Consider the following 57671-nt stretch of genomic DNA (forward strand, 5'->3'; position numbering starts at 1 on the left):
CCACGCGTGATCGTGCTGCCCGTCGACAGTACTCCGGGTGATTCAGTCAGGGCAATCATCCAGCGCGATCTCGACTACAGCGACCGCGTCTCGCCGATTCCACTCGACGCGATGACCCTGGCAGGGATAACGCCCGCGGCGGGGCAGGAGCCGAACTACGAGCTGTTCAGTACGCTGGGCGCGGCCGCGATTATCCATCCGCGACGAACGGCTAGCGGCGGGCTGCGAGTGGCATTGTACGACGTCGCGGGCAAACGCCGGGTCGAAGCGCGCGATTTTCCCGTGGCCGTCGTACCGCCTGTCCGCGATGACGCCATTCGGGACTCCGTCACCGCCGAGACGACGCAACGGGAGAAGGCGCTGCGAGACTCGGTGACGAGAGTGTTGCGGACGCGCGCGGCGATCATGCGCCGCCCGCCCGTGAGAAAGGATCCGCGTCCGCGGCGCTTCGTCGTGCGCGATTCTCTGCGTCGAGATTCTGCGGCGACCGCGTACACCAGGCGCGGCCAGGCTCGCTGGGAAAATGACCGTCGCGACTCGGTTGCGCTGGCGATGTCGAGCGGTGCCGAGCGGCTCATTCGCGCCGATGCCCAGGCGCGCATAGCCGCGGCGGACAACGAACGCATGAGCATTCATCGCGTCAGCGACGAGGTAGAGAGCTGGATCACCGGCAAGCGCGGAATTGCGGCCACTCGAATTGCCTACGTGCACAATGGCATGATCCGGATCGTCGACAGCGATGGTGCGAACGACAAGGCGGTAACCGGACGCGGGACCGCAATGTCGCCGGCATGGCATAACAGCGGCCGGAGAATCGTGTACTCGCGAATGAGCAATGCGGGAACTCAGATTGAGCAGCTCGACCTCGAGACGGGCTTGACGCGCGCAATGAGTCCCACCGGGCTCAACATCACCCCGGTTTACTCGCAGGACGGCAGATACATCGTCTACTCCAGTGGCAACGAGTCGGGCACCGACCTGCTGATGGTTAGCGCAGACGCCGCGAACGGATCAATGTCCCCGCAGCGGCTGACCTTCGGGCGCGGCAGCGACAATCAGTCGCCGACCTTCAGCCCTGACGGCCGTCAGATCGCTTTCATCTCCGCACGCTCGCGATTCCCCGAGGTATACACGATGGACGCCGACGGGACAAACCTGCAGCTGCTCACTCCTTTCATACCGGGAGTGCGAACGTACCGCACGGCCCCGGACTGGTCGCCGGACGGCAGGACCGTCGCGTTCGAGCAGCAAAATGGCGACTTTCAGGTGTGGGTGATAAACATCCGCGACAAGGAGCCGCGGCGTCTCACGAGCGAAGGTGAAAACGAAGGCCCTTCGTGGGCGCCAGACGGCCGTCATCTCGTACTGTCATCGACTCGCGGTGGGTCGAAGCAGATCTGGGTGTTGGATACGGAGTCCGGCCGGTTCCGTCAGCTGACGTATAATGCGGGTGCACGACTCGCGGCATGGTCAGCGATGTTGAATCGTTAGTGATGTCAGGAATCATGCGCAACTCACCCAATCCCATACCAATGCCAACTCTCACCCGAATCGCAATCGTCGCAGTCGTCTTTGCAATCGCTATCGGCGGATGCCGCCGCAGGACTCCCGAGCGGCCGGCTCCGCGTCGCATCAACACCGACAGCCTCTTGCGTGAGCAAGCCAGGCTGGACTCCCTTGCACGGGTGGAGGCAGCCCGGGCGGCCGCAGCCGCCGCGGCGGCAGCGGCGGCGGCAGCGGGGCCGGCGACCAGCGCGCCCGTGAATGAGCGCGAGCGAACGGCTCTCGCCGCTACTATATACTTCGATCTCGACGAGTCGGTTCTGACGGACGATGGGCGGGCGGCGGTGGAAGCGAAGGCGCCGGTTATCCTGCGGCATCCCGACATGCGTATCAGAATCGTCGGTCATACCGATTCGCAGGGCTCCGACGAGTACAACCTCGCTCTGGGCCTCCGACGCGCGGCGGAAACCAAGCGATATCTCGCGGCGCTGGGCGTGGACGAGGGGAGAATGGAGATTGTGACATTCGGCGAAGAGCGCCCGGCGGTGCAGGGGCAGACGCAGGAAGCCTACGCACTCAACCGGCGCGCGGAATTCGAGATACTCAGCGGGGGGTAGCGATGTACCGTTGGAGATCGGCCGCGTTCGCGCCGATTGTGCTTTTCTGTTCCCTGGCAACAGCCGGCTGCTTCGCCTCGAGGTCTGATATCGATCAGCTTCGCGACGAGATCGCCACGGTGCGAGCCGAAACGGCCACGGTCGATTCGGTTCGCGCGATGCAGATGGTGCAGCTGCTGAGCACGTTGCGGGCAGTCACGGATACACTCGCCGAAATCAACACGCGTCTGACGCGCGTGCGCGCGGAATCACAGAGCGGCCTGCGGGATCTCGGCAATCGCGTGTTGCAGGTGCAGGAAGCAAGCGGACAAAGTCAACAGAGCGTGCGGGAGATGCGCGCGGCGCTCGAGCAGCGGAACCGAACGGCGCCGCCGGTCACAAACGCCTCGCCACAAGCCACTCCGTCCGCTCCGGATTCCACTCCGCCGGTTGTAGACGAGCCGGGTCCCAACGAGCTGTTTCAGCTGGGCCGCGATCAGCTCGCCCGCGGCGGATTCAGTGCTGCACGGGCGGCGTTCGCCGATCTGATCAGCAAGCATCCCGACTCCGAGCTTGCCGCGGACGCCCAGTTCTTTCTGGCCGAGGCGCTGGCCGGGGAAGGAAAAGCAGCGGCCGCCGATTCGGCGTACGCGACAGTCGTGAGGAAGTACCCAACCTCGCTGCGGGCTGCGACAGCGCTCTACAAGCGTGGTGTGGCTCAGCAGAAGGCGGGAAGGACGACTACCGCGCGGCGGACCTTCAACGAAGTCATCCGACTGTTTCCGGAGTCGGACGAGGCCGCACTGGCGCGGGAACGCCTGCGCGGGATGTCATAAGGGGACGCACGAAGGTGCCGCGAACGGCTGCCGACACCGAGATGCCCTTCCTCGATCACCTCGAGGAGCTGAGGCATCGTTTGTTCTGGATAGTCGGGACAATCGTTGTCGGCATCGTTCTCTCGTTCACGGTGCTGTCTCAGGGCGGCTTCGACGTCGTGGCTCTGCTGGCGCGGCCGATCGAGCCATATCTGCGAGGGAGCCAGCTGGTCTTCACTCACCCCGGCACGTCGTTCTCGATCGTGTTGACCGCATCGTTTATCCTCGGGATCCTGTTTGCAACGCCGGTGATCGGATACCAGCTGTGGGGTTTCTTCGCTCCGGCGCTTCACGCGCACGAGAAGCGGATCATCGTTCCAGTGCTTCTTGGAATGATCTTCCTCTTTCTGTGCGGCGTTGCGCTCTGCTACTTCATCGTCATGCCGTTCACGCTGAAGTTCTTCATGGGGTTCGAATCGGCGTCACTCACGCCGATGATCGAGGCGAAGCAGTACTTCGGCTTCGCGTTCAGCATGATGCTGGCGTTCGGCGTGGCGTTTCAGCTGCCGATCGGGATTCTGATGCTGTCAACGCTCGGAATCATTCAGCCGCAGCTCCTGACACGATTCCGTCGCCATGCAATTGTCGGCACGGTGGTCGTCTCGGCGTTCATCACCCCCGACGGCAGTCCGACGACCCTGCTGGCGCTGGCGATCCCCCTTTATCTGCTCTACGAGCTGGGCGTCGGGCTGTCGTTCATGGTCACGCGTCGGCGGCGACGCAGGGAAGCCGAGGAGCGTGAAGAGCTGCTTCGGGCGCGCCGAGAGCCACCAGCCGACACAGTCGGACGTGAGCCGCGGCGGCTGGGCGCGAACGCATGAGGCTAGACCGCACGCAGTTTGTTTTCGCGTTGTCTCTTGTGGGCGTTGTGCTGATCGGCTTGGCCGTCCCCGCCGTTGGCCAGGTCCCTCGCCCCGCTCCGCCACCACCGGCGCCCGCACCTCGTCCGGGAGTCACCCCGGCAGTGGGTATTGATTCGACGAAGGCCGATTCGACGAAGCTTCGCGATCTCATCAAGTGGACCGAGCTCGACTCGACTGCCACCGCGCTCATGGCAAGGCCGGGCCACTCCTCAACGCGCTACCAGGGAGTGCGTGTGCGGTTCGACGCGAAGGCGCGAACTCTTTACATCGAAGGAGAGCCGGCGGCGGTGGGACGTGGGGTGACGCTGCTCGTCGGCGACACGATTGTCTACAACGATTCGACCAAACTTGTCGTCGCTCGCGGCGACACGCTGATTCTGCGCGACCCGACCCAGAATGCAGCGGACGTTGTCTCCCGGGGTGAGCTCAGATACGACATCGAGGCGCACCGCGGCAGCGTGACGAATATCAGCACCGTGCTGGAATCCGGCGAGCAGTGGATCGTCAAAGCCCCCAGAGCGGTTTTCGTGGCGGATACCAGTCGCGGCCGGCAGACGGCGTTTTACGTCCGAAACGGTACGATCACGAGCTGCGACGATTCGCTGCCCGATTATCATTTCAAGTCGAAGCAGATCAAGATGATCTCCCGAAGCTTGATGGTCGCGCGTCCGGCTGTGCTTTACATCGGCGATGTCCCCGTGATGTGGCTGCCCTTCATCTTCCAGGACATTCGCTCGGGACGCCGCAGCGGAATTCTCACGCCGCGCTTCGGGGTCAGCGAGATCTTCCGCAACAGCCCGACGTACCGGCGGCACCTCGAGAACCTCGGCTACTATTTCGCGTTCAGCGATTACTCGGATGCTCAGGTATCGCTCGACTGGAGAAGCGGCTCGAACTCGTCGCCGGGTGACCCCGGGTGGGTTCGCGTCAATGGCGAATGGCGCTACCGCTGGCTCAACCGCTTTCTCACCGGCAGGTTCGCGGTGTCGAAGCTGGCGCAGCGAGATGGCTCCGGAAACACGCAGTACTCATGGGGGCACCAGCAGGATTTTTCGCAGACGACCCATCTGACGATGGATCTGAACTACGCAACCAATACCGTAATTCAGAGGCAGACGACGTTCGATCCGCGTCAGGTTCTGGCTACTATTCAGAGTCGAGTGAACTACCAGCAGCAATTCGGGCCAGCGTCGTTCTCGATTGGAGGAGACCGCAGGCAGTATCCGGGCCGCGACGAAGTCACTCAGAATTTTCCGAACTTCAGCATATCAACGCCGACCATCGGAGTTACCCGCTGGCTTGAATGGACACCGTCGCTCAACGTCTCGAATCAACAGCAGTTCAAGGTTCCTCAGATCGGTGAATTCGGATTCCGCTTTTCCGAGCGCAACGGCGTCCGCGACAGCGCCCAGCTGGAAACCGACGCCCGCGTCACGAACATGTCGATCGAATCGCCGATCAAAATCTTCGGCTTCACGCTGACGAATTCGTTCCGCATCGCCGACCAGGAGAACAACGCTCCGGTTCGCATTCCGATCATCGATCAGGACGACCCGACCATCAAGGTCGATCGCGTTTTCGCGCGAACGTTCAGCACCGAGATCGACTGGAACTCTTCGTTTGGCCTTCCGACGCTGTTCAGGAACTCCTTCAAGATCTCGCCGAGTATCGGCATCTCGAACGTGGATCCGCACGGGTTCTGGGTGCGCACCGAGCAGACGGGCGGGAGATACGTCCATCAGTCGAAGCGCGTCAGCTATTCACTGACGTCAGCGCCCACCATTTTCGGTCTCTTTCCCGGTATTGGCGGGATCTCACGGTTCCGCCACTCCGTTACTCCGGGCTTGACGTTTCAATACTCTCCGGCGGCGACAGTCAGCCGCGAGTATCTCGCGGCGCTCAACATGTCGCCTCGCGACTACGTGGGCAGCCTCGCGCAGCAGCAGGTCACACTCTCGCTCTCGCAGGATCTCGAAGCGAAGATGAAGTCCAGCGACACGAGCTCAACGGCCGATGCGCGCAAGGTCAAGCTCATGTCGCTCCGGTTCAGTCCTCTCACCTACGATTTCGAGCGCAAGCGAAAGACGGGAAGGTCAGGGTTCGCTAACGATTACTTCAACTACGACGTAACCTCGGACCTGTTGCCTGGATTCCGGCTCGGCGTGGACTACTCGCTCTTCCAGGGTAGCGTGCTCAGCGATACTGCCCTCTTCAAACCATTCCGGACAGGGATGAATTTCTCTTTCTCGGTCAACAACCAGTCGGGAATCTTTGCGGCGCTCACCCGCATTTTCGGGAAGGCAGTACCGCAGGGCGCTCCGCAGGTGGAGCGACTCGAGCCCAGTCAGGACGATGCGATGACGCAGCGTCTCGCTTCGACACCGATGGCCGGATCCGCCGTCCGCAACCAGCAGTACGCTCTGCCGCAGACGAAAGGCTGGCAGGCTTCATTTACGTTTTCGCAGGTGAGGCAGCGCCCGCCCGTTGGCGGACAGGTTGTAGATGAGGACCCTGGCAGGCTTTGCGCGATCTACGCAGGCAGCCCGCTGCAATACGAGACGTGCGTGCTCCAGCAGCAGACCAATCCCGTAGGCGCGGTTCCAATCGGGCGAATCACGGCGGGTGCACCATTCATCAGACAACCGGCACGTGAATATCTGACTTCGCAGATGAGCTTCAACATCACGCCGAAGTGGTCAGCGCAATGGGGCACGACATACGACTTCAACGCGCGGCAGTTCGCCAGTCAGTCGGTGACACTGCAGCGTCAGCTGCATGACTGGCGATCGATCTTCGCGTTCACGCGGGGACCCAACGGAAACTTCGCATTCAATTTCTTCATTGCGTTGAACGCCCAGCCGGACATCAAGTTCAACTACGACAAGGCGACATACCGGCAGCCGGGACAATAGCAGTTTGAGCGGCGCGCTCCATGTCACCAACGGCGATTGCGCCGCTGAGCTGATGCGGGAAGCGGGTATCGACGGCGAGATACTGTCGTGGCGTGACGTTCTTCACGACGGCCCGGTCCCCCGGGATCTCTCGCTTGCCGAGCTGAGCCACGTCCGTGCGGCCTACCTCGCATCAGCCGGCGCGGAAGAGTTCAGCGACCTTGCGCAGTCATTCGTTGACCGCGACACGCTGTTCGAGCGATTCGCCGAATTCGAGCGGGTTGTTCTCTGGTTCGAGTGGGATCTCTACGACCAGCTTCAGCTGATTCAGGTACTGCACACCATCGGTCACCGCGCGGCGAGTCTCGGAACAGCGAAGCTGCCGCCGATCGAGCACGTATCGTTCGCCGGATATCTGGGGAATCTTCTGGTCGAGCGTTTTCCCGTGCTCCTCGAAGAGCGAAAACCCGTTATGCCGGAAATGCTCAGCCTCGGACAGGCTGCGTGGCGCGCATTCACTTCGCCTGATCCAACCGACATTGTCGCACTCCTCGAAGTGGGAACGGCTGATCTTCAGTTCCTCGAAGGTGCCATGTGGCGTTTGCTCGAAGAGCTTCCGTCGACCCGCAACGGTCTCTCGCGGTCGGAACAACAGCTGCTCGAGGGGCTCTCTGAAGGCAATTCCCGATTCGAGGAAACATTCCGCTACGCCGGGGAGCGCGAGGAGCGGATATACTGCGGGGACTCGAGCGCAGCGTCGTACATCGAGCGGCTGAGTCGCGGCGCCACTCCGCTGGTGGTATATCCCTCGGGGGAACGCGTAACCGCACCCCAAACCGAGGCTCAGGCGCGTCAGTTTCGCGATGCGGAGCTGGTTCTAACCGACGCAGCGAGAGGAGTGTTGGCGGGCAAGCAGGACTGGATCGAACTGGGTGGGACAGACCGCTGGCTCGGAGGAGTTCACCTGGATGGCAGCAACGCACGCTGGCGGTGGGACGGCGACTCGCGTCGAGTGATCGAGTCAGCCGGCGCGTGACCCGCTTCAGCGTGATCGTCAACGCGGCCGTGACCGATACTGGAGCTGCATGAACCACGCGACGAAAATGGTCACGCTTGATGGTGGGAGTCTGACGCTGGACGACGTTCGCGCCGTGGCGGTGGATTCCGCGAAAGTCAGTCTGGCGAACAGTGCTCGCGCGCGCATGCTCCGCACTCGCGATGTCGTTGCCGGGATCGTCGAGCGCGGTGACGTGGTGTACGGCGTGACCACCGGATTCGGCAAGCTGTCGGAGGTCGCGATTCCCCGCGATCGCCTGTCCGAGCTCCAGGTGAATCTCGTGCGGAGCCACTCGGCCGGCGTCGGACCGCTGCTTCCCGAGCGCGAAGTAAGGGCGATGATGCTCCTTCGCTCGAACGTTCTCGCAAAAGGGTATTCCGGCGCGAGACCGGACCTCGTCGATCTGCTGCTCGGAATGCTCAACGCCGGACTCTATCCTCCGGTACCGGAGCAGGGCAGCGTCGGAGCGAGCGGCGATCTTGCCCCGCTTGCGGCACTCGGTGTCGCAATGATCGGTGAAGGAACGCTGTACCATCGCAGCTGGCACTCGCTCGGCACGTCAGAGGCGCCGCGCTCGAGTGGCAACGCAGCGGAGACTCTCAGGCGGTTCGGACTCGCGCCTGTCGTGCTTGGACCAAAAGAAGGGATAACGCTGATCAATGGAACCCAGGCGCACACCGGCATTGCAGCGCTCGCGGTTACTGATGCTCGCGTCATCTGGCAGACCGCGCACGTCGCCGGCGCAATGTCGCTCGAGGCCCTGCTCGGCACGCCAGTACCGTTCGACCCGCGGATTCAGGAGGCGCGCGGCCAGACCGGGCAGGCGCGGTCTGCGGAGCTTCTCCTCAGTCTGCTGGAGGACAGCGAGCTCAGGGAATCCCATCGCCTGGGGGATCCACGCGTTCAGGACGCGTACGCTCTGCGCTGCATGCCGCAGGTTCACGGGCCGGTTCTGGACGCTCTCGAGTGGATACAGGGAATCGTGAGCCGCGAGCTGAACGCAGCGACCGACAATCCGCTCGTCTTCGAGAACGGGGACGTATTGAGCGGGGGAAACTTCCACGGGCTTGCTGTTGCAAGCGCGCTCGATTTTCTCGCGATCGTCATGACCAACGTCGCGACCATGTCGGAGCGACGAATCGACAGGCTCGTGCATCCTGATTTCAATCAGGGCCTGCCTGCGTTTCTCAGCAAAGAGCCCGGAGTCCATTCCGGTTTCATGATGGCACAGGTGACAGCGGCCGCGCTCGCGAGTGAGTGCAAGGTGCTTTCGCATCCCGCGAGCGTGGATACGATTCCAACGGATGGCAATCGGGAGGATGTCGTCCCAATGGCGATGGGCGCGGCGTGGAAGGCGCGCCGCGTCGTGGCCAATGTGCAGCGGATTCTTGCCATCGAGCTCATGTGCGCGGCACAGGCTATCGATTTTCGCGCTCCTCTCAAGCCCGGCCGCGGTGTAATCCGGGCGCATGAGACAGTGAGGTCTCGCGTCGCGCCGCTGGGTATCGACCGTGTCCTCACGCCCGACATCGAGGCGCTCGCCGTTGCAGTCGCCTCTGGCTGGTTCGCGGGGAGAGCGCCGGCTCATGACTGATGTGATGGCGAGTGATGCAGGCAGCGCGGTGAATTCCGGAGCAGGAACGAAGCGAGCGACGGTCCGGGCCCCCCGCGGGAGCGCGATCTCCTGCAAGGGATGGCAGCAGGAAGCCGCGCTGCGGATGCTGATGAACAACCTCGACCCCGACGTAGCCGAGCGGCCGCAGGATCTCGTTGTCTACGGCGGCACGGGCAAGGCCGCCCGCAACTGGGAGTCTTTCGACTCCATAGTCCACGAGCTGCGGCAGCTTGCCGACGACGAGACGCTGATCGTTCAGAGCGGCAAGCCGGTTGGAGTGTTTCGCACTCATAGAAGCGCGCCGAGGGTACTGATTGCGAACAGCAATCTCGTCGGGCGCTGGGCGACGTGGGACTACTTCCGCGAGCTCGAAAGAAAAGGGCTCATCATGTACGGCCAGATGACGGCCGGATCCTGGATCTACATCGGATCGCAGGGAATCGTGCAGGGCACCTACGAGACTCTTGGCTCAGTTGCGCGGAAGCATTTCGGCGGATCACTGGCGGGCCGATTCGTGCTGACCGCCGGCCTCGGTGGAATGGGCGGAGCGCAGCCACTCGCGGCGACGATGAGCGGGGCGGTGATGCTCGCGATCGAGGTTGATGAGTCGAGGATCGAGAAGCGTCTCGCTACCGGCTACCTCGACCGGAAGAGCTCGAGCCTGGACGAGGCGCTCGGCTGGGTCGAAACCGCGCGAAAAAGTGCCGCGCCTCTTTCAATCGGTCTGGTAGGAAACGCGGCTGACGTCCTTCCCCAGCTCGCTAGCCGCGGCATCGTCCCTGACGTGCTCACCGACCAGACGAGCGCGCACGATATGCTGAACGGATACGTGCCGGCCGGAATGCCGCACAACGAGGCGCTGGCGCTTCGCGCTGCGGACCCCGCGAGGTACGTGCAGCTCTCGACGGCCTCGGCGGTTGTTCACGTCGAAGCGATGCTCGAGCTGCAAGGCATGGGTGCGATCGCTTTTGATTACGGGAACAATATCCGAACCGTTGCGTTCGATGCCGGTGTCGCCAGGGCGTTCGAGATCCCGGGCTTCGTGCCGGAGTACATCAGGCCGCTCTTCTGCGAGGGGAAGGGTCCGTTCCGCTGGGTTGCACTGTCGGGAGACCCGCGTGACATCGCGAGAACTGACGAGCTCGTGCTGGAGCTCTTTCCCGGGGATGAGCACCTTCGCCGCTGGATCACGCTCGCCCGTGACAAGATCGCGTTCCAGGGCCTGCCGGCGAGAATCTGCTGGCTGGGGCAGGGCGAGCGCGCGCGGTTCGGTGTTGCGCTGAATGATCTCGTCGCTTCGGGCGAGGTCTCCGCGCCCATTGTCATCGGACGCGATCATCTCGATACGGGGAGCGTGGCGTCGCCGTTCCGCGAGACCGAGGGGATGCGCGATGGAAGCGATGCAATTGCCGACTGGGCAATTCTCAACGCGATGCTCAACGTCGCGAGTGGTGCCTCTTGGGTGTCGTTCCATCACGGCGGAGGGGTTGGGATCGGCAACTCGCTTCATGCGGGTCAGGTGATCGTCGCGGATGGCTCACCAGAGATGCGCGAGCGACTCGAGCGCGTGCTCACGAACGATCCCGGCCTCGGTGTAGCGAGGCATGCCGACGCGGGATACGAGGAAGCAATCAAAACCGCGGAGCAGCACAGCATTCGCATACCGCTCGGGCGGTAGATGCTCTCGAGCAAATTCCGCCCCTGGCACGTCCCGGTATTTCTCTGCAAGTACGCGTGGCTGACAGCGATCCGGAAGCCGGTGCTCGTGCACTTCGAGGTGACGCTCCGATGCAACGCGTGCTGCGGTTTCTGCGACTACTGGAAGACCAGCCCGTCGGCGCGCGCGGGCGAGGTGAAGAGCTTCACCGATGCAGCGCGATTCTTCAATCCGATGATGATCACGTATACGGGTGGCGAGCCGACATTGAGGCGGGACCTCGAGGACATTGTCGCGGGCGTCAACGCGGCGGTTTCAGTGCAGTACTCGACCCTGCTCACGCACGGTGGGATGCTGACCGCGGAGCGCGCGCGGTCGCTCTGGAATGCGGGCATTCATCAGTTCAACATCTCGCTCGACTATCTCGATGAGCGCCATGATCGCGCCCGTGGAATTCCCGGACTGAGCGCCAGAATATTCGACGTGATTCCACGGATGCGCGCGATGGGAATCGACAGCGTCAGATTCAACACCGTCATCAAGGAATCCAACCTGGACCAGATTCTTCCAATCGCACATTTCGCGCGTGAGTTGGGGTGCGGAGTGAACTTCAGCTCGTACAGCGACTCGAAGAACGGCGATCGGTCCGGAATAATCGACGGCGATCGAATCGCCGACCTGGAAGCAGTGACAGCCGCCCTGCTCGAATTCAAGAAGCGGCACCGCGGCGTCATCAGCAATTCCGACTACTACCTGGAGAACATTCCGCGCTACGTGCGGGGCGAGATGAACGAGCCGTGCCGCTCCGGAATGCGGACGATTCACGTGGATCCTACCGGTCACGTGAAGCGCTGTCCCGATTTTCCCAGTGATTTTCACTGGACCGAATTCAGGAAGTATGAGCCGATCGCGTGCAACGCATGCTACTACGCGTGCCGCGGAGAAGCACAGGCGCCGCTGAGGCTGTCGCGCATCCGCGACGTCCTCGCCTGACTGTCGTGAACGCGACGCTTTTTCTGAACGCGGCGCAGGTCGTGACCTGTGCCGGCCCGGCCCGCGCCCGCCGCGGCGGGGAGATGGCCGACGTTGCGGCAATCTCGGGTGGCGCCGTCGCAATCGAGGGAGATGTGATCACTGCAGTCGGGCCGCAGGAACAGCTCCTCGAGCAGTTTCCGGACGCGAAGCAGGTGGATTGCTCCCACACAGTGATAACGCCTGGTCTCGTGGATTCCCACACGCACGCCGTGTTCGGGCGCGCGCGGTATGAGGAGCATGAGCTGCGAGCCGCGGGGAGCAGCTACATGGAGATCGCGCAGAAAGGCGGCGGGATCCATGCTTCGGTTGGCGACCTCCGGGCGAGGACGGAGGACGAGCTCTACCAATTGACCCTGGAGCGCGTCCGCCGGCTCGCCAGCTACGGGTCGACGACCATCGAGATCAAGTCGGGTTACGGGCTTTCGCTCGACGATGAGATCAAGTCTCTTCGTGTCATTCGACGAGTGGCGGAATCGACCCCCATCCGGATAATCGCGACGCTTCTTGCTGCACACGAAATCCCGCTGGAGCACAGGCAGCGTCCGAACGGGCGTTCAGAGTACGTCGAGCTCATCGTCAAGACGATCATACCGGCGGTTGCCGAAGAAAAGCTTGCGTTGTTCTCTGACGTGTTCTGTGAGCCGGGCGTCTTCACCCTTCAGGAAACCAGAGCCATACTCGAGGCGTCCCGTACGGCGGGGCTCGGTATCAAGCTGCACGCCGATGAGCTCAAGCCTGCCGGCGGCGCCGAGCTTGCGGCCGATATCGGCGCCGTATCCGCGGACCATCTCGCCGCGATCTCGGCCTCGGGCATCAGGGCAATCGCCGCGAGCGATACGGTCGCGACGCTTCTGCCGGGAACGATGCTCTTTCTTGGCCGCGCGAAGCAGGCGCCGGCCCGCGCACTCATAGAGGCTGGAGCAGCCGTGGCTCTCGCAACGGATTTCAATCCGGGCACATCGCCAACGGTGAACTTTCCGTTGATCCTGACGCTTGCGGTGAGCCTGCTGCGGATGAGCGCCAGCGAGGCGCTCGTAGCAGCTACTGTCAACGGAGCGGCGGCTCTCGGACTCGCGGAGAAGGTTGGTCAGCTTGCGCCCGGCTTCTCCGCGGACCTCACCATTTTCGATGTCGCCGACTTTCGTGAGATACCGTATTGGTATGGTGATCGTCGTTGTAAGGCGACGTGGGCCCGGGGAAAACCTTGTCACGCTCGCGCGTAAGCCGGTAACTTCCGACTAGGTTCACGTTTTTCACCGGATTAGATGTCGAATATCGCAAAGCTGAAGAAGAAGGCCGCGGAGTTCGAGCAGAAAAAGCACTACGAAAAGGCGCTCGAGCTGTACCAGCAGGTGCTGGATTCGTCCCGCGCCACTGACGAGGAGCGTGACGTTCCTCTCTACAATCGCGTAGGCGATCTTCACTTTCGTGTCGGCAACACGGACGAGGCGATCAACTACTACGAGAAAGCCGTCGATCTGTACGCCGAGGGCGGCTTTTTCAACAACGCGATCGCTCTATGCAACAAGATCCTCCGGTACTCGCCTAACCGGAGCAGTGCCTACTACAAGCTCGGCCTCATAAGCGCGAAAAAGGGCTTCAACAGCGACGCGAAGCAGAATTTCCTCGAGTACGCGGACCGGATGCAGAAGGGAGGCAAACTCGATGAAGCGTTCCGCGCTCTCAAGGAGTTCGCGGACCTGTGTCCGGGGCAGGACGATGTTCGGCTGATGCTTGCCGATCAGCTGGTCAAGGCGGATCGAAAACCGGAAGCGCTCGAGCAGCTGCAGCTGTTGTACGACACACTGGAAGCCGAGGGAAGGACTACTGAAGCCGCCGCCACGGTTGAGCGAATGCAGGCGCTCGACCCGGGCTTCACGCCGAAAAGAACTTCAACACCGCGGCAGCACAAGAAAGAGGGTCTCGTATTTCTGGACCTCGACTACATCGACGACGTGCCTGCGGCGAAGACTGTCGTGCCCGAATCCAACGCAGCAAAACCAAGAGAGGCGCCTGTGCACACAGAGCGCGGCCCTGCTCAGCTCGAAGGACTCGAGCTGACGGCGCTCGCGTCGAAGGGAGAAGCCGACAGCGCGCAAAAGCCATCGGATGGTCCGGGCTTGGAGCTCGTGGACATGCGCCCTCCGCCGGAGCTTCTGGAGCTCACGCCGCTCGTGGGCGAGCACGCCGCGCCGTCGTCAGCATCCGAGCAAGCATCCGAGCAAGCATCCGGCCAGGCATCCGACCCGGCATCCGACCAGGAGGAAGTCGGCGAGGACGCAACGGTTCCCGTTCTGCACGAAACGTCGCTAGGCGATCCGCTCGCTGGACTCGATGTGATATCGACGGGCACGACTTCCGCTTACTCCGTCGAGACTGGCGAAGCTGACGACGAGTTCGTCGATCTCGCGCGCTGGTACGAGGACAATCGAACGCCGCAGTCGACGCGGATGGTTGCCCACGATGAAGCGCCTCTGAACAACCAGCAGAAGGATTTCGCCGAGATGCTGGATAAATTCAAGGAGGGAGTCGCACGGAGCGTGGACGACACTGATTTCGACAGTCACTACGACCTCGGCATCGCGTTCCGCGAGATGGGCTTGATGGACGAAGCGATTTCCGCCTTTCAGAAGGCGACCCGCGGGAGCAGCCATCGGCTTCGCGCGTCCGAAGCGCTCGGTGAGTGTTTCATCGAGCGTGGTCAGCCGGCCGTCGCGGCGACGATCCTCGATCGTATTGTCGACGAGTCCGGGCTCACTGAGGATGCGCTTGTTGGCGTGCTCTACCTCCGTGGGCGGTCGGCTGAGGAGCTCGACAAGCCCGGTGAAGCCTCGGCGTTTTATCAAAGAGTGATTGCCGTCGACATGGGATTTCGCGACGCCGCGCGACGACTGAGCTCGCTGGCAAAGGCGCGCCGATGACGGCGCTGGGCGCAGCTCCAGCGCCCGAGGAAAGCACGACCCACACACAGCTCAGCGCCCTCCAGCGCATCCAGGAGCCTGTGCGAGAGCGGCTCGACGCAGTCACCGAGGAGATGCGGCGCGCGGTAGCCGCCGACGTTCCTCTCGTCGCACAAATGAGCTCTCATCTGATGGCCATGCGCGGCAAGATGTTTCGTCCAACGCTCGTTCTGCTCTCGAGCAGCGTCGAGGACAGGCCAGAACCGGCGGCTGTGACGCTCGCCGCCGCGGTGGAGCTCATTCATCTCGCAACACTGGTTCACGACGACGCGATAGATCACTCGATCCTTCGCCGCGGCATGCCCACGCTGAATTCACTGTTCAATCACCAGGTTTCGGTGATAATGGGCGACTTTCTCTATTCAACCGCGCTCTCGCGGCTTGTGACGCAAGGCAATCTCGGAGCGTTGCAGGCTCTCACGCGCGCTTCCACCGAGATGTCGATTGGAGAGCTTCGACAGCTCGTGGTGGATGATCCCCTCCAGTTTTCGGAGAGCGATTACTATGCGCTGATTCGCGCAAAGACCGCGTCATTGATGTCCGCTGCGTGTGAGATTGGCTCGCTATGCGGCGCGAGCGATCACCGTCAGACTCTGGCGAAATACGGAGAGCTGCTTGGTATGGCTTTTCAGATCGCCGATGACCTTATCGATTACACGGAGGCGGAGGCGACGGCGGGGAAGCCGACCGGCCTCGACCTGAAGGAGCACAAGATGACGTTGCCGCTGATTGCGGCGCTCAGGATCATGCCCTCGAGCGCGCGATCCCGCGTCGAGGCCCTGTTCGCCTCTGACTCGCCCGATGAAAGGGCGATTGCCGAGGTCATAGGCATTGTCGGCGAATCAGGAGGACTCGATTACGCTCGCGAGGCCGGCTCCCGGTTTGCCGCTCAGGCGGAGGATGCTCTGCGGATCCTTCCGGACACGGTGGCGCGAACAGCGCTGATAGACTCTATTTCGTATGTAATGGAGCGACACGCCTGATGCCTCCGCGTGGAGCGGCCCGCCGTGGCGCGGTGTTTCATGGACTCGTCCTCGCCAGCGGCTTCGTTGTAGGAGGGCTGCTGACGCAGGTGGCGAGGACGTTTCTACCGCCCGGATCGGCGAAGGAATTCTTCACCACCGGGGTAACACCATCGGTGGGGCCGCTGACGCTGGACATGGTCATTCTCAAGTTCGCGCTTGGCCCGGTGGCTCTCGATGTCTCGTTGTTGAGTCTCGTGGGTGTGCTGATCGCCTACCTGATCGCGCGCTCTCTCTTCTAGGAGGAAGAAATGTTCGGAAACCTCGGTTTTCCCGAGATCCTGATCATCATGGTAATCGTGCTGCTCCTGTTCGGGGCGAAGCGAATTCCCGAGATTGCAGGCTCGATGGGCAAGGGTATCAAGGAGTTCAAGAAGAACATCAACGAGGCGACCCGCGAGATCGACTCGGACGCGCCGCGTTACGAGCCGCGGCTCAGTGCGGCTGAGCTGGAACAGCGCCGCGCCGCTCAAGCCGAAGAAACGACTCCTGCTCCGGAGCCAAAGCGGCTGATCTGAGAAGGAAAGCGTGCCCGGGGAGCCCGGGCACGAGCTATTGAACCAGTTGGCGATTCGCCGCCTCGACCTCCTTTCGACGATCGACGATCTTCGCGTTCGCGCGCAGGTTGGTGAGGAACTCCCGCACACGCTGCTGCCGCGCCTGATTCATCACCTGCGCCCGCTGGGCATCCTTCTGCTGTGCCCACGCTGCGCCATCGGCAACGACGCGGCTGTCCACGCGCTCGACAAAAATGGCGTCATGCGTTCTGATCGGGGCGCTCACCACACCGATCGGAAGAGAGAACGCGGCGCCGATCGCTTCATTCAAGCGGCCAATTCCTTCGGCTCCGCCAACTCTCGTGAAGCGAGGACTCTTCGTGACCTCCAGGCCTTCACTGCTCCCGGCCTGCTCGAGCGACGTCGCCGCCGCCCGCGTCGCCAGCGACCGTGCTCGAGGCATTGCCTTGTCGAGCTTCTTCTGTCGCGCGAGAAGCGCCTTGATCTCCGCGGTCGCCTCCTGCAGCGACGGATTTCCTCCCGGCGTAAGCGAATCGAGACGACCGAGATAGTATCCGTCCTCGGCGTCGAACAGTTCACTTGTTTCACCGACCGCTGCGCCGGTGAACGCCCATGAGCCGACGCTCGGAACGTACCGTCCATTGATCGTGAGGGCGTCAGTTTCCACTACGGTTGCTTTCTGAATCGGAATCCCGAGCGTGCGCGAGGCTTCATCGAGCTTTTCCGGCTTGTCGGTTGTGGAGGCGGCAATTCTGGCCAGCTCGTCGGCCTTCCTGTCGGTGACGGTTGCGGCCGAATCGCTTTGCTGGATTCGCAGCAGAATGTGGCGAATCGATATCGAGTCACCCTTCTTTTCGTCGACCTTGAGTAGATGGTAGCCGAACGGCGTGAGGACCGGCTGCGATAGCTCACCGACGCTGAGCGCGTATGCGGCATCCTCGAACTGCGGTACGAAGCGGCCCCTGACTCCCTTGCCGAGCGAGCCGCCGGCAGCGCCCGAGGTTGAATCGGCCGATTCTGTTTTCGCGATGTCCTCGAACTTCTCGCCCTTGGCGATTCGGTCGCGGAGACCGAGAATGCGCGTGCGAACTGCTGCACTGTCGGCCGGACTCACAGCGCGTGGAATCGCAAGCACGGATACAGTCGCCCGCGCGGGACGCTCGAAATCCTTCTTGTTCTTCTCGTAGTACTCGGCGATCTCGTTGTCCGGCACAGCCACTCCGGTATCGGGAAGCATCTCCGGGCGGAATGCGACGTACGACATCTGGGCGGTGTCGCGCGTGTCCTTCCACATCTGCCAGAGCCTTGCGTCGCTCACATATACGTCGGCGGCGACCTGCTGGAAGAGCTTCTCGCGCGGAATGGCGTCGCGATAATACGCTTCGAGCTGAAGGAGAAGTCCTTCCTGACGTGCCGCCGGACTGGCGAGATAGCGCTGATACTTCTCGGGATCGAATCTCCCGTTCGTCTGAAGCTCGGGGCTCTGCATGAGCTGTGGTGGCGGGCTCGAGCGGGCAGCGTCGGCGATCTCCTCGTCGGTCACGACGATTCCTCGCCGCTTGTACTCCTGCCTCAGCAGCGCCGCGTCGACGAGCTCCTCGAAGGCTTGGTCCTTCAGTCGCTGACGATCGTCGAGGGAAAGGGTGCGACCGCTCTGCTGCGTGGCCTGCTGATCGAGGGCCTGAGTCGCGTCGAACCACGAAATGGCCAGGATGTCTTCACCGTTGACCGTCGCGACCGCGGTCGAAGTCGTTACCGGGGCTCGGCCAAGAAGTCCCGACGTTTCAGCTAGGAGAAATCCCCCGACAAAAAAAATGATGAGGAATATCCAGATGTATTTTGCGGAACTCCGCATGGACTGCAGCACGCGTGTTACTCCGGACGGCGCATTTTTGAGGGTCGTGCCCTGAACGAGCAGAACCTCAAAAACTACCGGCTCAGAGGGCGTAAAAGCAAGCCGCGCACTGACTTCACATTGACGCCATTCCTCAATGCGCGGTATCTTGAGCCGTTCTGCCCCGCTCGCGCCGGGGACGCTACGCCAGCGGGGTTCAAGGATGCAGAGTTCACCACGGATCGAAGAGTTACGGCAGAAATTCCACGAGAATCCGCGTCGGTATTTTGCGCCGCTTGCCAACGAATACCGCAAAGCAGGAGATCCCGAGCAGGCGATTGCCATTTGTCGGGCTCACCTTGCTCAGCAGCCGGGTCATATGAGCGGCCACGTTGTCTACGGTCAGGCTCTTTATGACGCTGGCCGTATGGACGAAGCCGGTGTCGTATTTCATCAGGCCCTCGCGCTCGATCCCGAGAATATCATCGTGCTCCGTCATCTCGGCGACATTGCACGGCAGCGCGGTGATGTCGAAGAAGCGCGGAGCTGGTATTCGCGCTCGCTTGATGGCGACCCTCACGATGCGGAGGTCGCTGCCTATCTCGCCGAGCTCACCGAGCCGCTGACGGCTGCGCCGCAGGCGCAACGGGATTCGCCGCCGGAAGAGGCTTCGCGGGAAATCGAACCCGCTGAGCCCGCAGTACAGCATGAGTCTGGTGCCGAGGCGCTTGCGCAAGCTCAGCTGGAAAGCGCGGATGAGGAGGCTGAAGCTCTCACCGGTGCGGAGTCGGAAGGACTCGCCGCAGAATCGGCCGAGGCAAAAGCGGTGACCGAGCCGCGACCGGAACCGCAACCAGAATCGGAACCGCAACCAGAACCGGAACCGGCACCAGAGCCGCAGCCAGAGCCAGAGCCGGCACTCGACAACGCCGATACGAACGACACAGAAGTACGCGAAGACTCTCTTGTCTCGCCGTACGCGCGTGAAATGGATTTCGCGGCACCGTCAGAGATGAAATGGGATCTCAACGAGAGCCCGTACCTGGAGCTCGTGGAATCGTCAGCTTCGGATGACGCCTGGGACTCCGTCAGGAGTGAAACGCCAGACGCGCCGGAGACTGGAGTCCCACGCTTAGAGGACGAGGCAGGCGAGGTCCCGATTTCGGCGGAAGCTCCGGCTGGTGAAGGAAGCTCGCCCGCTCCCGCGAGCGGTTCGGATACTGCTCGCACTCCGCCGGAGGCGGAGGCGCCGCCTGAGCCGCCCGCACGCAGGACACCGTCACGCGCGGCGACCCCGGTGACGGAAAGCGCGCCGATCGTGACCCGCACGCTGGCTGAGCTTTACCTGCAGCAGGGCTACATCGAGCCGGCCCTCGAGATTTACCGTCAGCTCGCCGATCAGGAGCCCGGCGACGCAGGGCTTCAGGCACGTATCGAAGAATTGTCGGGCGAGGGAGCAGCGGCGCCTCTCGCTGGGGAAGACGTCGGTGCCGCGGGAGCCGCCGCGCCCCTCGAGGCCGCAGAGGATACCGGTACGCCCGAGATGGCTTCGGCGGCCACCACAGGCGTGAATGCGGAACGCATCGAGGACGGGGATTCTACGGCTGAGACGGAGCTGTCTGACGAACTGTGGGATTCAGCCGACTCATGGGGCGACTGGCCGTTCGCCGACGTGCAGGATCGCGAAGGGATTTTCGGGCTGTCGGAGGATATCGCGGAGTCCGGGCAGGAGACAGCCGAAGCGACGCCGGCAGCACTGACATACGAAGCAGGGGAATCTGAACCGGAACTGGAGCCTGGACCCGAACCGGAGCCTGAGCCGAAAGCGGAGCCCGAACGGGAATCGGAGCGGGAAGCAAGAGCGGAGTGGCCGGCCGGGTTATCGCGCGAAGCAGCAACGGAACCTGGGCCATCTTACTCGAAGCCGCCGGTTACCGTGCGCGAGTTTTTTGCCACACTCGGTGCGGCGCGCCCGCCGTCTGGCTACGAGAAGGAGACGCCCGAGACAACTGAGCCGGTCGCCCCGGTGAACGAACCGGAGCGCTCGGAAGAAGTCGGCGCACTGGACGAGTATCCCATCGCCGACGATGCGTTCGCGAACCTCTTCGCTGGCGTTCCGGTCGACTCCGAGGACAGTCGCGCCGCCGCGGTGTTGAGCGGTGCTGTTGCGCATGGAGCGCCGTTCTCGACACCGCTCACGACGCCGGCCGCTCCCTTGGCGCGCGACGTCCCGGCGAATCGCCAGAGCGGTGACCCGGTGAAGGAATCCGAGGAGGACATTCGGCGGTTTCGAGAATGGCTCGACGGACTGGCAGAGTCGTGAGAATTGCGGTCATCAACGGACCGAACCTCAATCTTCTGGGACAGCGCGAGCCGACGATCTACGGAACGACCACGCTTTCCGAGATCGAAGCGAGACTTCGCGAAGTCGCGCGCGAGCTGGACGTTGCGCTCAGCTTCGCCCAGTTCAACGGGGAAGGTGACATCATCGACGCGATTCACGCATTGAAGGGTTCCGCGGACGGCGCACTCGTCAACGCCGGTGCCTACAGTCATACGAGTCTTGCGATCCACGACGCTTTGACCAGCGTCGCGATTCCGTTTGCGGAAGTCCATCTCACGAACATCTACGCGCGTGAGCCGGAGCGACGCCATTCGGTGCTCGCGGACGCGGCCGTCGCGATCATTGCAGGCTTCGGCGCGATGAGCTATGAGCTGGCTTTACGAGGGCTCGTGACCAAGCTCTCCGCATGACTCAGGCACGCGCGCGCCGTCGCGGCGCTTTGCGTGAGCGCCTCCTCACCGAGAAGATTGACGCACTGCTTCTGAACTCACTCCCGAACATCCGGTACCTCACGGGATTTTCGGGAACGAGCGCGCTGCTTCTTGTCACGGCCGCGGACATGGTGGTCATCACCGACTTCCGGTACGAGACGCAGGTGGCGGAGGAAATCGGCGACCTTGCGGAGGTTTTGATCGAGAAGACGAGCCTGTGGACCGGTTTGTGGGATCGCCTGCCGCGACTGCAGACCGTTGAAGTCCTCGGGTTCGAGTCCGCCCACCTCGTGCACCGCGACTTTCAGCGTCTGCTGAACGAGGGCTCCCGCTGGCAGTGGCGGGCTCAGGCTGGACTGGTGGAGGATCTCCGCGAATCGAAGGACGCAGAGGAGGTGGCGCTGATCGCCAAGGCTGGCCGAATTGCGACGAAGGCGCTCTCGCGTGTGATTCCGATGATTCATCCGGGACTCTCCGAGCTCGAGGTGGCCGGCATCCTCGAGAAAGCTTTGCGTGACGAAGGAAGTGAGGAGGCACCTTTTCCCCCAATCGTTGCATCGGGCCCAAGGGCCGCGCTGCCGCACGCCCGGGCGTCGCGCAGAGTCATCGAGAGAGGAGATTTTGTCCTGCTCGATTTCGGGGCGCAGTTCGGGGGCTATTGCTCGGACGTGACGCGGACGCTCGTCGTTGGCGCGGCAAGTCCGGAGCAGCGGGAGGTCTACGAGATAGTGCGCGAGGCGAATCGAATCGCGTCGTCGTCGGTGCGCGCAGGGATGACCGGAAAGGCTGCCGACACGCTCGCGAGGAGCTACATTGAGCGGCGCGGCCACGGAGCGGCGTTTGGTCACGGCCTCGGTCACGGACTGGGCCTGGAAGTGCACGAAGCGCCGCGACTGGCGCGAACCGCTGAATCGGCGCTCAAGGTCGGCGCGGTGGTGACAATCGAGCCAGGAATTTACCGCGCGGGGTGGGGAGGCGTCCGTATTGAGGACGACGTTCACCTCTCGGCCGCGGGTCCAATGATCCTCACGGATTTTTCCCGTGAGCTACTAGAGGTAGCATGAGACACCTCAATCGTAGACTGCGCGGCATTGCTGGCGGGCGGGACTGGACGCTCACGGCCGAGCTGGCGGCATGATCGACCTGCGCTTCGTGAAGAAGCTGATCGACATGATCGACGGCTCATCCGTCGACTCGATCGAGATTTCGTCCGACAAGGGGATGAGGATTCGCATCTCCAAGAATTCGAATCAGCGGGCAACGGTTCAAGTCGCCGCTCCGATGCAGGTGCCGCAGATGGTTGCGGCGACAACTGCACCGGCAGCAGCGCCGGGTAGCGACCAGGCAACACCGGCCGAGCTGGCCGCTCGGACGGAGAAGCCGAAAGCGAGATATCTGGAGGTGAAGTCCCCGATGGTCGGCACTTACTACAGCGCACCGGAGCCAGGTGCGAAGCCTTACCTGACGATCGGTGACCGCATATCGAAGGGCCAGATACTCTGCATCATCGAGGCGATGAAGATCATGAATGAAATCGAGTCCGAGTTCGATGGAGTGGTAAAGGAAATACTGGCGCTCAATTCGCATCCGGTGGAGTACGGCCAGGTGCTTTTCAGAGTCGATCCGAATGGTTGAGATCACGCCTGACGGAGAAACCGAGGCGGTCGGATCCGGCTTCGATTATCGCGGCGTGCTTCGTCAGATGCTCGAGCAGAACGCCTCGGATCTTCACCTGAAAGTCGGATGCGCTCCCACGCTTCGCGTCGACGGCGAGCTGAGGAGCCTGCCTCTGCCGCCATTGCGCTCCGACGACATGAAAGCTCTGGCGGATCAGATCATGCCTCCGAAGCGTCAGCGCGAATTCTCGGAGATGAAGGAGGCTGATTTCGCGCTCGGTGTACCGGGGATCGGCCGCTTTCGCGTGAACGCCTTTCAGCAGCGCGGCACGATCGCCTATGCGTTTCGTGTGGTTCCGCTGCAGGCTCATACGATCGCCGAGCTGAACCTTCCGCCGATAGTCGAGCAGATATCACTGAAGCCGCGCGGGCTCGTTCTTGTAACGGGGATCACCGGCTCGGGAAAATCCACCGCTCTTGCGGCGATGATTCAGTACATCAATCAGAATCGCTCCGCCAACATCATTACCATCGAAGATCCGATCGAGTTTCTGCACAGGGACAACAAGTCCCGCATCAGTCAGCGCGAGGTGGGAACGGATACCGGCAGCTTCGAGCAGGCTCTCAGGCGCGTGCTGCGCCAGGATCCCGATGTTCTGCTCGTAGGTGAGATTCGCGATTTCGCGACGCTCGACACCGCGATGAAGGCGGCGGATACGGGGCACCTGGTTTTTTCGACGCTGCACACGACCGACGCCACGCAGACCATCAACCGCGTCCTCTCGTTCTATCCGCCGGATCAACAGTCCGAGGTGCGCTTTCTCCTGGCGAGCGCGCTCGAGGCAGTGATCTCGCTTCGACTGATTCCGCGTGCCGACCGGAGGGGCCGGGTCCCCGCAGTGGAGGTGCTCGTCAATACAGCGGCCGTCAGGGACAACATCCGCGACGTGTCGAAGACGCTCGACATCCCGGAGCTGATTGCCGACGGAACAGTTCAGTATGGAATGCAGAGCTTCGACCAGTCGTTGATGAACTGGTACACGAAGGACGTCATATCGTATGAAAACGCGATGTACTCGGCCACGAATCCAAGCGAATTCGCGCTGCGCGTGCAGGGAATTGCGAGTGCCAGCGACTCCAAGTGGGAGCATCTGAACCAGGAAGTGAGAAGCTGATCCACAGCTTGAAATGTTCAAGAAGATCCTGATCGCGAATCGCGGTGAAATTGCGCTTCGCGTCATCCGCGCGTGTCGCGAGCTTGGGATACAGACAGTAGCTGTTTACTCGGAGGCGGACAGAGAGTCCCTCCATGTTCGCTTCGCGGATGACGACGTCTGCATCGGCCCTGCTCCGGCCCGCGATTCCTACCTGAAAATTCCGCGAATCATCGCCGCCGCGGAGATCGCCGGCGCCGACGCAATACACCCGGGCTACGGATTTCTCGCCGAGAACGCGGAGTTCGCCGAGACGTGCGCGGCGAGCAACATCGCCTTCATCGGCCCCACAGCCGAGCAGATCAGAGTGATGGGCGACAAGGCTGCGGCACGGAATGCAATGGCTCGCGTCGACGTTCCCATCATTCCCGGCACTCCCGGTCCCGTGGACGACGCCGACGAGGCTCTGGAGTTTGCGCGGGCAATCGGATTTCCGGTGATCATCAAGGCCGCGGCCGGAGGTGGTGGGAAGGGAATGCGTGTTGCCGCCGAGCCGGAAGATTTCACACGGTCATTTCAGCTCGCACGATCCGAGTCATTGTCCGCGTTCGGGAGTGGCGACGTATATGTCGAGAAATATCTCGAGCGTCCGCGCCACGTCGAGTTTCAGATCATGGGCGACAGGCACGGCAACGTAATTCACCTCGGCGAGCGGGATTGCTCCGTGCAGCGGCGCCACCAGAAATTGATCGAGGAAGCTCCGAGCCCGGCTGTCACTCCCGATCTGCGCGAGCGCATGGGCGACGCGGCCGTCAGAGGGGCGAAGGCAATCGATTACGTGGGAGCCGGCACGATCGAGATGCTGCTCAACGCCGACGGAAACTTCTATTTCATGGAGATGAACACCCGAATCCAGGTCGAGCATCCGGTGACGGAAATGCTCACCGGCGTGGATCTGGTGAAGGAGCAGATACGGGTGGCCGCAGGTGAAAAGCTCTCGGTCAGTGAGCCGCCGGCGCTGCGCGGGCATGTCATCGAGTGTCGCGTGAATGCAGAAGACCCTGCGCGCAATTTTCAACCCTCGCCAGGGCGCATCGATGTGTTTCATCCTCCGGGCGGGCCCGGGGTCAGGCTCGACACTCACGTTTACACCGGGTACACTGTGCCGCCGTACTATGACTCACTCCTGGCGAAACTGATCTGCCAGGGGAGGGATCGCGCCGAGGCGCTCCGGCGAATGCAGGTTGCGCTCGAGAGCTTCATTATCGAAGGAGTGACGACGACAATTCCGTTTCTGGCCCGCGTGATGGCCGATCCGCACTTTCAGGCGGGCGACATCGACACGAAGTTCCTCGAGCGTGAGGCTCATCTGCTCCGGGAGCCAGTGTAGTGAAGCTGCGAGTCTTTCCGTCGCCGCACGAGCTTTCTCCTGGCGCGGTACTCGGACAAGTGGTCGCCGTAATCGACGTGCTCCGCGCGTCGACGAGCATCGCGACCGCGCTGGCAAACGGAGCGCGGAGCATCGTTCCATTGGAAAGCGCCGATCTCGCGATCATTCATTCGAGGCAGTTCGACCGCTCTGAAGTGATGCTCGCCGGCGAGCAGAAGATGCAGGCGATAGCGGGATTCGATTTCGGGAACTCGCCGGCGTCATTCACGAGTGAGGCGGTGAGCGGAAAGACGATAATGCTGACCACTACGAACGGAACGCGTGCGCTCACGGGGCTGATCGGCGCCCGGGACGTCGTCATTGCTTCGTACGTAAATCACGCCGCGGTGGCGGCCATGCTCGGGACCGCAGTTAGAGCTGACACTGACGTCGCGATTGTATGTGCGGGCGACGAGGGACATTTTAGTCTCGAGGACGCCGCGTGTGCGGGCCGATACGTTCGCTCCCTTTCCCAGCGCAACCCAAGCTCCGTCGTTCTGAACGATGCGGCATGCGCTTGCGAGATCATCGATCGAAAATATGGCGACAACATCGCGAAGATCTTCCGGGACTCGTCACACGGGAAAGCGCTCGCCGAAGCAGGGTTCGGGGAGGACCTCGAGTCCTGTGCTGAACTGGATTCGCAGCCTGTGGTCCCCATCTATCAGGACCGACAAATCACTCGACTCGGGCCCGACCGCGAACGCTAACGCCGCTCCAGGCTCCGCCCTGAGGCGCGAGCTCGCGGGCATCGGGCTCCTGCTCTTCGCGCTGTTCCTCGCCGGCGCGCTGACGGCCGAAGGCGTCAGACTTCTCGGCGGTCGCGCCGACGTCCGAAGCGCTTTCGGCTGGGTCGGGGATCTCCTCGCTCTCCCTCTTGCCAACGCCCTCGGGTGGCCTGCCGCCGCAATGCTTCCGCTCGCACCGGCCGCGCACGCACTCCGGCTGTTCGGAAGACTGGACCAGCGGACGGACAGGTCATGGATGGTCTTTCTCCTCGGCGTCGTGCTGCTGCTGCCGATCGTGTTCGGGCTGGGAGAGGGCGGCCTTCGCGAAGCAACCGGTTTGTCGGGAGTCTGGGGAAGCTTTGTCGCTTTCTATCTCCTTCAGTTTGCCGGAAACGCGGGGGCGTGGATTATACTGCTCCTCGCTTTCAGCGCACTCATGGCTGCAACACTTTCGTGGAATCCGGTTCGCGCGCTCGTGAGCAAGACTCCGCGCACGGCAGGAACCGCAGGCGACGGCTCGGCGCTCGAGGATGAGACACTTCTCCAGGGGTCGAGCTCACGCGCCGCGCGCTCGGCTCGACCGCCCGAGCCGACGCCGGAGGAGATGCCGGCCGTCGACCTCAGCCTGCAACCCGGTCGCGAGAGCGTGCCAATCGAGCGCGACGATTCAGCGCGTGGTGATAAGAAGAAGAAGAAAACCAAGGCGGACATCGCGAGCGAGCATGCCGACAGGATAGCTGCGGAGATAGACGCCGCCGGCGCCGTTGCCGGCGACGAAGACGACGATGAGCGACCATCGCCGGAGCTGCTCGCCATGCCGCCGGGCCGAAATCCCGAAGTCGACAACCGCGCACTCGACGCGATGGGAGTGAAGCTGATGGACGCGCTTCGAACATTCCGCGTCGAGGGAGATCTCGTGGGCCGCACCACCGGGCCGGTGGTGACACAATTCGAGATCACGCCTGCGGCGGGAGTCAAGGTTCGTCAGTTCGCTTCGCTCGCAAACGATCTGGCTCTCGCAATGCGAGCACAGAGCATCAGGATCGTCGCACCAATCCCGGGGAAGGGCGCGGTCGGGGTCGAAGTTCCGAATCCGACTCCGGAAGTCGTGCCGTTCCGCGAGCTGATGGAAACCCGTGAATGGCGCGAGAAGCGCGCGGCGCTGCCCATCGCAATCGGCAAGGACCTTCAGGGGCGTCCCGTGATCGAAGACCTCGCGAAGATGCCGCACCTCCTGATTGCGGGAGCAACCGGGTCGGGAAAATCGGTGTGCATCAACACGCTCATCACCAGTTTGATCTTTCGCCATACGCCAAAGACCCTGCGCTTACTGATGGTCGACCCCAAGATGGTGGAGCTCTCCGTCTACAACGTGCTGCCGCATTTGAGGCACAAAGTCGTGACGGACAACCGCGACGCTGCCGCAGTGCTCAAGTGGGCTGTGCTCGAGATGCAGGAGCGTTACGAGCTGATGGCAGCGAACGGTGCGCGTAATATCCAGGACTTCAATCGAAAAGTTCAGGAAGGCGCGAAGCTCCAATTGCCGAAGCGGCCCGATGTCGCGTTCGAGAACACGGAATACACCGCCGGCATCCTGCCCTACATCGTGCTCATCATCGACGAGCTTGCCGACCTGATGATGACCGTTCAGGCAGAGGTCGAAACCCCGCTGGCGATGCTCGCACAGAAGGCTCGCGCGATAGGCATCCACATCATACTCGCGACGCAGCGCCCGAGCGTGAACGTCCTGACCGGTCTGATCAAGGCAAACTTCGCGAGTCGCATCGCATTCAGGGTCGCGTCGCAGATTGACAGTCGGACGATTCTCGACGGGATGGGGGCGGAAGCGCTCCTCGGAAACGGCGATATGCTGTTCGTTCCGCCCGGAAAGTCGGAGCCCTCGCGGCTGCAGGGCGCGTTCATCTCAAGCGAGGATACCGAGAGAATCACTGACTGGTACAATCAGCGCCGAGAGAGGCGCAGGGCGATGGCCGAAGCTCAGGGCCTGTTCCTTGAGGAGCGACCGGAGGAGGACATCATCGCGAGGATCCGCCAGAAGGAAGCGGAGGAGTCCGGCACGCCCACCGGTGACGAAACCACTGAGGGTGATCGCGACAAGCTGTTCCGTGAAGCAGCCGAGGTTGTCATTCAGCACCAGCAGGGCTCGACGTCCCTGCTTCAGCGGCGACTCAAAGTCGGCTACGGCCGCGCCGCCCGAATTATCGACCAGCTGCATGCCGCGGGAATACTCGGTCCACCAGACGGCTCGAAGCCACGGGACGTCCTGGCCGGTCTCGACGACCTCGACAGGATCTGCGGACCCAGATAAGGCTTCGCCCTGCCGCGGGTAGGTGCGGCATATCGATTACCCGCGTGTCGAACCGGTGCTTCCCGACGGGCCAGCCTCACTACGTTCATCTCCATGCTCGCAACACGTCAGGTGCTGGGAGAACGCGGCGAGCGAGCTGCCGAACGATGGCTCGTGTCGAAAGGGTGGACGATCATCGACCGGCGGTTTCGGAGCGGGCATCGTGACATCGATCTCGTGGCGGAGCTCACTGGAGCGGGACAGGAAAGGGTCGTCGTCTTCGTCGAGGTCAAGACCCGGCTTTCCAGCGCTTACGGGGGCCCCTTGGGCGCCGTGCATTGGCGAAAGCAGAGGGAAATGGCGAAAGCGGCTCGCGACTGGATGAGCCGATTCCACCGTCGGGGAGACGTGTATCGGTTCGATGTAGTCGGTGTGATCTTCGGCGGGGCAGAACCCGAGCTTGTGCATATCGAGAATGCTTTTGCCGTGAGGTAAACCTTGAGATATCGGTGGGACCTTCGTATTTTATTCGGGTAGCGTCCGAGGGGGTTTTTGAGCGAGTTTCCGCATCCCGCGCGCCCCCCCGCGGAGCCGCTAGCCAGAGATGTTCAACGTCAACCATGGGGTGAGCGAGATGGCCGTGTCGGTAATGGGTGAAGACAAAAAGAAGGCGTTGAACCTGGCGATCGCGCAGATCGAAAAGAACTGCGGCAAGGGTTCGATCATGAAGATGGGCTCCGACTCACGCGTTCGCGTCGATGCAATTCCGACGGGCGCGATCAACCTCGACGCGGCAATCGGAGTTGGCGGCATTCCCCGTGGGCGGGTCACCGAGATTTACGGTCCCGAGTCGAGTGGAAAGACGACGCTCTGTTTGCACGTCGTCGCCAACGCGCAGCGCGCCGGCGGCGTAGCCGCATACATCGATGCCGAGCACGCGCTCGACACCGACTACGCGCAGAAGCTCGGTGTCGATGTCGACAACCTCCTCGTGTCCCAGCCGGATACGGGTGAGCAGGCGATGGAGATCTGTGAGATCCTCGTTCGCTCGGGAGCGGTCGATGTGGTGGTCATCGACTCAGTCGCTGCGCTCGTGCCGCGCGCCGAGATCGAAGGCGACATGGGCGACTCGCACATGGGTTTGCAGGCGCGGCTGATGAGCCAGGCGCTGCGGAAGCTGACGGGTGCCATCGCGCGTTCCAGGACGTCCGTCATCTTCATCAACCAGCTGCGCGAGAAGATCGGCGTGATGTTCGGCAATCCGGAGACGACCACCGGTGGAAAGGCGCTCAAGTTCTATGCGTCGGTCCGTCTGGACATCCGGCGTATTGCGGCGGTGAAGGAGAAGGAGGACATCATCGGCTCGCACGTCCGTGTCAAGGTCGTGAAGAACAAGGTCGCGCCGCCGTTCAAGCAGGCAGAATTTGACATCATGTACGCTGAGGGGATAAGTCACGCGTCGCTGGTGCTCGACATCGCGGCTGAATCCGGGATCATCGACAAATCGGGAGCGTGGTACAGCTACGGCTCGCAACGCATCGGGCAGGGTCGTGAGAATGCAAAGATGTACCTCAAGGACAATCCGGTACTGCTCGCCGAAGTGGAAGAGAAGGTGAAGACGGTACTCGGCATTCGTCCGCCGGTTGGTGAGACCGAGGTTGAAGCAGCGGAGGATTAGCGGTTTCGGGGTCGGTTGAGTGTTCCGGGTGGCGGGGCCCGGTGTTCATCCGCCATGCGACACGCTCACTCGGCCCCAGTCCTTTATCTGTGAACCGGTAACGGGTGACGGATAAGTGTCCGCATCGGCCTACGAAACAGCGCTGAATCTTCTGACAGCGCGGCCCTACACCGCGCGAAATCTGAAGCGCAAGCTGGCGCAAAAAGGATTCGCGCTGACGGACGTCGATGCGACGATCGCGCGCCTGCTGGCCAACGGGATCCTCGACGACAATCGATACGCCGCGCAATTTGTCCGCGGCCGATTACTGGGCCCGGGATCCTCCCGCCGCCGTATCCGCCAGCAGCTCTTCCAGCGCGGAATCGGGAGCGACATCGCCGAAGCCGCAATCGAATCGGTTATCGCTGAGGAGTCTGTCGATCTCGCCGCGGTAATCGAGAAGGACGCCCGCAAGAAACTCGCATTGCTTTCGGGACTCGAGCCGCCGGTTGTAAAACGCAGGCTCTATTCGCACCTTGCCCGGCGCGGCTACGACGTCGACGAAATCAACGTCGTGATGAGGAAGGTGATGAGGGCAGACTAGGGCGCCGCGTATATTACGTCCATGCAAGCGGCGGAGATCAGACAGCGGTTCCTCGACTATTTCGCGCGTCACGGCCACTCGGTGCAGCCGAGCGGGCCGCTCGTCCCGAAGGACGACCCGACGCTGCTGTTCGCGAACGCGGGCATGGTTCAATACAAGAAGGTTTTCCTTGGCCAGGAGAACCCCGCATTCGGAAGACGCGCGGCGACTTCGCAGAAATGCGTTCGAGCTGGAGGCAAGCACAACGATCTCGAGCAGGTCGGCCATACCGCGCGGCATCACACGTTCTTCGAGATGCTCGGGAATTTTTCCTTCGGAGACTACTTCAAGCGCGACGCAATCAGGTTCGCGTGGGAGTTTCTGACCAAGGATCTGAAGCTCGATGCGCGGCATTTGCGGGTGTCCGTGTTTCACGAGGATGAAGAGGCGCGGGCACTATGGCGGGAGATCGCCGGACTGCCTGACTCGCGCATCTACGGGCTCGGCGCGCACGACAACTTCTGGCAGATGGCGGATACCGGTCCGTGCGGGCCTTGCTCGGAGATCTTCACGGATCTGGCTCATGTCACCGATGACTATCGTTTCCCAGCAGGAGCGACAGGAGAGTGGACAGAGCGCGATCGCACCGAATTCTCCAAGGACGCATTCGTCGAAGGCACTGAAGCCGGCCGATTCCTGGAATTCTGGAATCTCGTGTTCATGCAATTCGACAAGCAGCCCGACGGCACGCTGGTTCCGCTGCCTAAGCCTTCGGTGGATACCGGATTGGGGTTGGATCGCACCAGCGCAATCGTGCAGCGAGTAGACAACAACTACCACACGGACCTGTTCAGACCGCTTATCGAGAGTGTCGAGAATGCAACGGGGATCCCGTACCGCGGCAAGGACTCGGACGAGCCGTTTTGGCACCAATTCACCTCGGGGCCGCACCGTGCCGACTATTCGGCCGCGGTGCAAAAGGACAACCGGGTACTGGTCGATCCCGCGTCGTTCCGCGTTATCGCCGATCACGGGCGTGCCGTCGCATTCTTGCTTGCCGACGCAGTCTTCCCGTCAAACGAAGGACGCGGTTATGTGCTGCGGAGAATTCTGCGCCGCGGAGTTCGGCACGGATGGCTTCTCGGCCGCTCGACGCCGATGCTTGCCCAGATCGTCGAGCGCGTGATCGAGCTGATGGGTGACGTCTATCCGGAGCTGCGACAGCGTCGGAAACACATCATCGATACGACGCTGGCAGAGGAGCAACGCTTTCTCGCAACGATCGACGGCGGGATGCGAAGGTTCGACGAGATCGCACCCCCTGAGACGACCCAGGGCTCGGACATTATTCGCGGAACAGTTTCGGGGGAGGATGCCTTCCGTCTTTATGACACCTTTGGTTTTCCGATCGACCTTACAGAGCTCATGGCGCGCGAGCGCGGCTACACCGTTGACATTGCCGGTTTCGAGCAGGCACTTGCCGCGCAACGGACGCAGTCACAGGAGGAGCGCAGGTCTCGACAAATCGGCGTCTCGGCAGATGATCTCATGAGCGCGACGTGGCACGCGGACGGCGGAAGTGAGAGCTCTGCAGGCGGAGATGGTGAATCCAGGCGCGCCGGCGCAGCGAGAAATGCCGGAGCCGTTGCCTTCGTCGGATACGACCGTATCGAGACCGACACCACGGTAATCGATTACGCGAAGCTCGCCGATGGCCGCGTCGCGGTGATGCTGAAAGAAACTCCGTTCTACGCCGAATCCGGCGGACAGGTCTCCGACACTGGCACGATCACCGGAGAAGGCTGGAGGCTCGACGTGGAAGAGGTGCGGAAAGTCGATGGCCAGGCTGCTGTGGTTGGCGAAGCGGAGGGCGAGATCAAGCTTGGTCACGCCCATGCAGCGGTTCCTCGCGACAAGCGGCTCGACACTGAAAGGAACCATACTGCAACTCATCTGCTGCACGCTGCGTTGAGGGATGTGCTCGGTGAGCACGTCCATCAGGCGGGCTCGCTCGTCGCGCCCGACAGGCTGCGATTCGATTTCACGCACCACGGTCCGATGTCCGAAGGGGAGATTGCGCGCGTTGAAGAGATCGTGAACCGTGAAGTGTTCAATGCGATTCCGCTGGACATCGCACAAAAGAGCTACAGTGAAGCTCTCTCGTCGGGCGCAATGGCGCTGTTTGGCGAGAAGTACGGCGATGTCGTTCGTGTAGTGCGCATTCCCGGCGTCTCGGCCGAGCTGTGTGGCGGAACCCATGTCAGGAATACCTCGGAAATCGGGCTGTTCCGAGTCGTTGCGGAATCCGGCGTCGCGGCCGGCGTTCGCCGGATCGAGGCGATCACCGGGCCAAAGGCGTACGCCCGGCTGAATGAAACGGCCAGGGCTCTCGACGAGGTCGCCGACGTACTGCGCACGACGCCCGAAAACGTTGTCCGTCGCGTCCAGTCACTCGTCGAGGAGAAGCGCTCGCTCGAGAAGCGTGTGGACGAAGCGATGCGCAGCGGCAACGGTGGCGAGGTCGAGCGGCTCGTGGAAAGAGCGCAAGATGTAAAAGGAATAAGAGTCGTTGTGGAACGCGTAGCCGCTCCGGATACCAGGACATTTGGCGCTCTCGCCGATGCAATTCGCGACCGTCTCGGCAGCGGGGTCGCAGTACTCGCGGCGGAGATAAACGGAAAGCAGAGCCTTCTCTGCGTCGTGACGGATGATTTGCGCGAGCGAGGCATGAGAGCGGACAGCATTCTCAAGCAGATTGCTGAAGCCGCCGGAGGACGAGGGGGCGGGAAAGCTCACATGGCGCAAGGCGGTGTTCCGGATGAATCTGCTGTCGCGCACGCTCTCGCCGCCGTCATGCCGACCGTGGAGAAACAACTCGCGTCTCTCTAATCGCTCGATCTGCGCCGCTGCATTGCAGCGCACTCGCCGAAGCGCGATTATTGAGCGACAATGTTGAGAGATTGGCTCGCCTCGCGGACTCCATCACCGCCACCGCGCCTGGCAGCGAGAATCGCCGCGGCAGTACCGGCGTCCGCCGGCTCGGAAGCGAACGATTATCCCCGAGCGCTCATTGCGGCCGCAGCGGCCATACTGCACGAGACTGTCGACCAGCCAGGCAATGAGCGGAATGGAACTGCCGCACTCGACTTGCTCGCCGCCGACGCTCTGATCACCTACGCCGTCGAGGCGGCCGCGGAGGATTGCGAAAGGCTCGCCGCGCTCACCGATGAAATGATCTTGCGGCTTGCGGCTGTCACGGGCGCTGATCGGGGCGAATCGACATGACTTGGGTTGCCGACTGTACGGAGCCCGGCACCTGATAGTCATTCTCTTCACAGGCGGCACGATCGCAATGCGAAACGACCCGGGCGGAAGCGGGGCAGTGCCGTCACTGACATCCGCAGAAATCCTGGAAGCAACGCGCGGCATCGAAGCCGTCACTGGTGTCGAGACCGAGGAGTGGGGAGCTTTCCCGGGGCCACACATGACAGTCGAGCGCATGTGGACACTCCGCAACCGGATTGCGGAGCACCTCGTGCGACCCGAGGTCACAGGAGTTGTGGTGACTCATGGAACAGATACGCTCGAGGAATCCGCCTATCTGGTCGCCCGGTCTCTGTCGGCGGAGAAGCCGGTGGTATTTACGGGGGCGATGCGCACGGTCAGCGACCTCGGGTGGGACGGTCCGGCAAATCTTCTCGAGGCAGTGCGAGTCGCGGCCAGCCCTGAGATGCGGGGCTACGGTGTGTTGGTCGTCATCAGCGGCCAGATCTTCGCGGCGCTGGACGCGACAAAAACAAACACCCATCTGCTCGACGCATTCGAGAGTCCCGGGCTCGGCCCAATCGGCGTGCTCGATGAAGGGGAGCTCATAATGCACCGGGAGCTGCCGCCGGCCCCGCCAATAATCGATCCTGCGACACTGGCAATGCCGGTTGACATCATATTCGTCGCGGCCGGCTGCGATGAGCGACTGCTCGATGCATCGCGAGGCGTGGCGCGCGCGGTCGTGATCGCCGCGATGGGCCGCGGCAATGTCCCGCCCGCCGTGGTGCCGGCAATCCAGCGGTGGATTGCAGACGACAAGCCGGTAGTGCTCACGTCTCGAACGCAGGGAGGCCGTGTGGGTCACACGTATGGTTACGCCGGCGGAGGCCGACGACTGGAAGAGATGGGTGTGATCTTTGGCGGGTCACGTCGCGCGCAGCAGGCTCGAATTGACCTGATGCTTGCACTCGGAGCGGGGATGCGCATGACAGCGATACGCTCGATGTTCCGCGAAGGCTGACCCGATGACACCGCCGGAGCGCGGAGACGCACGGCCCCATCCGGTCACGCCCGACGTACATCCACCGCGCGAAGTATTGCAGATCGCGCGCAAGCTTGAGAAGGCGGGTTTCGAGACATGGTGCGTAGGCGGCGCGGTGCGCGATGCGCTGCTCGGCCATCGACATCTCGACTGGGATCTCGCCACTGTGGCGAAGCCCGAGGAGATCCGGAGAATTTTCGCGCGTACCGTTCCGGTGGGAATCGAGTTTGGAACAGTCGGTGTGCTCGACAACAAGGGCGTGATGCACGAGGTGACGACTTATCGCCGGGACGTTCAGACTGACGGCAGGCACGCTGTGGTCGAATTCGGTGCGACGCTCGACGAAGACCTTGCGAGGCGGGACTACACCATCAACGCCATAGCGTTTTCGCCAACGCAGCGAAGCTGGCACGATCCATTTGACGGGCGGGTCGATCTCGAGCAGGGAGTCGTCCGGGCGGTGGGGGAGCCATCTGAAAGGATGCGCGAAGATCGGCTCAGGGCGCTGCGCGGGATGAGATTTGCCGCGCGCTTCGATTTCGAGATCGAGGCCGATACCTGGCGGTCCATCGTCGCGAGCGCGCCAGACCTTGCCCGCCTTTCGGCTGAGCGCGTCAAGCAGGAGATCGAGAAGACAATGGAGCAGGTGCGTCTGCCGAGCCGCGCCTTCCGGATGTGGCGAGACAGCGGTGCGCTCGGCGTTCTCATTCCTGCCTTGGCCGAGATAACCGATCTTCACCTCGCAGCCCTCGACCATCTGAGGATCCCGGGAATGGTGACGCGGCCTCAGAGAAAAGTGATGCGTCTCACCGGTCTTTTTGCGGGGGCGAAGCCTCGTGAGGTTGCGGCGACGTTGAAGTCACTCAGATTCTCGAATGCCGAAACGCGGTGGATCTCGGGCGTTCTGGATGCGTGGCATCAGCTTTCGGACGAGATGGGACAGGCGCTGATGGCTGATGTCGCTCCGGCTGATCGAGCGCTTCGCCGGTGGGCAGCAATTGCCGGTCGCACGCGTCTTGCCTCAGTCCTTCGTCTGGCCGACGCACTTTGGTGGGCTGAGTGCGCTGCGGGCGTGCCGGCACCATCCAGGGAACGTGTGTCCTCCGTGTATCGGCGGGCAATACGTATCGCGTACCGGGATCCAATAGATGTCGGCGATCTCGCGATTGGAGGGAGTGACCTGGAGAGAATTGGCATAACCGGGCCGGCGGTAGGGCGCGCGTTACGCGGCCTGCTCGAAAGGGTTATTAATGACCCGAATGTGAACACTCACGATCGCCTGCTGGCTATTGCCAGCGGCGAAGAATTCGCAGCGGGCGGTCCGTCGCAGCAACAACGCGGGCCCGGCGGGTAATCCACATGCTCTTTCGCGGCAGAAACCCGGACGTGACTGTCTGGAAGCGCTTCCGGTCGGGAACAGACGGATTCACTTTCGTCAAGAACGGCGAGATCTACGAGGCGTACATTGCCGCGAACGCGGAGCGCGTGGTCGATCTCTTCTATACGTTGAGCGAACAGCTCGCGCCGGCCATCGATGTCGTACTCGAAGATCTGCGATCGGAGACAACGTGGCGCGGAGAATCAGTCGCGCTTCCTGACGTGCGCGATGCCATTGCGCGACTAAAGGTGCCGCTGGCGACCTACGGCGGTGTGGAGATCTCCCTCTATACACCCGACGATCAGCTGACCCTGACCGCGCAGCTCGAGCTGTACATCTTCTCGCGGTCGGATCGATGGATTTATCTGCTGCAGGGTAAGGGATTGGAAGAGAGAGCATCGCTCGCCGATCGTTCGTGGCGCTCGCAATCTTGGGATCGCGCACTGGCGCCTTCACTCACCGCTGCCATCAGTGCCGCCGCGGATCGGCTCGCATTGACGCCGGCGTGATACGCCCCGCGATCGCGTACACGCTGATCGCGGCCGCCGCAAACGTAGTGGGTGCGGCAGCTGTCACGTCCCGATCGCAGTGGAGCATGTCCGCGCTCGACAAGCTCGTCGCGCTGTCGGCGGGCTTCATGATATCAGTGGCGCTGCTCGACCTGATTCCGGAAGCGATTGCAGTGCACGGTGCGAGTGCCGGCCTGATCGTGCTCACAGGATACGTCCTCGTGCATCTCACTCAGCACACTCTCACCCCGCATTTCCATTTCGGAGAAGAAGTGCACCAGGTCACGCGTGCCGTGAGCATGTCCGCGTTGATCGGTCTGCTGCTGCACACATTCGTGGACGGTGTTGCGATTGCGAGCGGATTCGAGGTCAGCGCATCGCTGGGACTGCTGGTCTTCCTCGCGATCGTGCTGCACAAGCTGCCGGAAGGCCTCGCCATCTCGAGCCTGTTTCTCGCCGCGGGTGCATCACGCGGGCACGCTCTCCTTGCCGGAGCCGCGCTCGGCGCTGCAACGCTGCTTGGCGGTCTTGCTACCGAATACTTCGCGCCACTGCGGGCTTATGGACTTCCACTCGCTGCGGGCGTATCGCTGTATGTCGGCGCGTCGAACCTCGTGCCCGAATTTCAGGGCAAGAAAGGATGGGGACTGCCCGTGAGCTTCTTCGCCGGGTGCGGATTGTACCTGTTGGCGCGGAAACTGATGGGATGATTTTCTTTGATGCCTAAGAAATTTCGCAGCGCCGCGATGGGGGCCACCAAGCGCAGATCGTCCGGTGAGGAATCCCTTTTCACTCCACCGGCATCTGCCCAGCCGCTTGCCGCGCGCATCCGGCCGAAGACGCTCGACGAGCTCGTCGGCCAGCATCACCTGCTGGACCCCGGGAAGCCGCTTCGTGAAGCCATTGAGCGCGGAGCAATTACGTCGATGGTCTTCTGGGGCCCACCCGGTTCGGGAAAGACCACGATCGGACGACTCATAGCGCGCTACACAGAGCGCGAGTTCGTGCCGTTCTCCGCCGTGACCGAAGGTGTCGGGCGTGTTCGTGAGATAATCGCCGCCGCTGAGGAACGGCTCGAGCTGGGTCGCCAGACAATACTCTTCGTCGACGAGATTCATCGCTTCAACAAGGCCCAGCAGGACGCGTTCTTACCTCACGTGGAGAGCGGCACCGTCACGCTGATCGGCGCCACCACAGAGAATCCCTCGTTCGAGATGAACGGAGCGCTGCTTTCACGCATGCGTGTGTTCGTCCTGGAGCCGATATCAGCCGAGGACATTCTCGTGCTGATGCGTCGAGCGCTGTCGGACTCCGAGCGCGGACTCGGCAATCTCAACCTCGAGGTCGATGAAGACGCGATGCAGCTCGTCGCCCATGAGGCCGACGGTGACGCGAGGCGTGCGCTCAGCGTGCTCGAAGCTGCAGCGCTGCTCGCCGGAGATGAGCGACACATTACCGCCGACGCTGCGCGCGACGCGATGCAGAAGCGTTTCGCGCTGCACGACAAGGCCGGGGAAACACACTTCAACATGCTCTCGGCGCTCCACAAGTCGCTGCGCGGCAGTGATCCCAACGGAGCACTTTACTGGATGGCGCGAATGATCGAAGGCGGTGAGGACCCCATGACGATCTTTCGCCGCGCGATCGCGATGTCCGCGGAAGACATCGGGCTCGCGGATCCGAACGCCCTTCAGATCGCTGTTGCCGCCCGCGATGCGTACCACATGCTCGGTCCCCCTGAGGGCTACCTCCCTCTGGCCGAGATGATCATCTACCTCGCAACAGCCCCAAAATCGAACTCAGGCCTCCGCGCGCTTAATGCGGCATTTGACGCTGCCCGTGACACGCCGGGAGCTCCTGTTCCATTCCACATTCGCAACGCTCCAACGGGGCTTATGAAGGAACTGGGCTATGGGGAGGGGTACCAGTATGCGCACGGTGTCCCCGAGGCATACATCCCGCAGGAGTACTTGCCGGAGGCTCTTCGGGGATCTGTCTTCTACGAGCCGGGACCATTTGGCTTCGAGAAGGACATCGCGAAACGGCTAGCCTGGTGGAGCGAGCTGAAAAGCCGGGTTGCCGACGAAATCAACGATCAAGGCCCGCCCGATGGCAAGGCGAGCAGGGAGGGATAAATGCGAAGGAGAATTTTTGTAGCTGCGATAGCGGTGGCGCTGGGAGGTTGCGCGTCGATCGGGCTGGGAAGCTTCAAGCAGCCGCTCGTACAGTTCAGTGACGTCAAGATCCGCGGTCTCGGACTTACCGGGGGGGCGCTCGATATAGTGCTGAGCGTTTATAACCCGAACCAGTTCGACCTCAATGCGACGCGGCTGACCTACAAGCTGATGGTCGAGGACAAGGAGCTCGGAAGCGGCGTGCTCGATCGCGCATTCAGGGTGGATGATCGGGATTCGACGTTCGTCACCATCCCGATGGACTTCACTTATGCCGGTCTGGGCGCAGCCGGCCGACAGCTTTTGTCGAGCGGTGCAGTCAATTATCGCGTGGTTGGCGACATCGGTCTCGAGACGCCGCTTGGACGATTCACCGCACCGTACGACCAAAGCGGCCGATTCTCGAGCTTCAGCGGCACCAGCCAGCAGAGAAGGTAAGAACATCGCGCGAGAATTGATCGAGCTTCAACCCCCGGTCGAGAGAGCAATCCTCGTCGGGGCACAGATCAAAGGGCCGCATGGGCGCCCTAACGGAAACGGATCCGCCGGGCCGGCGGCCCTTACGCGCTCGCAGGTCATGGACGAGCATCTCGACGAGCTGCAGCAGCTCGCCGACACGGCCGGCGCTGTCGTGGTCGGCCGCTTGACGCAGCAGCTCGATCGGCCGAATCCGGCGACGTATCTCGGCAAGGGAAAGATCGAGGAGCTCGGCCGCGTCATCAGCGACACGAGCGCAACAGTCATCATATTCGACGACGAGCTCACCCCGGCGCAGGGGAAGAACATCGAGGACGCGACAGGTCAGCGGGTGATCGATCGCGCAGAGCTGATCCTCGATATCTTCGCAACGCGCGCACGCTCCAGTGAGGCGCGCATGCAGGTTGAGCTGGCTCAGCTCCAGTACATGCTCCCCCGGTTGACGAGAATGTGGACGCACCTCGAGAAGTTTCGAGGCGGAATAGGCGTCAGGGGCCCGGGCGAAACACAGCTCGAGACGGACAGGCGGCTCATCAGCAGCCGGATCAGGGTTCTTCGCCAGCGCCTGGGGGATGTTCAGAAATCACGCGAAGTGCAGCGAACCTCGCGGCGCGGGGAATTTCGTGCCAGCCTCGCGGGCTACACGAATGCGGGAAAGTCGTCCGTGCTCCGCGGTCTCTCGGGAACCGATTCAGTGTTTGTCGAGGACCGGCTCTTCGCGACCCTCGATGCTCTCACGCGCGAGGTGCGGCTCGACGACGCGAACTCGATACTTCTGACCGACACCGTCGGATTCATTCGCAAGCTGCCGCACCACCTCGTGGCGTCGTTCCGCGCGACCCTGGAGGAGGTGGCTGAAGCGGATTTGCTCCTGCATGTGATCGACCTGTCTCATCCGGCGTGGAGCGAGCAGCGAGCGGTTGTGGAGAGCGTCCTCGTCGACATCGGCGCCGGCGGAAAACCCGTTCTGAACGTCTTCAACAAGATCGACAGGATTCCGGAGGAAGACCTCCTCGCGCTGCAAACGGGAATCCGCGATCAGATTCCTGAATCTGTATTTGTTTCTGCAACGGCCGCCGGCGGCCTGGAGCCTCTCCGGCGTGCTCTCCTGTCGGCGCGACGAACTCGTCTCCCCATCACCGAGATTCGCGTCCCCGTGACAGCGGGGAAGCTCCTCGCCGAAATCCATCGAGATACCGAGGTGCTGGATCAGGTCCATGACGGCGACGAGCTGATACTGCATGCGCGGATGGACGCATCGGTTGCTGGTCGCCTCAGAAAAGCAGGCGCGGCGGTCCGAAATTCCCGCTGAAGTTGATGGGTAGCGGGTAGTCCGCATCACCGGTATTATGGAGGCCCGATGTCCTCGTCCTCCGCCACAATAATTCTCGTTGGATGGCTTGGCGCCGTCTTCCTTCTCGGAACGTGCGCCAGTCTGCTCATCACCCCGCTGGTGATTCGCGCGGCCGGAGCTCTCCGGCTTTACGACGCACCTGACGGTGTGCGTCGCCTGCACGCGTCGCCGGTGCCGCGACTCGGCGGAATCGCGGTTTACCTGGCGGTGTCGAGCGTCACGCTGGGAATTTTTTTTCTCGGGACAGTCGTATTCGTTCCCGGCCATGCGATTGCACCGGCCGACCTCCGAATGCTCACCGGAGTTCTCATCGGCGCGTCTCTGCTTTTCGTCGTCGGAGTGCTCGATGATGTGCGAGGTCTTCCCCCGAGCGCGAAATTCGTCGCCCAGGTCGCCGCCGCACTGGTTGCCTATTACTTCGGCGTCCGCCTCGAGAGCGCGACACTCGGGTACGGTGTCGGAGTTCCGGTTGGCGTTCTGTCAGCTCCGCTGGTTCTCTTGTGGATCATCGGGATTACCAACGCCTATAATTTCATCGATGGTTTGAACGGCCTCGCCGCAGGCATCGCGATCGTTGCCTGCGCCACGATTGCGGTCGTCGCCATGACTCTCGGTAACATCGCTGTTCTGGTGCCCGCCGTCGCCCTCGGCGGAGCGATGCTTGGCTTCATGCACTACAATTTTCCGATGGCGCGCGTTTTTCTGGGCGACTCGGGAAGCCTGAGCACCGGGTTCCTCCTGTCGGTCCTCCTCCTGAAGGCAGCCGAAGTACCTGGTCCATCCGTGCTGGTGGTTGTCCCGATTCTCGCGTTGTTCGTGCCGCTCCTCGACGTGATGCTGGCGGTCATACGGCGCTGGCTTCGCGGTGTTCCTCTCTCGGGCGCGGATGCGCGTCACATTCACCATCGGTTGATGGCACTTGGACTGTCGAAGGAACGCACGTCGATCTTTCTCTGGGGCCTGGCTGTCGCGATGGCCGCGCTTGGATTGATCATCGCGCTCACGGCTCCCTACGTTGCGACATCGATTGCCGTTCTCGGACTGGTCGGTCTCAGCATTCTGGTGATCTACGGTACGAACCTCCTTTCATATAATGAGCTGGTGGTCGCCGGTGAGGTTCTGCTGACGGCGCCATCGCGTGTGCGACGCGTGATCAGCGATCAGATACTCGCGCTGGATCTGACAGCGCGAATCCAGAATGCGCGCGGTCTCGATGAGGTTTCGTCGCTTCTCGCGTCCACGGCTCCAAGCTTCGGGTTTCTGAGGATGGAGCTTGTCCCTGAAGACGGTCGGAGCTCGATCTCCAGCGAAGTGCCGCTCGCATGGGCGTGGAAGCTCGAATATCCAATCCGTCCGCCGGTCGATGGCGCTTCCGCAATGGTTTACAAGCTCTCCATCTGGTGCAGCGCGGAGTACAACGTGAGACCCTACGGTGCGGAGCGCGCCGCAAAGATCATCGCGCCGGGTCTGGAGCAGTGGCTCCTCGGGCAAGTTTCGCCGGCCGCCGATCAGCCTGCCGCAAGTGGCTACGGCGTAGAGGGGATCATCAGTCCAGCCAAGCGGCGTGCGATCGCGTGGCGCGGCAGAAGACGTTAGTTATCGCGCGTTACGTGTTTGTCCCAGCATACTCGTAGTGGTAGTAGCCGGAGTACATCGGAACTTTTGCATCAGGATCGTTCAACACCGCTCCGACTACTCTGGCGCCGACTGCGGCCAGCTGCTGTAAGGCCTGCTGTGCGGCTTCACCCTCGGTAGCGCCGGCCCTGAGCACCAGCACTACGCCATCCGAGAGTGTCGCGAGGATCGCGCCGTCGGATGCCGCCAGCAATGGCGGCGTGTCGAGGATGATCAGATCAAAAGCCTCGGACAGGGTTGCGAGGCATTTCCGCATTCGCTCTCCCCCCAGCAGCTCGGAAGGGTTCGGGGGGAGCACGCCGGAAGGAATCACGTAAAGCCCGGGCGTCTCGGTCTCGCGCGTGACAGCTTCAGGCTCTTCCCGTCCGAGAACCATCTCGGTGATTCCGGGCTCGCGGCCGATGTCGAATACCTTGTGCAGGCGTGCGCGCCGGAGATCGCAGTCCACCAGCAAGACGCGCATTCCGTACTGGGCGAAGGATACCGCGAGATTGGCGGCCGTGGTCGTCTTGCCTTCTCCGGGCGACGCACTCGTTACGACGATCGTGCGCAAGGCGTGTACAGACTGCGAGAAGATCAGATTGGTTCGCAGCGTTCTGTATGCTTCGGCGCTGGCCGATCGAACATCCGCGAGGGTCACCAGATCGGGATTCCCTTTGGACGCTTTGCCATTGCCCGCACGCCGCGGGAGTGCGCGCGCAATGATGCGATCGGCGCTTCTGCCCTGCGCCAGGCGAGGAATGACGGCGAGCCCAGGCACCTGAAGCATGCGTTCGATGTCGGTGCGCCGTCTGATCGACGTATTCATCCCGTCGACGACGATCGCCAGTCCCAGTCCCAGGAGAAGTCCGATGACCACGCCCAGAGCGATCTTGCGCGTCCCGCCGGTCGGAATCGGCCCATAAGGAACACCGGCTAGATCGATGATCTCGACCTGTCCCGCTTCGATCGCCTCGGACATTTTGGCCAGCTGCAGCTCACTTTGAAGAGCATCCGCCATCTTTTGAACATTCTTCACCTGCTGCTCGAGCTGTCCCTCCTGGGTCTCGGCCGCCGGAGCAGCGGCGATCTGCGATGAGCTGGCTGATCGCAGGTTGTCCATTGCCGCAATGCGCGCGTCCAGTGACTGAACCTGGCTTCGCACGGCGCTCATCAACTTGCTGCCGGTCGCCGTAATGCGAGAGTTTATCGACACGACATCGGGATTTGTCGCGGCGGCGCCCGCGCTTTCCAGACTGTCGCGAACTTCCTCGTAGGACGTGAGTTGCTTGTACAGCTGCTGAATCACCGGGTTTGCGGCAATGCCCGGGGACGAGACGAGGACACGAAGGTTTGACTCGGAAACCTGACCGTCTCGTTGACCCTGCGACAGCAGCGACTGGTATGTGCGTCGCTCGGCGTCCAGCTCCGAGCGTTTCATGTCGATGTCGACGAGTCGTTGCTCCTGCGCCGTAGCTTTGCCCTTCGAGCTGAAGACCTGACCGCGGCTCCGGAAACTGCTGTAGGCCGAGGCTGCGTCGCGGAGCATCGAGTCCGTCTGTTTCAGCTGCCCCTCGAGGAAGACTCTTCGTCGCCGCGATTGTTTCTGCAGCGTGGAAGCGCTGTGCGCCTGAAACGCCAGCGCCATTGCATTTGTAACTCGGCGGGCTTCGTGGGGCTCATTGCCCGTATAGGACAGATCGATGATATCCGTCTTCGGCCTGGGACTGGCGCCGAATCCGCCGAGCGCACGGCCGATCGCGACTTCCTTCGGCACTACCCGAAACGTCGCGGAAGTGATGGACGGTCGCTGAGTAACCGTAAAGGAAACGCCCTGAATCTCGATCGGTTGTCCGTACGCTCTCGTGACCTGGTCGCGGCTGGTCCGGGCGGTGACGGATGTCGGCCCGAAAGTGACACTTATTGAATCGCTCGGTGCGTCGTCGGCGACCCGAACCTCGGTCACCTCGTCGACGAACGGCCTTTTTGCCGTCGGCATTAGCCGCAAGCCGCTCATCTCGACGGCCGTGGCCGCAACCGTTTTACTTGTGAGGATCTGAATCTGGGACTGAAGCAGGTCATTCTCGCGGCCGATCGACCCGTCAAATGGCCGGGCCATCGAGCCGGTAATTCCACGTCCGGGATCCGTGAGTCGCACTGTCGCGACGGCGCGATAGCGAGCCGGGGCTTTCGTCACCTTATAAGCACTAACTCCCGCGGCGAACAGCACGACGGCGAGAACCAGCCAGATCTGGCGGCGCACAATGGCGACATACTCCCGAATGCCAAGCGCGTCCGACGGCGCTTCGGGATACGAATCGGGGTACCCTGTGGGGAGACCGTGCCTCTGGCCCGACGCTCCGCCGCGGGGGTCCGGACGATAGGGAACTATTTCGGCCACTACAATTATCTCATGAAAATGCTGACGATCGCCGCAATCGCCCCGACCATGCTGGCGGTGGGTCCAAGGAAATCGCGAAACACGTTCGTGGAGCGCGGGACGATGATCTGATCCCCCGATCGAACCTGGAGCGAAGCCGCCTGCGAGTCGGGGCGTCCCATATCCAGGTTGATTGTCTGCCCTTCGCGCAGCAACCGCACGTTGTCGAGCTTCCCTCGCTCCGATGGACCGCCGGCAAGGATTACCGCCTGTGTGACCGTGGTCTCAGGAGGCACGCTGAATACATTCGGCGAGCGCACCTCGCCACCGACGACGATTTTCAAAAGCGGTAGAATCACGAACTGCGGATTGGTGGCATAGCGGCTGATAAACGTCCGGAGACGGTCCTCGACGGAGCTCAGCGGGATGCCGGTGACCTGTACCTCCCGGTACAGCGGATGATTCAATGTGCCGTTGGCTGCAACGGTGAAGTCCCCGCTCAGCTCCACATTTCGCCAGACGACGATTCGGACCTGATCTCCGGGGTTGAGCGCTTGAGGCCCGCCGGCGCTTTGCGCGTCGGCGGCCGTAGCGGCGAGAAACATGGTCGCTAGAAGCCGATACTTGAGTTTTCTGGTCATTGCGGAGTAGAGGGATAGCCATGGCGGGCGTATCCGAAACGTCTGTGTGTACGAAGCTGCAAAGTTATCACCCCGTACTGGCAGAATCCATTGTCTTTTCCCCTGCGGGATGGCGTACGACGACGACGTCGTTCACGACAATGGCATCCATTGTGGTTCGGAAGAAGCAGTCCAAAGCCTGTTCCGGGGTGTCGACTATGGGCTCGTTCTCATTGAAGCTGGTGTTGAGCACCACCGGGACGCCGGTGATTTCGGCGAATGCCGCGATAAGCTTGTAGTAGCGGGGATTCGTGTCACGTCTAACGGTTTGCAAACGGCCGCTTCCGTCGACATGCGTCACGGCGGGCAGAATGTCGCGCTTTTCGGGCCGCACCGGGTAGACCTGTTGCATGAACGGATCGGTCGCGGCGCCGACGAAATAATCGTGCATTGCTTCCTCGAGAATGGAGGGTGCGAATGGCCGGAATTTCTCGCGGAATTTGATCTTCGTGTTGATCAGTTCCCGCATGTCGGCGCGCCTGGCGTCGGCAAGGATGCTCCGGTTGCCGAGCGCCCGCGCTCCCCATTCCATTCGACCCTGATACCATCCGACAACATTTCCATCGGCGATCAACCGGGCCGTCCTGTCGAGCAGCTCATCTTCGCGAAGCGTCTCGCAGGTGTAGCGCCAGGCACCGTCCGAGCGGGATCGGACGATCTCCGAGACGTCCGCGTTCGGATATGCCGTTCCCCAATACGCGTGCACCATAGTGAAACCCCTCGGCTTCTTGAGGATCTGGTTCCACACCTGATACGCTGCACCGAGCGCCGTTCCGCTATCGGCTGAAGCGGGCTGGATGTAAACCTCCTCGAACCGCGTGTTCTCGCGGATCTTGCCATTTGCGACGCTGTTCATCGCGCAGCCCCCCGCCATGCACAGACGGGGGTTTCCGGTAGCCGACCACAGCCCGTTCAGAACGTGGAAGGCGCATTCCTCGTACACCGCCTGAACCGAGCGGGCGAGATTCTCGTGCTTCGGTTCGAGCGGCTGACCTGGCGCGCGAGGTGGGCCGACGATGCGACTCAGCTCCGGGGTGTAGAGTGGGCCCATTGTTGGCGACCCGCCCTCCCAGTCCATCTCCACGCCCTCGTCCCAGTGGCGGAAATACTTTCTCGTAAGTTCGAAGCCACCGCCAGGCTTTAACGTCACAAGCCTTCGAACCTCGTCGACATACTCGGGAGAGCCATACGGTGCGAGGCCCATCACCTTGAATTCGTCCCCGTAGTTCGCAAAACCGAGGTGCTGAGTCACGGCGGTATAGAGCACGCCGAGAGAGTGCGGGTACGATACCTTGCCGAGCATGCGGATCTGATTGCCGCGCCCGACCGCCGTCGACGTGCTGATGAAATCGCCGAACCCGTCGATCGCGCAGATCGCGGCGTCCTCAAATGGCGAGACGAAGAACGTGCTTGCGAGATGCGACGGATGGTGCTCCACGAAATGCAGCGGTGGCAACCCGGATTCAGATAACCCGAGAGCTTCAGCGAGCGGCGTTTGAATGTCGTGGACTTTCTTCAGATTCCGCGTCCGGTTGACGATGTTCGAGATCTTCATCCGGTTCGAGAACGCGAACGCGGCCTTACGGAGAAGATTCGCGCGCGGATCGCGGCTCACGGCGACATGCGAAATCTGTGATCCGTCGATACCACCAATCTCGAGACATTTACGGATCGTCTCCGCCGGAAAACCAGCCCAGTGCTTGATTCTGCGGAATCGCTCTTCCTCGAGCGCGACAACGAGCTCACCGTCACGAACGAGAACGGCGGAGCCGTCGGCGTGATATGCGTTGATACCCAGGATGTAGGTCGCCGAATTCATTGCCTGCCGCCGTAGGGGATACGGTCGATGGCCTCTCGATACATCTTCGAAAGTAGTTCTCCAATAGCCGTCGGAGAGAAGTGCTCGGCTACGATCCCCGCACCCCGGTTCCGCACGCTCTGCTGAATTCGCGGGTCGCACAGCACATCAACGATCGCGTCGGACAAAGAATGAGCGTCGGGTTGGGTGATTCGTCCGACACCGTGCTCCCGGACGAAGTCAGCAAGGTGTACTTCCGGGGACACGATGACGGGAACCCCCGTCTCGACCGCCTCAAGCACCGCGATTCCAAAGTTCTCATGATGAGACGGGAGAACGACAACGCCCGCCGAGGCCAGCAGGTTTGACTTTTCCGTTCCCGAGACGAAACCGACGAAGGCGACGCTGTCGGCGATGCCGGCTCTGGAGGCGTGCAACTTCAGTGTTGCCACGTACACGGGCTCGCCGTCTCCCGCGATCTCCAGTTGGGCAGTGGGGACTCTTCTGCGTACAATTGCCCATGCGTCGAGAAGACATTCGAGATTCTTGACGGGATTGATGCGCCCGAGGAAAACCACTCGGTTCCCGACTGCTTCGTTTCCGCGTGCCCGCGTACCGCCCGCTGGGGCGAGCGACGGGGGAGGAATTACATACGCACGCCCTGAGAAGTCGACTCCGTGCCAGTTTGCTTCGCTCCTCTCTCTCTCCGTAGTGAAATGCAGCGCGGCTGCCCGACGCAGGGTTCGCCGCTCGAGCAACGTAATGTACGCTTTCTTCAAAGCTGTACGGCGATGCTGAAAAGTATATCTGGAGAGTGTGCCGAACGGCCTCAGTACCGTGGTCGTTGACGCGAGGGCCAGACGCGCCGAAAGAGAGCTCGTTGGATTGAAAAGACCGTGCACATGCACGATGTCATACGCTTTCGCCGCGTGTCGAACCCACTTGATCAGCGCAGGCGACGTGATGAAAGCATTGGCCCCGAATGCCGAAAAAAGCCGAAGGTCCACACTTCCTGCCCGCGAAAGGAAAGACTCGACGTCGGCTGGAGCACATCTGGGTGCCGCGATCGACACTTCAATCCCGGCGCGCTGCGAGGCCACTGCGTATCCCGCCAGGGAATGAGTCGGACCTCCGTATGATTGCGCGATGCTCGGTGAAACATGAAGGACCTTCACCGCATCGCGGCGAACGATGCCGGCGCAGCCACGGGACTGCCGCTTGACGCGAGCGCGACGTCGTTGTGATCTGCCCACCGCTTGAGCGTGTACAGCGCCCACGGTCGGCTCCACGTTGTACCCGAACGGCGATTCTGGAAATCCGACCACACTTGGGCCACCGCGCGGTCGCACAGTCCAACATCACCGAGGCTCGCCGAGACGAGCGTTGCATGGATCTCGCTCGAAAGCTCATCCCGCATCCACTTCTCGAAGGGCAGGGTAAAGCCCTGCTTGGGACGATCCATCAACGAAGGGGGAAGTATGTCCTTCATCGCATCGACGAGCATGGGCTTCGATACGCCGCGCTTGAGTTTCACGGAATCCGGAAAGCCGATCGCGGCTCGAGCAACCTCGCGATCGACGAAGGGTACGCGAAGCTCGAGTCCGTGGGCCATGCTGAAAACGTCACTGTCGCGCAACAGTGTGTTGCGCATATATCCCGCCGTCTCCAAGAGCGAGACTTGCCCGAGCAGTGAGAAAAGCCGCTCGTCGGAATTCGACGCAATGAGCGGCGGCGATGGTACGGGGGCCGCGGCCGAAACGAGCGACCGTGTCTGCGAATCGTCGAAAAGCCTTCGCGAAGCGCTGTACGCGCCACGCGCCGGCGTGGTAGCGTCGAACAGGAGCTTCAGTCGCTGCAGCCAAGCGCCGCGTCCTATCGCAGGCGCGCGACTGAGCGCCTCGCGCGCCAGGCGCCGAAATCGCCAGACACGGGCAGCGAGCGCCGCGCGGCGAAAGGACGGGTAGCCGCCGAACAGCTCGTCACCGCCGAGCCCGGAGAGAACCACCTTTATTCCGGCATTGCGGACTGCTCGACTCACTGAGTAAGTGTTCAATCCGTCGAGAGACGGCTGATCCATTGCGGAAAACGCGTCCGGAAGGGATGCGAGAAGCTCCTTGCCCGACAGCGGAATCTCGTGGTGACATGTCCGGAATTTCTCGGCGACTAGCCTCGCGGGAGCGGCCTCAGAAAACTCCGCTTCGCCGAAAGTAATCGTGAACGTGTCCAGCTTCGTGGCAGAAACTTCACTCGCAACAGCGACAACCGATGACGAGTCGAGGCCCCCGGAGAGAAAAAGCGCTATCGGCACGTCGCTGACGAGATGACGCGAAACCGAATCGCGCAGGATGTCTCTCAGCTCACGGGGTCCTGGAGCGACAGAACCGGTGTCGCGGACCGTAGGTGTAAATGGCTCGTCGAATCGACGCGGCTCCGCGACGAGGTTCGAGCCGCGGCGACAGTCGACAGCGATGAAGGTCCCTGCGGGTAGCGCTCGAATGCCTTCGATTATCGTCAACGGCTCCGCTATCGATCCGGTGGCTAGATATGTCTGCAGCGCTGCAGGGTCCAGCGTTCTGGAGATCCGCTCAGTCGCGAGCAACGCGCGGATTTCGCTGGCGAACAACACCGTCCCCGCGTCCTCGTGCACGTAGAGCGGCTTGATGCCGAAAACGTCACGAGCGAGGTAGCATCTCTGCTCGTCGCGATCCCAAAGTGAAAAGGCGAACATTCCACGGAGGCGCGGCAATAGACCTGATCCCCAGTGCGCCCAGCCCTCGAGCACGATCTCGGTGTCGCCACTACTCCTGAATTGGACTCCGGTGCGCCTCAGCTCCTCGCGAAGCTCTCGAAAATTGTAGATTTCCCCGTTGTAGCTGAGGCAGAATCGACCGTCGCGAGACACCATCGGCTGATGACCGGCCGCCGACACATCCAGAATCGACAGGCGCCGGTGCCCGAACATCCCTCGCGGAGCGCCTTCTCGTGTAGCAAGGAGGGCGAACCCGGAGTCGTCCGGACCGCGATGCACGAGGGCCGCAGTCATGCGCTCCACCAGCTGGCGGCAGTTGTGGGGGGAAAGAACACCCGAGATGCCGCACATTAGTAGAGGACGCCGAGAGAGTCGGCTCGGCGAATATCAACAAGAGCGATCGTTCTCGAGGATCCTGCGGAGAAGGCATTCATTGATACTCCAAACCTAGTAGTGTGCGATCTGCCGCGAAATCACAAGCCGTTCTTTCAAGCAGGAATGCAGGGATGCCGACGTGCCGGTTTATCTGTGCAACCTGAATGAAGTCCGATAGCCGCGGCATCTCTCATCTGGTACTTCGCCTTTGGGAGAAACTGCCGCCTCGTCGCAAGCGTCAGTTCGGTCTCCTCGGCGCGTTGATGCTCGTAAGCGCTTTTGCCGAAGTGCTCAGCCTCGGCGCGGTCATACCGTTCCTGAGCGTTCTCGTCGCCCCCGAGCGTCTGTTCGCGTACGAGTCCGTGCGTAGAATGGCGGAGATGTTCGGAGTGCGCTCCCCGAGCGAGCTTGTCTTGCCAGTGACAATTGCGTTCGCCACTGCCGCACTAGTTGCCGGTGCGATAAGAATGCTGCTGTTGCGACTGAGTACGCGGCTGGTATTCGCAAGCGGTGCGGACCTGAGCAGCGAGGTTTATCGGCGTACTCTCTACCAACCGTACGAGGTCCACCTTTCACGCAACACCAGTTCGGTTATCAGCAGCATCACGCACGAGGTGAATGTTGCCGCCGGGGTTTTGATGTCGCTGCAGATACTTGGCGCCGCCGCAATCCTGCTGATCGCGATAATGGCGACGTTGATTGCAATCAACCCCGCGATTGCGTTTACCGCGACAGTCGGATTTGGCGGCAGTTATCTGGCGATTACGCGCTTCTCACGGCGCCGCCTGCGGGAGAACAGCGAAAAAATCGCCGCGGAGCAGGTCCAGGTGATCAAGGCCTTGCAGGAGGGTCTGGGCGGCATCAGGGACGTCCTGCTCGACGGATCTCAGGAGATCTACCTGAGCACTTATCGCAAAGCGGACTCGCCTGTGCGATTGGCTCAGGCCGAGAACATGTACATCGGCCAAAGCCCTCGCTATGCCATGGAAACCCTGGGGATGGTGATCATTGCGGCGCTCGCATTTGCTCTGATGCGAAAACCGGGAGGTGCCGCGGATGCGATTCCTACACTCGGAATCCTGGCTTTCGGTGCCCAGCGTTTGTTGCCTGCTTTGCAGCAGATCTATAATTCGTGGTCCAACATCGCTGGAAGCGAGGCTTCGCTTCGAAACGTCCTCGCGATGCTCGATCAGGCCGTCAAACCCGAGCTACTGCTCCCTCGTCCTGGACCGCTGGAATTCACTGACGCGGTCAGACTCGAGCGTGTCAGGTTCCGCTACGGCTCGAGCTCGCCATGGGTTCTCGACGGGTTGAGCCTTACGATTCCCAAGGGAGCGCGCGTCGGCTTCGTGGGCACCACGGGAAGCGGGAAAACAACCACTCTCGATCTGATAATGGGCCTGCTCTCGCCCACGGAGGGGCGAGTGTCCGTGGACAACGTGTCGCTGTCGGAAAGCAATATGCGGGCATGGCAAAGGACGATCGCCCACGTGCCGCAGACTGTGTATCTGAGCGACGCGACGCTGGCAGAAAACATCGCCTTCGGCATCAGTCCCGACGCGATCGATCATGCTCGGCTGAAGCGCGCAGCGAGAAACGCGCAGATCGCTGACTTCATTGAAGGTCGCCCCGACGGTTATCTGTCCCGCGTCGGCGAGCGGGGAATTCACCTATCCGGGGGCCAGCGCCAGCGGATCGGCATCGCGAGAGCGCTTTACAAGGAAACGGACGTGATGATCCTCGACGAGGCGACGAGCGCGCTCGACAACGCAACTGAGCAGGCGGTTGTTGATTCGCTGAAGGATCTGGACGTCGAGCTCACCATTCTCATCGTGGCGCATCGCCTGAGCACGGTGCGCGGATGCGATTTCATCGTGCAGCTGGAAAATGGAATCGTCGCCGGCCAAGGCACCTATGACGAGTTACTCTCGTCCAGCTCCAGTTTTCGCCGGATTGCCGCTGCGTCGCACTAGCTGACGCCAGCTCCACGAGCCGTGATGAAGCCTGGCCCGCATTTCCGGAATGTCGCCACATCATGGCGGGCGCGTGGCACCTTCAGGGATTTCCTGCGGCGATTAGTGTGGAATTATTCGCCAATGCTCCCCGCAAAGCTGACGCGGAGCGAATATTGTATTCGCTTTCGCTACCCCGAGCCTGTTGGCTCGATACGCCTGCTGGTCAGGAACAACCTGGGCGCGGACAACTTCATTCACAGCGAAGTGTTCGAGCACCAGTACTATCGTTTTCCCTTGCGCGGCGTGAAGACCATTCTCGACCTCGGAGCGAACGCTGGTTTCACCGCGGTGTATTTCGGCAGGCACTACCCCGATGCAATGATTGCCTGCGTCGAGCCAATGCCCGAGAACATTCGGGTTCTCGAAACGAATCTGCAGCTGAACGGAATCTCGGCCACCATATTCCGCGCCGCTGTAGATACGCGTGACGCTACGGTTCTTATGGAGGTGGCACCACGAGATTTCGGCCACAAGGTTGCGACAGCCGAAAACACGAGCTCACGCGTGCTACGGGTCGCCAGTCTCTCGGTCCCTACCATCATGCACGAGCTGGGCTGGGACCGGATCGATCTTCTGAAGATCGATATCGAGGGACATGAGCGACACCTGATGCAGCATGCCGAATGGCTTCATCTCGTGGAGACCGTTTGCGTCGAGTGGCACAGTGAATCCGCGGAGCTGGAGCTATCATCCCTCGCGTCGCGCTTTGGCTACAATCCGCCGGTGTGTCAGTTCGGACTCTGGCTGATGAGCCGCGGGTCCGCCTGATGGGAACATCCCTGACCAACGAGGAGTACTGGATCCGCAGCTACGGGGATGCCGGCTTCGTTGAGTACGAACCTGACAACGACCATTTTCGTCTCCTCTTCAGGTACGTTGATCCGGAGGCATTGGATTCCGTCATTGAAGTCGGCAGCTATCCAGCGCCGTTTCTGGCGGCACTTGGCAGATATGGATGTGAGCTGAACGGGATTGACTTTCACCCCGCCAACGCCACGGCTGTGCCGGCGTGGCTCAAGGCGTGCGGGTACAAAGTCGGATCGTTTTTCACGCAGGATTTCCTGGAGTTCAGCCCCCACCGCAAGTACGACCTGGCATATTCGCTGGGGTTCATCGAGCATTTTACGAACTTCGAAGAGATCATTCTCAGACAAGCGAGTCTGGTGAAGCCAGGCGGCTACATTTTTCTTTCCACCCCGAATTTCGCTGGCTCAATCCAGAAGTGGCTACACTACCTTCTCGACAGGAGCAATCTCGAGAAGCACTACCTTCCCTCGATGAATCCGCTTCGCTGGGCCGAGGCTCTGGAACGCCAGGGTTTCGAGGTTCTTTTCGCGGGGTACTATGGCAACATCGGTTTCTGGGTGGACCCCGTGGCGAAACGCTCGTCGGCAAATCGTCTGGTGTCAAAGGCAATCACTCACTTGTTCTGGAACATTCGAAAGCTTTCCAAGGCGGACTCACGCCATTTTTCCGTCTTTTGCGGGCTGGTTGCCATTCGCAGGTGAATTGAATGAGAATCCTGCATTTCCTCCCATGGCACTCGCCCAGGACACGGGGTGGCACAGAAGTATTTCTCATGCAGCTTGCCAAGCTGCAGCAGAGCCGCGGTGACGAAGTATCGATCATCGCTCCCAACGACACGAGAGTTGCGGGGCACGAACAGCTCGACGGACTGGGCGTGAGTTTTTTCCCGAACCCTTATGGGCTGACTGACACGGACCGTGCGGCGGGACCGAACAAAAAGGAAATTCAGCGGCTTTTCGTGGAAATGGTGGACACGATTTCGCCAGATGTCATGCATTTGCATGGCATCGATTATTTCTTACAGAGCTTCTTCGAGCCGCTGGCGGGGAGAAATGACCTCAGGATGGTGTTGACGATTCATCTCGTCAACGTGGTCTGCCCGAATCAGACGCTGAGGAACGAGACGGGTCAGTTTTGCACGAGGCGGGTGGACTTTGCGACGTGCTCCACCTGCATCGGTCTGCAGCGACACCGGAAGCAGTTCACGTCGCTTGTCGACGCGATAACGATTCCGCTCAATGATTTTCTGGTGAATCGATGGGGATCCAGGCACATCGCCGATCGAATTCCGTACCAGAAGGGCGTTCTCCAGCAAACGATGCTGCTGGATTTTTTACGCAACAGCGTCAGTGTGGACGTTTTAAGCCCGTGGTTCTACGACGTGCTCATGCGTAACGGGTTCGCACCCGACCGCATCGGCCTCCGCCCTAACCACTTCCTGAGGCCCGATAGCTTTGCAGCGGGCCCGTTGCGCCGACTGGGTGCTCAAAGAATGAAATTTCTGTTCGTCGGTCGCCTGTCCACGGATAAAGGAGTGGGCGTGGTGATCGAGGCGTTGAAGGGAGTAGCGGACCTGAACGGGGAGCTCGAGGTGACTTTTCTGGGCAAGCACCTGGAGCCGGAGCTGGTCGAGGCGCTCCACGCTCTTCGCGCGTCCGGGTTCAAGCTCGCGTTTCCAGGCGAAGCATCACCAGACGATGTAGAGCGGTCTCTTCGTGACGCACACTACCTGATCTTTCCCTCCCTGTCCGAGGAAATGGCCCCGTTAGTGATACAGGAAGCACTTCAGAACGGCGTCCCCGTCATTTCATCTGATACTTCCTCCGCAGCGGCGTTCATAACCGATAGCGTGAATGGAATTCTTTTCAGACGCGGCGAGGCGAGCGACTTGACTCGTGCGATTCGCAGGGTGGTTGAAAGGAAATCACTGATGAGCTTTGTTGTTCAGTCAGGGCCGGACATCGATAGTGTCCTGTACTCGTATTATCAGAGGCTTTACACAGAGTGATGCTGCGACCGGAGAGGATTTCCTTCGGGTATCCCCAGACGGTCGGCAATGCCCAATCCACAACACGCCACACTCTGTTCCGGTTGTACGCTTTTGTTCCCACTGCTGGATCTCGCGCTTCACGAGGTCGATGTCTGAGCGCGTGAGCTAGAGGGCCGGCCCCGAGTCTTCAGCTATCTGCGCTGCCGTCGCGTACCCTGAATCGATTACTCTTCTGAGCTTTGCTGAGATGAAGTGCGGGTTCCAGATCGTCATGGTTTCGGGTTTTATCGCGAGTCCCACAATTATCGGGGACCCAATTTGTGAGAGCACCGAACAGGCAGGTTATTTCCTATTTGTGCGCCCCTGAGATGAAGCAGACGATTTACCGAATAGCTCGCAGAGTTCGCCACGCCCCGCTGGTCAATCGCATGGACTGGATTTGGAACATGGCAAGAGGCCCCTACCAGGCATTTCTGGGGCTCGGAAACGACGGGGTGCCCGTAACCGTCAACAACCTCATAACGGTCGAGATCCCCGCAGAAGCCACGAGCTGGCTCCCGTGGGAGAACTATGAAGCTGAAGCTGTTACGCTCTTCGTTCAATGGATCCGCAACAACCCGGAGGCACTGGTCGTTGACATCGGATGCTCGACCGGCATTTACAGCCTCTTGACTCTGTCCGCTTCGCCTGACTCATCCGTGATTGCGATAGACTCGGACGTCCCGAGCCTCTACCTGACCCAACAACTTGTAAAACACACGGCGAACCGAAACCTTCACTTGGTCCATTGTTTCGTCGGCGCGCGCTCGAGCGTGACCGAAACATTGGAAGTGGCAGAGGCACGCGCGAGAAAAGCTGTTGAAGCGATCCAGCCGAACACGCCGGCACGGTACCGTTGTCTAACCGATGGAGAGGACGGAATACCGGTGTCGAGTCTCGATAATCTCCTGAAGGATACCGCGAGCGAAACTCCGGTCCTCATTAAGTGCGATGTCGAGGGGGCTGAGAAGCTGGTACTCGATGGTGCGGGTGAGACGCTGAAGGGGAGAAGGCCGACACTACTGTTGAGTGTCCATCCTCCAGCGCTCCCAGACTACAAAACCTCACCGAAAGAGATTTCAGACCTCCTCGCATCTGCTGGCTACCGCTTCCGTCTCATCTCGGAAGACCACGAAGAGCACTGGTGGTGTGAACCAGTTACTGTTGCGCCGGTATAGTCCACTTCACGTTCTCGCACCGCTTGCAGCCCTCACCCGCTTGGAGGCTCGTTTCTTCGTAGTCCTCTCCCGGCCACTCATCGATCTGCTGGGCTACGTGATCGAGGGTCGAAGGGAACTGAACACTCGGCAGCTTCGTCATGAGCGGAGCCCTTTGTATGGAGCCCGACGCGGGGTTTGTGGCTTATGACATCTGCTTTGTCTCAGCCCGTGGTCCCCATCGATCTCGCTTTATGGCAGAGCGATCTCATTCTTGTAAAGGAAAACTCCTCGTTCCGCCTCGACAAGCAATGCCATGTGTGAGCTGCCAGCTCAGCTGCGAAGCCATTCCTGGGCGTCGTCCCATTCGACGACTGGAAGCTTGGAAACGTTTTCGTAGAAGTAGGCGAACTCCTTGTCTCTCAGTTCCTTCGCCATATCGACCAGCTCCGGATTCTCTCTCGTCAGCCTGAGAACGCCTACGCCGAAGTCGATCTTCAGGATCTTGAAATCGATTCCTTCCGTGCGTGCCAGCTCGAAAGCGACCTTCCATACGTCCCCCGTCCATGCTCCACGGGTCAGCAGGGGACGATGATGCTCGATCCACGCGCTGGGCAGCAAATCGTGAATAGCTATCCAGCCGCCAGGCTTCAGAATCATCATCGAGTTTACGACATCCTTGTGAACCTGTTCGTAGGTGTGCAGCCCGTCGATGAAAATCACGTCGAACGACAAGTCGTTCGACAGAAAAAAGTCATCTGACGTTTTCCTGATGGTCCCTCCGCGTTCCGGATCAACGCCGGTCTTGTCGGGGGTCGCGACAGAATTGAACAAGTCGTTCGTCGCACAACCGATTTCCAGATAAGAGCAATGTTGTTTTCTGGAGACCAGAAGATTCACCAGTGCTATGCGATTGAAGTGTGTCTCGCCCCAGCCCCAGTCCAGTGTTTTGTCGAACGCGTTTCGGCGGTATCTTCGTTGAAGCACGAAGTCCCTGAACCGCTTCCAGCTCGGGCTAAAGAGGAAGCGCATTGCCCTGTACGGCAACGTTCTTTCGTAGAAGGGCCGGGACCTGCCGCTAGCCATTGAGCCCTCTCGTCGAGTGACTCTCCTGATGCGGATGATGGAGTCGGCCGCGGCTCGACAGAGCAGAGCCGCGTGTGTGATTCAGGCAATACCTGGCAGTTTTC

Annotated in this window: 49 protein-coding genes (1 of these 49 only partly in view); 40 read left to right on the forward strand and 9 right to left on the reverse strand. The window is 61.5% G+C overall.

What is annotated here, in order from left to right; translation table 11 throughout:
• The 14 genes in view from VES88_04860 to VES88_04925 are tightly spaced (at most 49 nt apart) and all read left to right on the forward strand, a layout consistent with a single transcriptional unit that may run on beyond the window.
• Window positions 1-1491: the 3' portion of a hypothetical protein gene (locus VES88_04860; GenBank protein ID HYN80810.1), read on the forward strand. It extends 138 nt beyond the left edge of the window; the window shows 1491 of its 1629 coding nt (coding positions 139-1629); the start codon falls outside the window, past its left edge; its stop codon occupies window positions 1489-1491.
• 41 nt (window positions 1492-1532) lie between these two features.
• Window positions 1533-2120: an OmpA family protein gene (locus tag VES88_04865; protein ID HYN80811.1), complete on the forward strand. Its 588-nt coding sequence runs from the start codon at window positions 1533-1535 to the stop codon at window positions 2118-2120.
• A 2-nt stretch (window positions 2121-2122) separates the two neighbouring features.
• The gene (ybgF, locus tag VES88_04870) at window positions 2123-2935 is read left to right on the forward strand and encodes a tol-pal system protein YbgF (protein ID HYN80812.1); all 813 of its coding nucleotides are present in this window, start codon (window positions 2123-2125) and stop codon (window positions 2933-2935) included.
• A gap of 14 nt (window positions 2936-2949) precedes the next feature.
• Window positions 2950-3795, forward strand: coding sequence for a twin-arginine translocase subunit TatC (gene tatC, locus VES88_04875; GenBank protein ID HYN80813.1), 846 nt, complete (start codon window positions 2950-2952; stop codon window positions 3793-3795).
• Window positions 3792-6749, forward strand: coding sequence for a putative LPS assembly protein LptD (locus VES88_04880; protein ID HYN80814.1), 2958 nt, complete (start codon window positions 3792-3794; stop codon window positions 6747-6749). The genes tatC and VES88_04880 overlap by 4 nt, the downstream gene beginning before the upstream one ends.
• Before the next feature lie 4 nt (window positions 6750-6753).
• Complete coding sequence (locus VES88_04885; protein HYN80815.1) at window positions 6754-7764, forward strand: DUF1835 domain-containing protein; 1011 nt, start codon at window positions 6754-6756, stop codon at window positions 7762-7764.
• A 49-nt stretch (window positions 7765-7813) separates the two neighbouring features.
• Window positions 7814-9379 (forward strand): histidine ammonia-lyase, encoded by a 1566-nt coding sequence (gene hutH / locus VES88_04890; protein HYN80816.1) that lies wholly within the window; start codon window positions 7814-7816, stop codon window positions 9377-9379.
• The gene (hutU, locus tag VES88_04895) at window positions 9372-11078 is read left to right on the forward strand and encodes a urocanate hydratase (protein HYN80817.1); all 1707 of its coding nucleotides are present in this window, start codon (window positions 9372-9374) and stop codon (window positions 11076-11078) included. Before hutH ends, hutU begins: the two co-directional genes overlap by 8 nt.
• Window positions 11079-12050 (forward strand): radical SAM protein, encoded by a 972-nt coding sequence (locus VES88_04900; protein ID HYN80818.1) that lies wholly within the window; start codon window positions 11079-11081, stop codon window positions 12048-12050. It begins immediately after the preceding gene.
• Window positions 12051-12055: 5 nt separating this feature from the next.
• Entirely contained in the window at window positions 12056-13315 is a 1260-nt protein-coding gene (gene hutI, locus VES88_04905; protein ID HYN80819.1) for an imidazolonepropionase, read from the forward strand.
• A gap of 42 nt (window positions 13316-13357) precedes the next feature.
• The gene (locus VES88_04910; protein HYN80820.1) at window positions 13358-15013 is read left to right on the forward strand and encodes a tetratricopeptide repeat protein; all 1656 of its coding nucleotides are present in this window, start codon (window positions 13358-13360) and stop codon (window positions 15011-15013) included.
• Complete coding sequence (locus VES88_04915; GenBank protein ID HYN80821.1) at window positions 15010-16035, forward strand: polyprenyl synthetase family protein; 1026 nt, start codon at window positions 15010-15012, stop codon at window positions 16033-16035. Before VES88_04910 ends, VES88_04915 begins: the two co-directional genes overlap by 4 nt.
• The gene (locus VES88_04920; protein ID HYN80822.1) at window positions 16035-16316 is read left to right on the forward strand and encodes a DUF4321 domain-containing protein; all 282 of its coding nucleotides are present in this window, start codon (window positions 16035-16037) and stop codon (window positions 16314-16316) included. Before VES88_04915 ends, VES88_04920 begins: the two co-directional genes overlap by 1 nt.
• Window positions 16317-16325: 9 nt before the next feature.
• Window positions 16326-16592 carry a twin-arginine translocase TatA/TatE family subunit gene (locus VES88_04925; GenBank protein ID HYN80823.1) on the forward strand — a complete coding sequence of 89 codons (267 nt, stop codon included), beginning with the start codon at window positions 16326-16328 and terminating at the stop codon, window positions 16590-16592.
• A gap of 34 nt (window positions 16593-16626) precedes the next feature.
• Here the strand turns inward: VES88_04925 and VES88_04930 are convergent, their stop codons facing one another.
• Both VES88_04930 and VES88_04935 read right to left on the reverse strand, forming a co-directional pair.
• A complete protein-coding gene (locus VES88_04930) occupies window positions 16627-18447 on the reverse strand; it encodes a peptidyl-prolyl cis-trans isomerase (protein HYN80824.1) in 1821 nt (606 codons plus the stop codon).
• Between the two features lie 229 nt (window positions 18448-18676).
• Window positions 18677-18925 (reverse strand): hypothetical protein, encoded by a 249-nt coding sequence (locus tag VES88_04935; protein ID HYN80825.1) that lies wholly within the window; start codon window positions 18923-18925, stop codon window positions 18677-18679.
• On the opposite strand from VES88_04935, the gene VES88_04940 reads away from it, so the two are divergent.
• The 21 genes from VES88_04940 to VES88_05040 all read left to right on the forward strand — a co-directional run bounded on the left by VES88_04940 (window position 18854) and on the right by VES88_05040 (window position 42473).
• Complete coding sequence (locus tag VES88_04940; GenBank protein ID HYN80826.1) at window positions 18854-20749, forward strand: tetratricopeptide repeat protein; 1896 nt, start codon at window positions 18854-18856, stop codon at window positions 20747-20749. The genes VES88_04935 and VES88_04940 overlap by 72 nt on opposite strands.
• The gene (gene aroQ / locus VES88_04945) at window positions 20746-21180 is read left to right on the forward strand and encodes a type II 3-dehydroquinate dehydratase (protein HYN80827.1); all 435 of its coding nucleotides are present in this window, start codon (window positions 20746-20748) and stop codon (window positions 21178-21180) included. The genes VES88_04940 and aroQ overlap by 4 nt, the downstream gene beginning before the upstream one ends.
• Window positions 21177-22265, forward strand: a complete 1089-nt coding sequence (locus VES88_04950) for an aminopeptidase P family protein (GenBank protein ID HYN80828.1) — start codon at window positions 21177-21179, stop codon at window positions 22263-22265. The genes aroQ and VES88_04950 overlap by 4 nt, the downstream gene beginning before the upstream one ends.
• 70 nt (window positions 22266-22335) lie before the next feature.
• On the forward strand, window positions 22336-22836 hold the full coding sequence (gene accB, locus VES88_04955) for an acetyl-CoA carboxylase biotin carboxyl carrier protein (GenBank protein HYN80829.1): 501 nt from the start codon (window positions 22336-22338) through the stop codon (window positions 22834-22836).
• On the forward strand, window positions 22829-23992 hold the full coding sequence (locus tag VES88_04960) for a type IV pilus twitching motility protein PilT (GenBank protein ID HYN80830.1): 1164 nt from the start codon (window positions 22829-22831) through the stop codon (window positions 23990-23992). The genes accB and VES88_04960 overlap by 8 nt, the downstream gene beginning before the upstream one ends.
• Window positions 23993-24005: 13 nt before the next feature.
• Complete coding sequence (gene accC, locus VES88_04965) at window positions 24006-25361, forward strand: acetyl-CoA carboxylase biotin carboxylase subunit (GenBank protein HYN80831.1); 1356 nt, start codon at window positions 24006-24008, stop codon at window positions 25359-25361.
• The gene (locus VES88_04970; protein ID HYN80832.1) at window positions 25361-26110 is read left to right on the forward strand and encodes a 2-phosphosulfolactate phosphatase; all 750 of its coding nucleotides are present in this window, start codon (window positions 25361-25363) and stop codon (window positions 26108-26110) included. The genes accC and VES88_04970 overlap by 1 nt, the downstream gene beginning before the upstream one ends.
• Entirely contained in the window at window positions 26028-28457 is a 2430-nt protein-coding gene (locus tag VES88_04975) for a DNA translocase FtsK (GenBank protein HYN80833.1), read from the forward strand. The genes VES88_04970 and VES88_04975 overlap by 83 nt, the downstream gene beginning before the upstream one ends.
• Window positions 28458-28550: 93 nt before the next feature.
• Window positions 28551-28931, forward strand: a complete 381-nt coding sequence (locus VES88_04980) for a YraN family protein (GenBank protein HYN80834.1) — start codon at window positions 28551-28553, stop codon at window positions 28929-28931.
• Window positions 28932-29040: 109 nt separating this feature from the next.
• On the forward strand, window positions 29041-30114 hold the full coding sequence (gene recA / locus VES88_04985) for a recombinase RecA (GenBank protein ID HYN80835.1): 1074 nt from the start codon (window positions 29041-29043) through the stop codon (window positions 30112-30114).
• A gap of 115 nt (window positions 30115-30229) precedes the next feature.
• Window positions 30230-30697, forward strand: coding sequence for a regulatory protein RecX (locus VES88_04990; protein ID HYN80836.1), 468 nt, complete (start codon window positions 30230-30232; stop codon window positions 30695-30697).
• Window positions 30698-30718: 21 nt separating this feature from the next.
• A complete protein-coding gene (gene alaS, locus VES88_04995; GenBank protein ID HYN80837.1) occupies window positions 30719-33565 on the forward strand; it encodes an alanine--tRNA ligase in 2847 nt (948 codons plus the stop codon).
• Window positions 33566-33625: 60 nt separating this feature from the next.
• Window positions 33626-33961, forward strand: coding sequence for a hypothetical protein (locus VES88_05000; protein HYN80838.1), 336 nt, complete (start codon window positions 33626-33628; stop codon window positions 33959-33961).
• Window position 33962: 1 nt separating this feature from the next.
• Window positions 33963-34964, forward strand: a complete 1002-nt coding sequence (locus VES88_05005) for an asparaginase (protein HYN80839.1) — start codon at window positions 33963-33965, stop codon at window positions 34962-34964.
• A gap of 4 nt (window positions 34965-34968) precedes the next feature.
• A complete protein-coding gene (locus VES88_05010) occupies window positions 34969-36339 on the forward strand; it encodes a CCA tRNA nucleotidyltransferase (GenBank protein ID HYN80840.1) in 1371 nt (456 codons plus the stop codon).
• A 5-nt stretch (window positions 36340-36344) separates the two neighbouring features.
• Window positions 36345-36872, forward strand: a complete 528-nt coding sequence (locus tag VES88_05015; protein HYN80841.1) for a hypothetical protein — start codon at window positions 36345-36347, stop codon at window positions 36870-36872.
• Window positions 36869-37582: a ZIP family metal transporter gene (locus tag VES88_05020; protein ID HYN80842.1), complete on the forward strand. Its 714-nt coding sequence runs from the start codon at window positions 36869-36871 to the stop codon at window positions 37580-37582. The genes VES88_05015 and VES88_05020 overlap by 4 nt, the downstream gene beginning before the upstream one ends.
• A gap of 9 nt (window positions 37583-37591) precedes the next feature.
• A complete protein-coding gene (locus VES88_05025; protein HYN80843.1) occupies window positions 37592-39007 on the forward strand; it encodes a replication-associated recombination protein A in 1416 nt (471 codons plus the stop codon).
• Window positions 39008-39484: an LEA type 2 family protein gene (locus tag VES88_05030; protein HYN80844.1), complete on the forward strand. Its 477-nt coding sequence runs from the start codon at window positions 39008-39010 to the stop codon at window positions 39482-39484.
• 16 nt (window positions 39485-39500) lie between these two features.
• On the forward strand, window positions 39501-40835 hold the full coding sequence (gene hflX / locus VES88_05035) for a GTPase HflX (GenBank protein HYN80845.1): 1335 nt from the start codon (window positions 39501-39503) through the stop codon (window positions 40833-40835).
• A 48-nt stretch (window positions 40836-40883) separates the two neighbouring features.
• On the forward strand, window positions 40884-42473 hold the full coding sequence (locus VES88_05040) for an MraY family glycosyltransferase (protein ID HYN80846.1): 1590 nt from the start codon (window positions 40884-40886) through the stop codon (window positions 42471-42473).
• Between the two features lie 10 nt (window positions 42474-42483).
• Here VES88_05040 and VES88_05045 read toward each other — a convergent pair whose 3' ends face one another.
• The 5 genes from VES88_05045 to asnB form a co-directional block, all read right to left on the reverse strand.
• Window positions 42484-44892 (reverse strand): polysaccharide biosynthesis tyrosine autokinase, encoded by a 2409-nt coding sequence (locus tag VES88_05045; GenBank protein ID HYN80847.1) that lies wholly within the window; start codon window positions 44890-44892, stop codon window positions 42484-42486.
• A 5-nt stretch (window positions 44893-44897) separates the two neighbouring features.
• The gene (locus VES88_05050; GenBank protein ID HYN80848.1) at window positions 44898-45512 is read right to left on the reverse strand and encodes a polysaccharide biosynthesis/export family protein; all 615 of its coding nucleotides are present in this window, start codon (window positions 45510-45512) and stop codon (window positions 44898-44900) included.
• A 67-nt stretch (window positions 45513-45579) separates the two neighbouring features.
• Window positions 45580-47370, reverse strand: a complete 1791-nt coding sequence (locus VES88_05055; protein ID HYN80849.1) for a carbamoyltransferase C-terminal domain-containing protein — start codon at window positions 47368-47370, stop codon at window positions 45580-45582.
• Window positions 47367-48638: a glycosyltransferase gene (locus VES88_05060; protein HYN80850.1), complete on the reverse strand. Its 1272-nt coding sequence runs from the start codon at window positions 48636-48638 to the stop codon at window positions 47367-47369. The genes VES88_05055 and VES88_05060 overlap by 4 nt, the downstream gene beginning before the upstream one ends.
• Window positions 48521-50449 (reverse strand): asparagine synthase (glutamine-hydrolyzing), encoded by a 1929-nt coding sequence (asnB, locus tag VES88_05065; protein ID HYN80851.1) that lies wholly within the window; start codon window positions 50447-50449, stop codon window positions 48521-48523. Before asnB ends, VES88_05060 begins: the two co-directional genes overlap by 118 nt.
• Window positions 50450-50637: 188 nt before the next feature.
• Between asnB and VES88_05070 the strand changes: the two genes are divergently transcribed.
• From VES88_05070 to VES88_05090, 5 genes are all read left to right on the forward strand, one after another.
• Window positions 50638-52446, forward strand: coding sequence for an ABC transporter ATP-binding protein (locus VES88_05070; protein HYN80852.1), 1809 nt, complete (start codon window positions 50638-50640; stop codon window positions 52444-52446).
• Window positions 52447-52470: 24 nt separating this feature from the next.
• A complete protein-coding gene (locus VES88_05075) occupies window positions 52471-53256 on the forward strand; it encodes an FkbM family methyltransferase (protein HYN80853.1) in 786 nt (261 codons plus the stop codon).
• Window positions 53256-53996: a class I SAM-dependent methyltransferase gene (locus VES88_05080; protein ID HYN80854.1), complete on the forward strand. Its 741-nt coding sequence runs from the start codon at window positions 53256-53258 to the stop codon at window positions 53994-53996. Before VES88_05075 ends, VES88_05080 begins: the two co-directional genes overlap by 1 nt.
• Window positions 53997-54001: 5 nt before the next feature.
• The gene (locus VES88_05085; GenBank protein HYN80855.1) at window positions 54002-55303 is read left to right on the forward strand and encodes a glycosyltransferase family 4 protein; all 1302 of its coding nucleotides are present in this window, start codon (window positions 54002-54004) and stop codon (window positions 55301-55303) included.
• 410 nt (window positions 55304-55713) lie between these two features.
• Window positions 55714-56502, forward strand: a complete 789-nt coding sequence (locus tag VES88_05090) for an FkbM family methyltransferase (GenBank protein HYN80856.1) — start codon at window positions 55714-55716, stop codon at window positions 56500-56502.
• Here VES88_05090 and VES88_05095 read toward each other — a convergent pair.
• Together VES88_05095 and VES88_05100 are read right to left on the reverse strand one after the other, a co-directional pair.
• On the reverse strand, window positions 56483-56644 hold the full coding sequence (locus VES88_05095; protein HYN80857.1) for a hypothetical protein: 162 nt from the start codon (window positions 56642-56644) through the stop codon (window positions 56483-56485). The two genes, VES88_05090 and VES88_05095, sit on opposite strands and share 20 nt — an antisense overlap.
• A 170-nt stretch (window positions 56645-56814) precedes the next feature.
• Window positions 56815-57567, reverse strand: coding sequence for a class I SAM-dependent methyltransferase (locus tag VES88_05100; GenBank protein HYN80858.1), 753 nt, complete (start codon window positions 57565-57567; stop codon window positions 56815-56817).
• Window positions 57568-57671: the final 104 nt, after the last annotated feature.

The sequence above is a fragment of the Gemmatimonadaceae bacterium genome, assembly GCA_035633115.1.
GTDB lineage: Bacteria > Gemmatimonadota > Gemmatimonadetes > Gemmatimonadales > Gemmatimonadaceae > UBA4720.

Bases quoted from the DNA above. Each gene is read 5' to 3' on its own strand.
- alaS (HYN80837.1), top strand. From the start codon at position 30,719: ATGCAAGCGGCGGAGATCAGACAGCGGTTCCTCGACTATTTCGCGCGT.
- VES88_04950 (HYN80828.1), top strand. From the start codon at position 21,177: ATGACTCAGGCACGCGCGCGCCGTCGCGGCGCTTTGCGTGAGCGCCTC.
- VES88_04980 (HYN80834.1), top strand. From the start codon at position 28,551: ATGCTCGCAACACGTCAGGTGCTGGGAGAACGCGGCGAGCGAGCTGCC.
- VES88_04915 (HYN80821.1), top strand. From the start codon at position 15,010: ATGACGGCGCTGGGCGCAGCTCCAGCGCCCGAGGAAAGCACGACCCAC.
- VES88_05080 (HYN80854.1), top strand. From the start codon at position 53,256: ATGGGAACATCCCTGACCAACGAGGAGTACTGGATCCGCAGCTACGGG.
- VES88_05055 (HYN80849.1), bottom strand. From the start codon at position 47,370: ATGAATTCGGCGACCTACATCCTGGGTATCAACGCATATCACGCCGAC.
- VES88_04865 (HYN80811.1), top strand. From the start codon at position 1,533: ATGCCAACTCTCACCCGAATCGCAATCGTCGCAGTCGTCTTTGCAATC.
- recA (HYN80835.1), top strand. From the start codon at position 29,041: ATGTTCAACGTCAACCATGGGGTGAGCGAGATGGCCGTGTCGGTAATG.
- VES88_04925 (HYN80823.1), top strand. From the start codon at position 16,326: ATGTTCGGAAACCTCGGTTTTCCCGAGATCCTGATCATCATGGTAATC.
- VES88_05040 (HYN80846.1), top strand. From the start codon at position 40,884: ATGTCCTCGTCCTCCGCCACAATAATTCTCGTTGGATGGCTTGGCGCC.
- ybgF (HYN80812.1), top strand. From the start codon at position 2,123: ATGTACCGTTGGAGATCGGCCGCGTTCGCGCCGATTGTGCTTTTCTGT.
- VES88_04960 (HYN80830.1), top strand. From the start codon at position 22,829: ATGGTTGAGATCACGCCTGACGGAGAAACCGAGGCGGTCGGATCCGGC.
- VES88_04900 (HYN80818.1), top strand. From the start codon at position 11,079: ATGCTCTCGAGCAAATTCCGCCCCTGGCACGTCCCGGTATTTCTCTGC.
- VES88_05050 (HYN80848.1), bottom strand. From the start codon at position 45,512: ATGACCAGAAAACTCAAGTATCGGCTTCTAGCGACCATGTTTCTCGCC.
- VES88_05030 (HYN80844.1), top strand. From the start codon at position 39,008: ATGCGAAGGAGAATTTTTGTAGCTGCGATAGCGGTGGCGCTGGGAGGT.
- VES88_05090 (HYN80856.1), top strand. From the start codon at position 55,714: ATGGACTGGATTTGGAACATGGCAAGAGGCCCCTACCAGGCATTTCTG.
- hutH (HYN80816.1), top strand. From the start codon at position 7,814: ATGAACCACGCGACGAAAATGGTCACGCTTGATGGTGGGAGTCTGACG.
- VES88_04880 (HYN80814.1), top strand. From the start codon at position 3,792: ATGAGGCTAGACCGCACGCAGTTTGTTTTCGCGTTGTCTCTTGTGGGC.
- accC (HYN80831.1), top strand. From the start codon at position 24,006: ATGTTCAAGAAGATCCTGATCGCGAATCGCGGTGAAATTGCGCTTCGC.
- accB (HYN80829.1), top strand. From the start codon at position 22,336: ATGATCGACCTGCGCTTCGTGAAGAAGCTGATCGACATGATCGACGGC.
- VES88_05070 (HYN80852.1), top strand. From the start codon at position 50,638: ATGAAGTCCGATAGCCGCGGCATCTCTCATCTGGTACTTCGCCTTTGG.
- VES88_05095 (HYN80857.1), bottom strand. From the start codon at position 56,644: ATGACGAAGCTGCCGAGTGTTCAGTTCCCTTCGACCCTCGATCACGTA.
- VES88_05100 (HYN80858.1), bottom strand. From the start codon at position 57,567: ATGGCTAGCGGCAGGTCCCGGCCCTTCTACGAAAGAACGTTGCCGTAC.
- VES88_05075 (HYN80853.1), top strand. From the start codon at position 52,471: ATGAAGCCTGGCCCGCATTTCCGGAATGTCGCCACATCATGGCGGGCG.
- VES88_05000 (HYN80838.1), top strand. From the start codon at position 33,626: ATGTTGAGAGATTGGCTCGCCTCGCGGACTCCATCACCGCCACCGCGC.
- VES88_05025 (HYN80843.1), top strand. From the start codon at position 37,592: ATGCCTAAGAAATTTCGCAGCGCCGCGATGGGGGCCACCAAGCGCAGA.
- VES88_05010 (HYN80840.1), top strand. From the start codon at position 34,969: ATGACACCGCCGGAGCGCGGAGACGCACGGCCCCATCCGGTCACGCCC.
- VES88_04920 (HYN80822.1), top strand. From the start codon at position 16,035: ATGCCTCCGCGTGGAGCGGCCCGCCGTGGCGCGGTGTTTCATGGACTC.
- asnB (HYN80851.1), bottom strand. From the start codon at position 50,449: ATGTGCGGCATCTCGGGTGTTCTTTCCCCCCACAACTGCCGCCAGCTG.
- VES88_04935 (HYN80825.1), bottom strand. From the start codon at position 18,925: ATGACGGAGCACGATGATATTCTCGGGATCGAGCGCGAGGGCCTGATG.
- VES88_04910 (HYN80820.1), top strand. From the start codon at position 13,358: ATGTCGAATATCGCAAAGCTGAAGAAGAAGGCCGCGGAGTTCGAGCAG.
- VES88_04940 (HYN80826.1), top strand. From the start codon at position 18,854: ATGGACGAAGCCGGTGTCGTATTTCATCAGGCCCTCGCGCTCGATCCC.
- hutU (HYN80817.1), top strand. From the start codon at position 9,372: ATGACTGATGTGATGGCGAGTGATGCAGGCAGCGCGGTGAATTCCGGA.
- VES88_04930 (HYN80824.1), bottom strand. From the start codon at position 18,447: ATGCGGAGTTCCGCAAAATACATCTGGATATTCCTCATCATTTTTTTT.
- VES88_05085 (HYN80855.1), top strand. From the start codon at position 54,002: ATGAGAATCCTGCATTTCCTCCCATGGCACTCGCCCAGGACACGGGGT.
- VES88_05015 (HYN80841.1), top strand. From the start codon at position 36,345: ATGCTCTTTCGCGGCAGAAACCCGGACGTGACTGTCTGGAAGCGCTTC.